Annotated in this window: 51 protein-coding genes and 1 rRNA gene; 40 read left to right on the top strand and 12 right to left on the bottom strand. The window is 63.3% G+C overall.

Annotation, left to right across the window (positions count from 1 at the left end; genetic code table 11):
- A 5S ribosomal RNA gene (gene rrf, locus Clow_RS10765) occupies positions 1–117 on the top strand.
- Between the two features lie 195 nt (positions 118–312).
- Here the strand turns inward: rrf and Clow_RS10770 are convergent.
- Positions 313–1,335 carry a pseudouridine synthase gene (locus Clow_RS10770; protein WP_055179099.1) on the bottom strand — a complete coding sequence of 341 codons (1,023 nt, stop codon included), beginning with the start codon at positions 1,333–1,335 and terminating at the stop codon, positions 313–315.
- A gap of 61 nt (positions 1,336–1,396) precedes the next feature.
- Here Clow_RS10770 and Clow_RS10775 point away from each other — a divergent pair, with 61 nt between their 5' ends.
- The 3 genes from Clow_RS10775 to Clow_RS10785 all read left to right on the top strand — a co-directional run bounded on the left by Clow_RS10775 (position 1,397) and on the right by Clow_RS10785 (position 3,342).
- Complete coding sequence (locus tag Clow_RS10775; RefSeq protein WP_055179102.1) at positions 1,397–2,287, top strand: universal stress protein; 891 nt, start codon at positions 1,397–1,399, stop codon at positions 2,285–2,287.
- 19 nt (positions 2,288–2,306) lie between these two features.
- Positions 2,307–2,561 (top strand): GlsB/YeaQ/YmgE family stress response membrane protein, encoded by a 255-nt coding sequence (locus tag Clow_RS10780; RefSeq protein WP_055179103.1) that lies wholly within the window; start codon positions 2,307–2,309, stop codon positions 2,559–2,561.
- A gap of 103 nt (positions 2,562–2,664) precedes the next feature.
- A complete protein-coding gene (locus tag Clow_RS10785) occupies positions 2,665–3,342 on the top strand; it encodes a TetR/AcrR family transcriptional regulator (RefSeq protein WP_055179218.1) in 678 nt (225 codons plus the stop codon).
- Here the strand turns inward: Clow_RS10785 and yidC are convergent.
- A complete protein-coding gene (yidC, locus tag Clow_RS10790) occupies positions 3,339–4,652 on the bottom strand; it encodes a membrane protein insertase YidC (RefSeq protein ID WP_055179105.1) in 1,314 nt (437 codons plus the stop codon). The two genes, Clow_RS10785 and yidC, sit on opposite strands and share 4 nt — an antisense overlap.
- 73 nt (positions 4,653–4,725) lie before the next feature.
- Between yidC and Clow_RS10795 the strand changes: the two genes are divergently transcribed.
- Positions 4,726–5,937 (top strand): sensor histidine kinase, encoded by a 1,212-nt coding sequence (locus Clow_RS10795; protein ID WP_055179107.1) that lies wholly within the window; start codon positions 4,726–4,728, stop codon positions 5,935–5,937.
- 39 nt (positions 5,938–5,976) lie between these two features.
- Positions 5,977–6,627, top strand: coding sequence for a LuxR C-terminal-related transcriptional regulator (locus Clow_RS10800; RefSeq protein WP_055179109.1), 651 nt, complete (start codon positions 5,977–5,979; stop codon positions 6,625–6,627).
- Positions 6,628–6,679: 52 nt separating this feature from the next.
- Here the strand turns inward: Clow_RS10800 and Clow_RS10805 are convergent, their stop codons facing one another.
- Both Clow_RS10805 and Clow_RS10810 read right to left on the bottom strand, forming a co-directional pair.
- Positions 6,680–7,018, bottom strand: a complete 339-nt coding sequence (locus tag Clow_RS10805) for a histone-like nucleoid-structuring protein Lsr2 (protein ID WP_055179111.1) — start codon at positions 7,016–7,018, stop codon at positions 6,680–6,682.
- A gap of 165 nt (positions 7,019–7,183) precedes the next feature.
- Positions 7,184–7,819 (bottom strand): DUF6474 family protein, encoded by a 636-nt coding sequence (locus tag Clow_RS10810; protein ID WP_055179113.1) that lies wholly within the window; start codon positions 7,817–7,819, stop codon positions 7,184–7,186.
- A gap of 100 nt (positions 7,820–7,919) precedes the next feature.
- Here Clow_RS10810 and Clow_RS10815 point away from each other — a divergent pair, with 100 nt between their 5' ends.
- The gene (locus tag Clow_RS10815; protein WP_055179115.1) at positions 7,920–9,416 is read left to right on the top strand and encodes a TM0106 family RecB-like putative nuclease; all 1,497 of its coding nucleotides are present in this window, start codon (positions 7,920–7,922) and stop codon (positions 9,414–9,416) included.
- A 302-nt stretch (positions 9,417–9,718) separates the two neighbouring features.
- Positions 9,719–10,009, top strand: a complete 291-nt coding sequence (locus Clow_RS12100) for an LURP-one-related family protein (protein WP_245625763.1) — start codon at positions 9,719–9,721, stop codon at positions 10,007–10,009.
- A 48-nt stretch (positions 10,010–10,057) separates the two neighbouring features.
- Here Clow_RS12100 and Clow_RS10825 read toward each other — a convergent pair whose 3' ends face one another.
- Entirely contained in the window at positions 10,058–10,660 is a 603-nt protein-coding gene (locus Clow_RS10825) for a superoxide dismutase (protein ID WP_055179117.1), read from the bottom strand.
- Positions 10,661–10,843: 183 nt separating this feature from the next.
- On the opposite strand from Clow_RS10825, the gene msrA reads away from it, so the two are divergent.
- A complete protein-coding gene (gene msrA / locus Clow_RS10830; protein WP_055179120.1) occupies positions 10,844–11,497 on the top strand; it encodes a peptide-methionine (S)-S-oxide reductase MsrA in 654 nt (217 codons plus the stop codon).
- A 3-nt stretch (positions 11,498–11,500) separates the two neighbouring features.
- On the opposite strand, the gene Clow_RS10835 is transcribed toward msrA, so the two are convergent.
- Positions 11,501–13,387: an alpha/beta-hydrolase family protein gene (locus Clow_RS10835; protein ID WP_082418663.1), complete on the bottom strand. Its 1,887-nt coding sequence runs from the start codon at positions 13,385–13,387 to the stop codon at positions 11,501–11,503.
- Between the two features lie 143 nt (positions 13,388–13,530).
- Between Clow_RS10835 and Clow_RS10840 the strand changes: the two genes are divergently transcribed.
- From Clow_RS10840 to Clow_RS10870, 7 genes are all read left to right on the top strand, one after another.
- Positions 13,531–14,475, top strand: coding sequence for an L-lactate dehydrogenase (locus Clow_RS10840; RefSeq protein ID WP_055179124.1), 945 nt, complete (start codon positions 13,531–13,533; stop codon positions 14,473–14,475).
- A gap of 349 nt (positions 14,476–14,824) precedes the next feature.
- Positions 14,825–15,427 carry a hypothetical protein gene (locus Clow_RS11870; RefSeq protein WP_156334931.1) on the top strand — a complete coding sequence of 201 codons (603 nt, stop codon included), beginning with the start codon at positions 14,825–14,827 and terminating at the stop codon, positions 15,425–15,427.
- Positions 15,428–15,429: 2 nt separating this feature from the next.
- Positions 15,430–15,600, top strand: a complete 171-nt coding sequence (locus Clow_RS10850) for a hypothetical protein (RefSeq protein ID WP_156334934.1) — start codon at positions 15,430–15,432, stop codon at positions 15,598–15,600.
- A 118-nt stretch (positions 15,601–15,718) separates the two neighbouring features.
- Positions 15,719–16,045, top strand: a complete 327-nt coding sequence (locus tag Clow_RS10855) for a type II toxin-antitoxin system HicB family antitoxin (RefSeq protein ID WP_055179131.1) — start codon at positions 15,719–15,721, stop codon at positions 16,043–16,045.
- A 236-nt stretch (positions 16,046–16,281) separates the two neighbouring features.
- Entirely contained in the window at positions 16,282–16,989 is a 708-nt protein-coding gene (locus Clow_RS10860; RefSeq protein WP_055179220.1) for a glycerophosphodiester phosphodiesterase, read from the top strand.
- 4 nt (positions 16,990–16,993) lie between these two features.
- Positions 16,994–17,914 (top strand): DUF5926 family protein, encoded by a 921-nt coding sequence (locus Clow_RS10865; protein ID WP_055179132.1) that lies wholly within the window; start codon positions 16,994–16,996, stop codon positions 17,912–17,914.
- A gap of 95 nt (positions 17,915–18,009) precedes the next feature.
- Positions 18,010–18,291, top strand: coding sequence for a hypothetical protein (locus Clow_RS10870; protein ID WP_156334937.1), 282 nt, complete (start codon positions 18,010–18,012; stop codon positions 18,289–18,291).
- A 3-nt stretch (positions 18,292–18,294) separates the two neighbouring features.
- Here Clow_RS10870 and Clow_RS10875 read toward each other — a convergent pair whose 3' ends face one another.
- From Clow_RS10875 to Clow_RS10885, 3 genes are read right to left on the bottom strand one after another with little or no spacing between them, the layout of a single operon-like run.
- The gene (locus tag Clow_RS10875; protein WP_245625764.1) at positions 18,295–19,614 is read right to left on the bottom strand and encodes an LCP family protein; all 1,320 of its coding nucleotides are present in this window, start codon (positions 19,612–19,614) and stop codon (positions 18,295–18,297) included.
- Between the two features lie 15 nt (positions 19,615–19,629).
- Entirely contained in the window at positions 19,630–20,352 is a 723-nt protein-coding gene (locus Clow_RS10880; RefSeq protein WP_055179136.1) for a CPBP family intramembrane glutamic endopeptidase, read from the bottom strand.
- Positions 20,330–21,628, bottom strand: a complete 1,299-nt coding sequence (locus Clow_RS10885) for an amidase (protein ID WP_082418668.1) — start codon at positions 21,626–21,628, stop codon at positions 20,330–20,332. The genes Clow_RS10880 and Clow_RS10885 overlap by 23 nt, the downstream gene beginning before the upstream one ends.
- A gap of 25 nt (positions 21,629–21,653) precedes the next feature.
- Here Clow_RS10885 and pheA point away from each other — a divergent pair, with 25 nt between their 5' ends.
- The 3 genes from pheA to Clow_RS10900 are packed head-to-tail and all read left to right on the top strand — an operon-like array spanning position 21,654 to position 23,618.
- Entirely contained in the window at positions 21,654–22,586 is a 933-nt protein-coding gene (gene pheA, locus Clow_RS10890) for a prephenate dehydratase (protein ID WP_055179140.1), read from the top strand.
- Positions 22,583–23,245 carry a histidine phosphatase family protein gene (locus Clow_RS10895; RefSeq protein WP_055179142.1) on the top strand — a complete coding sequence of 221 codons (663 nt, stop codon included), beginning with the start codon at positions 22,583–22,585 and terminating at the stop codon, positions 23,243–23,245. Before pheA ends, Clow_RS10895 begins: the two co-directional genes overlap by 4 nt.
- Positions 23,238–23,618 (top strand): GtrA family protein, encoded by a 381-nt coding sequence (locus Clow_RS10900; RefSeq protein WP_055179144.1) that lies wholly within the window; start codon positions 23,238–23,240, stop codon positions 23,616–23,618. The genes Clow_RS10895 and Clow_RS10900 overlap by 8 nt, the downstream gene beginning before the upstream one ends.
- Before the next feature lie 124 nt (positions 23,619–23,742).
- On the opposite strand, the gene Clow_RS10905 is transcribed toward Clow_RS10900, so the two are convergent.
- Entirely contained in the window at positions 23,743–24,090 is a 348-nt protein-coding gene (locus Clow_RS10905) for a metallopeptidase family protein (protein ID WP_055179146.1), read from the bottom strand.
- A complete protein-coding gene (locus tag Clow_RS10910; protein ID WP_055179148.1) occupies positions 24,087–25,115 on the bottom strand; it encodes a septum formation family protein in 1,029 nt (342 codons plus the stop codon). Before Clow_RS10910 ends, Clow_RS10905 begins: the two co-directional genes overlap by 4 nt.
- A 117-nt stretch (positions 25,116–25,232) precedes the next feature.
- Here Clow_RS10910 and serS point away from each other — a divergent pair, with 117 nt between their 5' ends.
- The 7 genes from serS to Clow_RS10945 all read left to right on the top strand — a co-directional run bounded on the left by serS (position 25,233) and on the right by Clow_RS10945 (position 35,092).
- Positions 25,233–26,489: a serine--tRNA ligase gene (serS, locus tag Clow_RS10915; RefSeq protein ID WP_055179150.1), complete on the top strand. Its 1,257-nt coding sequence runs from the start codon at positions 25,233–25,235 to the stop codon at positions 26,487–26,489.
- Positions 26,490–26,772: 283 nt separating this feature from the next.
- Positions 26,773–27,897 carry an alpha/beta hydrolase gene (locus tag Clow_RS10920; RefSeq protein ID WP_055179151.1) on the top strand — a complete coding sequence of 375 codons (1,125 nt, stop codon included), beginning with the start codon at positions 26,773–26,775 and terminating at the stop codon, positions 27,895–27,897.
- A gap of 76 nt (positions 27,898–27,973) precedes the next feature.
- On the top strand, positions 27,974–29,917 hold the full coding sequence (locus Clow_RS10925) for a 1-acyl-sn-glycerol-3-phosphate acyltransferase (RefSeq protein ID WP_055179153.1): 1,944 nt from the start codon (positions 27,974–27,976) through the stop codon (positions 29,915–29,917).
- Positions 29,918–30,068: 151 nt separating this feature from the next.
- Positions 30,069–31,799, top strand: coding sequence for a glycerol-3-phosphate dehydrogenase/oxidase (locus Clow_RS10930; RefSeq protein WP_055179155.1), 1,731 nt, complete (start codon positions 30,069–30,071; stop codon positions 31,797–31,799).
- Positions 31,799–32,536: an MIP/aquaporin family protein gene (locus Clow_RS10935; protein WP_055179158.1), complete on the top strand. Its 738-nt coding sequence runs from the start codon at positions 31,799–31,801 to the stop codon at positions 32,534–32,536. The genes Clow_RS10930 and Clow_RS10935 overlap by 1 nt, the downstream gene beginning before the upstream one ends.
- 117 nt (positions 32,537–32,653) lie before the next feature.
- Positions 32,654–34,186, top strand: coding sequence for a glycerol kinase GlpK (gene glpK / locus Clow_RS10940; RefSeq protein ID WP_055179160.1), 1,533 nt, complete (start codon positions 32,654–32,656; stop codon positions 34,184–34,186).
- Positions 34,187–34,249: 63 nt separating this feature from the next.
- Complete coding sequence (locus Clow_RS10945) at positions 34,250–35,092, top strand: Cof-type HAD-IIB family hydrolase (protein ID WP_055179162.1); 843 nt, start codon at positions 34,250–34,252, stop codon at positions 35,090–35,092.
- A gap of 4 nt (positions 35,093–35,096) precedes the next feature.
- On the opposite strand, the gene Clow_RS12180 is transcribed toward Clow_RS10945, so the two are convergent.
- Entirely contained in the window at positions 35,097–36,851 is a 1,755-nt protein-coding gene (locus Clow_RS12180; protein WP_082418664.1) for a peptidoglycan recognition protein family protein, read from the bottom strand.
- 366 nt (positions 36,852–37,217) lie between these two features.
- Between Clow_RS12180 and Clow_RS10955 the strand changes: the two genes are divergently transcribed.
- The 14 genes from Clow_RS10955 (at position 37,218) to Clow_RS11020 (ending at position 57,654) form a co-directional block, all read left to right on the top strand.
- The gene (locus Clow_RS10955) at positions 37,218–37,658 is read left to right on the top strand and encodes a VOC family protein (protein ID WP_055179164.1); all 441 of its coding nucleotides are present in this window, start codon (positions 37,218–37,220) and stop codon (positions 37,656–37,658) included.
- Between the two features lie 98 nt (positions 37,659–37,756).
- Positions 37,757–38,959 carry a UDP-galactopyranose mutase gene (gene glf / locus Clow_RS10960; RefSeq protein WP_055179166.1) on the top strand — a complete coding sequence of 401 codons (1,203 nt, stop codon included), beginning with the start codon at positions 37,757–37,759 and terminating at the stop codon, positions 38,957–38,959.
- 307 nt (positions 38,960–39,266) lie between these two features.
- Positions 39,267–39,485 (top strand): hypothetical protein, encoded by a 219-nt coding sequence (locus Clow_RS10965; RefSeq protein ID WP_069724633.1) that lies wholly within the window; start codon positions 39,267–39,269, stop codon positions 39,483–39,485.
- 169 nt (positions 39,486–39,654) lie between these two features.
- On the top strand, positions 39,655–41,610 hold the full coding sequence (locus Clow_RS10970; RefSeq protein ID WP_281175682.1) for a glycosyltransferase: 1,956 nt from the start codon (positions 39,655–39,657) through the stop codon (positions 41,608–41,610).
- A complete protein-coding gene (locus Clow_RS10975; RefSeq protein WP_055179177.1) occupies positions 41,603–42,115 on the top strand; it encodes a phosphatase PAP2 family protein in 513 nt (170 codons plus the stop codon). Before Clow_RS10970 ends, Clow_RS10975 begins: the two co-directional genes overlap by 8 nt.
- Positions 42,112–43,095, top strand: coding sequence for a decaprenyl-phosphate phosphoribosyltransferase (locus Clow_RS11985; protein WP_055179179.1), 984 nt, complete (start codon positions 42,112–42,114; stop codon positions 43,093–43,095). Before Clow_RS10975 ends, Clow_RS11985 begins: the two co-directional genes overlap by 4 nt.
- A 118-nt stretch (positions 43,096–43,213) precedes the next feature.
- Complete coding sequence (locus tag Clow_RS10985; protein WP_055179182.1) at positions 43,214–44,236, top strand: alpha/beta hydrolase; 1,023 nt, start codon at positions 43,214–43,216, stop codon at positions 44,234–44,236.
- 290 nt (positions 44,237–44,526) lie between these two features.
- A complete protein-coding gene (locus tag Clow_RS10990; protein WP_055179184.1) occupies positions 44,527–45,567 on the top strand; it encodes an alpha/beta hydrolase in 1,041 nt (346 codons plus the stop codon).
- 233 nt (positions 45,568–45,800) lie between these two features.
- Positions 45,801–47,735, top strand: a complete 1,935-nt coding sequence (locus Clow_RS10995; protein ID WP_055179186.1) for an alpha/beta hydrolase-fold protein — start codon at positions 45,801–45,803, stop codon at positions 47,733–47,735.
- 1 nt (position 47,736) lies between these two features.
- The gene (locus Clow_RS11000; protein WP_055179188.1) at positions 47,737–48,258 is read left to right on the top strand and encodes a DUF732 domain-containing protein; all 522 of its coding nucleotides are present in this window, start codon (positions 47,737–47,739) and stop codon (positions 48,256–48,258) included.
- Positions 48,259–48,276: 18 nt separating this feature from the next.
- On the top strand, positions 48,277–49,224 hold the full coding sequence (locus Clow_RS11005) for a cutinase family protein (protein WP_055179190.1): 948 nt from the start codon (positions 48,277–48,279) through the stop codon (positions 49,222–49,224).
- A gap of 105 nt (positions 49,225–49,329) precedes the next feature.
- Positions 49,330–51,165, top strand: a complete 1,836-nt coding sequence (locus tag Clow_RS11010; RefSeq protein ID WP_055179191.1) for a FadD32-like long-chain-fatty-acid--AMP ligase — start codon at positions 49,330–49,332, stop codon at positions 51,163–51,165.
- A 115-nt stretch (positions 51,166–51,280) separates the two neighbouring features.
- Positions 51,281–56,110 carry a polyketide synthase Pks13 gene (gene pks13, locus Clow_RS11015; protein ID WP_055179193.1) on the top strand — a complete coding sequence of 1,610 codons (4,830 nt, stop codon included), beginning with the start codon at positions 51,281–51,283 and terminating at the stop codon, positions 56,108–56,110.
- Complete coding sequence (locus tag Clow_RS11020; protein ID WP_055179195.1) at positions 56,110–57,654, top strand: acyl-CoA carboxylase subunit beta; 1,545 nt, start codon at positions 56,110–56,112, stop codon at positions 57,652–57,654. Before pks13 ends, Clow_RS11020 begins: the two co-directional genes overlap by 1 nt.
- Positions 57,655–57,671: the final 17 nt, after the last annotated feature.

The raw sequence follows: 57,671 nt of genomic DNA on the forward strand, positions 1-57,671 counted from the left end.
TTGGTGGTTGATGGTGGTGGGGAAACGCCCGGTCCCTTTTCGAACCCGGTAGCTAAGCCCATTTCATGCTGATGGTACTGCATTCGTTGGGGTGTGGGAGAGTAGGTTGCCGCCAACACTAAAACTTAACAAGAGGCAGTGGGGTGTGAGGGTTGTATGTCGCTCTCGCACCCTACTGTTGTATTAAAGATGAGAGGGTGGGTATGGCCGCAGGTGGTCATGCCTACCCTTTTTTTGTGGTTTCTGGGCTTGTGAGCACGACATTCCCCCCAACAAGCAAGGGGTGAGGTTCAGCCGAACCTCACCCTCTTCCTATATCCTAAACTCTCTTTCTTTCCCATTTAATGGGTCAATAAATGAAAGTCCTATGGCCTTAAGCTCTAGGGGAACATTAAAATTTTCCTCCTCCGCCTGCCTTATCACGGGATATAAGGGATCGCCGCAAATAGGCACACCTGCACTGGCCATGTGAACGCGCAGCTGGTGGGTTTTGCCGGTATGGGGACGCAGAATATACGCCCCGAGCCCCGAGCGCGACGAAGATAATGGGGAAGATAACGGGGACGAAGATAACAGCGGCGATGAAGGCGGCAGAGATGAAGAATCCGAATCATCCAATAACCTCACCTCTATAAGGCTGGTATGGGTATTTGGCTCCTTCTCCGGCCACACCCGCGCCCGCAATTCCCCCGGCGTCTTGGTGATGTGGGAGGCCCATTCCACGGCCCCCTCGGAGGCCACGGAGCGGGCTAGGGCGGCGTCGTAAGGCGCTATGGCCCGATATGTTTTGGTAACGCTGCGGGAGGCAAAAAGCTCTTGGTAGGCCCCACGTATCTCGGGGAGTTTGGTAAAGAGCAGGAGCCCGGAGGTGAGACGGTCGAGCCGATGTGCGGGTGCGAGTTCGTTGTTACCGGTGAGGCGGCGCAATCTAACGGTGGCGGTTTCGGTGATGTGTTCCCCGCGCGGCATGGTGGCTAGGAAGGGCGGTTTATTGACGAGGAGGATATGCGCGTCTTCGTAGACCACCTCCACTTCATAGGGCACGGGTTTTTCCGGTGCGGGGGTGCGGTAGAACCACACGTCGGTGCCGGGTCGGAGCAGATCGCTGGCCTCAAGAACGGTGGCGTCGCGCAGCCGTACCTCGCCCTTGTCAAAGCGCTGCGCAATGGCGGCAGCATTGTCTAGGGGGTGGCGGTGCCGTTGAGAGGCGATGAGGTGCGTGAGGAAGTCGAGGGCGGTGATGTGTAATCCTTCCGGCACCCGTGCTCGGGAGGGATTCAGCCCGTCGCGGATGGGCAGCGGAGGGGGTGTGCGGCGACGTCGAGAAGCGGCCATGCGTTCACTGTAGAGGGGTAAGATGAGGGGTGTTGCATCCAGTAGGAGGAAAGGTGACGCGATGAGTACGGAAGCAATCATCGTTGTGGCAGTCGATGGCTCGGAGGCCGCCAAGGTGGCGGTGCGGTGGGCCGCAAATACGGCGCAGAAGCGCGATGTGCCGCTGCGCCTGGTATCGAGCTACACCATGCCCCAGTACCTCTATGCGGAGGGCATGGTGCCCCCGCAGGAGCTTTTCGACGACCTCCAGGGCGAGGCGATGGAGAAGATCGAAGAGGCGCGCGGCATCGCCTATGAAGTGGCCCCGGAGATCAAGATTGGTCACACCATCGCGGAGGGCTCGCCCATTGACATGCTGCTGGAAATGTCTAAGGACGTCACGATGATCGTGATGGGCTCGCGCGGTCTGGGCGGGCTCTCGGGCATGGTGATGGGTTCGGTCTCCGCTGCGGTGGTCTCGCATGCCTCCTGCCCCGTGGTGGTGGTACGCGCGGATAACGCCGTGGATGAGCAGACCAAGTACGGCCCCGTGGTGATCGGCGTGGATGGCTCGGAGGTATCGCAGCGGGCCACGGAATACGCCTTCGTGGAGGCCGAGGCGCGCGGGGCGGAACTCGTTGCCGTGCACACGTGGATGGACATGCAGGTGCAGGCTTCCCTGGCGGGGCTTTCCGCTGCGCAGGAGCAGTGGGAGCAGGTGGAGGCTGAGCAGCGCGAGTTGTTGGATTCCCGTTTGTCTCCCTTTGCCGAACAGTATCCGCAGGTCAAGGTGACCAAGGTGATTACCAGGGATCGCCCGGTACGGGCGTTGGTGGACGCGGCGGAAAACGCTCAATTGCTGGTTGTGGGTTCTCACGGGCGCGGCGGATTTAAGGGAATGCTTCTGGGATCTACTTCACGAGCCTTGTTGCAGTCCGCGCCGTGCCCTATGATGGTTGTGCGTCCAAAATAACAAACATAAGGAGTAAAGCATGAGCTTAGGCTTTTTTGGATGGATTATCATTGGTGGATTGGCCGGCTGGATTGCTTCTAAGATCAAGGGCACTGATGAGCAGCAGGGCCTGTTCTTGAACATCGTGGTGGGCGTGATTGGCGGCCAGATCGGTGGCTGGCTGCTCAAGGCCGTGGGCGTCGATGTTGCCGGTGGCGGGGTGTTCTTCAGCTTCCTCACCTGCCTGCTCGGAGCGGTGATCTTGCTGACGATCGTGAACAAACTGCGTAATTAACCCGCTCTCGTGCGGGGCACATCCCCGGTTCCTGTGTGATATATAGCCGAAAGGCGGCATAGGAGCCGGGGATGTTTAGTCTAAGCGGACAGATTTGTCTATTATGTGGGAAGTGCAGGACAGATCGCGCAGGAAGGACAAAGAATCAGTGGCCACCACCAAGGGGCGGAAGTCGGCGGGAACCTCGCGGAGGCGGAGTCGGCCCAGCCCGCGGGAGCGTCTGCTCGCCTCCGCCACGCATCTCTTCAGCACAGAGGGTGTGCGGGTGATCGGCATTGATCGCATTCTGCGCGAGGCCGATGTGGCCAAAGCCTCCCTCTACTCCCTCTTTGGCTCCAAGGACGCCCTCGTGGTGGCCTACATTGAGCAGCTCGACGTCGCCTGGCGGGCGGCGTGGAGCGAACGCACCAAGGATATGAAGGAGCCGGATGCGAAAATCCTGGCCTTCTTCGATCAATATATTGAGCAAATGCCCGCGGAAAATTATCGCGGCTCGCACTTTATGAATGCGGTGGGGGAATACCCGAAGCCGGAAACGGAAGCCGAGCAAGAAATTATCCGCGCGGTGATGGATCATCGTCGGTGGTGCCAGGAAACCCTCACCCAGTTACTTACTGAGCGCAATGGCTACCCCAGCGCGGCACAGGCGGGGCACCTTTTGATCTTCCTCGATGGCGGGGTGGCCGGCTCGCGGGTGGCGCGCAGCACCAAGCCCCTGGAAGAGGCTCGTGGCCTGGCCCGTCAGATGCTGGCCGAGCCCCCGGCGGATTACTCGATCTAACTGCCCTCGCCGCGATCTCCCTTGCTGCCCCTCGCAGAGCCGGGCCTCTCAGTGCTGAACCCCTCAGCATTGGGTTCCTCCGGGCTGCGGTGGCGGCCTCCGGTACCACGGCGCTCCTCGGGAACGTGCACGCGTATCCTGCCGGGCCACTCCTTTTCCACGGAATGCCTGCCCTGAGCGGGGCGAGCGGGCGGAGCGGCGGGTGGTTGCTGGCCTTTCTTGGCGGCTTTGGCCTCGGCAATGATGCCGCGGCGAGTTTCCTTTTTGGCCTGCGCGATGTCCTTGCGGTGCTTCTTATCCGCCGCCCTTTGCATTCGCCGCAACTCCGCCTTGCGGGTGGCCTGTGTGCGATGTTCCGCGGAGGCCAGGCCCCTCAAACGCAGCCCCCAGATTTCTCGGCGCTGTGCGCGTTTCCGCGCTCGGATACCTTGGTGTTCCTCGCGCTGCCTGCGGAAGTACGCGCGGTGATTATCTTCCAGCGGTAGGCGTTTACGCAGCAGAAGGTGAATGAGGGCGTTTTGGCTGAGCGTCCACAGATTATTGCCAAACCAGTAGAGGATGATGGCCACGGGCAGCGGTCCAAAAAGACCGGCGGTGACCAGCATAATGGGAATCCAGATCGCCAAGAGCAGGGTGATCTTGTAGATATTCAGAGCCAGCTCGGAGGCGTAATTAAGGGATTGGCGGTTCCGGTAGAGGGAAAGCGCCATGTTGAGCACCGTGAATACCACCGCCAGGAGCAAAAAGGGGAGGATCAGCCCGGTGACTTCGGAGCGCGTGGTGCCCAGTTCCGCCAAGCGATCGTCGGCCATAGCGCGGTAGGCAGGCAGTGGCACTCCGAGGAAGGTGGTGTGGAGAAAGGAATCCACGTCCTGCGCGCTGAGGAAGCCGATGGAATGATGAGTGCCCTCCACGCCTTCGGAGGGGCGGGCGATGCGCAGCAGGAGGCGGTAGAGGCCGATGAAGACTATGAGTTGAATGAGGGGAGGAATACAGCCGGCGGCGGGTTTATATTGAAAGCGTTTGCGCAGCCGACTATTGAGGGCCATCTCCTCTAACATTCCCTGCCGGTCGGTGCGTTCGGCGTAGGCATTGCGCACGGCGTCGAGATGCGGGCGCATGAGCACGGAAATGCGTGCGGCGCGGAATTGCATCCAGGCAAAGGGGGCGATGAGGGCGCGCACCGTGATGACCAATCCCACGAGGCTGAGCAACCAAGCGTGATGTTCTTCTACTCCCAGGAGGGAATGGAAGAACAGGTGCCACATCTTCATAATCCCGGAGATGGGGAGGACAAAGAGGCTCAGCACGGTACGCGGCCGCCTTTCCGTTTTACTGCTGGGGCTGTATGGGAAAACTCCTGCTAAGCGTACCGTGTGGAGTATGACCAATGTGGAACGCCCGGAGCGGCCGGGGGAAAGTAGCCTCACTAACGGTATTCATGTGCTCACCGCCGTGCTTCTTATTGTGACCGTGAGTGCTTCGGTGCAGCTGGATCTGCAATTTGCCGTTATCAATGTGGTTATTTGTGCGCTTTTTGCCTTTCTGTATTTCTTTGGCTCGGAGTTGTGGGAGGGCTGGCCGCCGATAGCGCAGTTTTCCTGGTTACTGGGGCTTTCGGGGCTGTGGGTACTCATGCTTCCGCTGGCGGACGTGGGCGTGTACCTTCTGCTTTCTCTGTTCTTCCTCTATATGCGGGTGCTGGACGATTATCGCGGAATAGTAGCCGTGGTGGTGGCCACGGTGGTGGCCATTGCGGCGCAGATTCCCAAGGGGATCACCGTGGGAGCCGTCATGGGGCCCGCCGTATCTGCCCTGGTGGTGGTGGCTATTTACTATGCCTTCCGCACCCTGTGGCAGGTGAGCACGGAGCGCCAAGAGCTCATCGAGCAGCTCATGGCCACCCGCACTCAGCTGGCGGCCTCCGAGCACGCGGCGGGCATGGCGGCGGAGCGCCAGCGCATCGCCCACGAGATTCATGACACCGTGGCGCAGGGGCTTTCGAGCATCCAGATGTTGCTGCACGCCGCCGAGCGAGACCTCGGTGAGACCGGCCTGAGCGAGCACGATGCCGCCCCCGTGCGCACGCGGATTGACCAGGCGCGTCGCACCGCCTCGGAGAACCTGGCGGAGGCCCGGGCCATGATCGCGGCGCTGCAACCGGCGGGGCTTTCTTCCACCTCCTTAGAGGGGGCGCTGCGCCGGGTAGCCACGAGCTTTGGGGCCAGCGTGGAGATGGATATTGAGGTGGACGTGGAGGGGGAGGTTTATGATCTGCCCATGAAAACAGAGGCGGTGCTGCTGCGCATTAGCCAGGGGGCGGTGGGCAACGTGGTCAAGCACTCCCAGGCCAGCCGTGCGCGGATTACCGTGAGCTACGAGGAAGGGGAGGTGCGCCTGGACGTGGTGGATAATGGTCGAGGCTTTGATCCCCAGGCCGTAGCGCAGCGCCCCGCAGGGCTTGGTCACGTGGGCCTGGACGCTATGCGACGCCGCGCCGCGGAGGTTGGCGGCACCCTCACCGTGGAATCAGAGCCGGGGGCGGGGACCGCGATGTCCGTGGCTATTCCGGTGAAAAATGGCGTACTAGAATGATAAAAAGATACGCCCCCGCGCGGAAGGAAATAGAAATACATGGGACGCTCGACGATTAGGGTTCTCCTTGCCGATGACCACCAGATCGTGCGAATGGGTTTGCGTGCCATTCTCGACGGCGCCGAGGATATTGAGGTGATCGGGGAGGTGGCCACGGCGGATGCCGCGATTTCTGCCGCCTATGCCGGGGGTATTGATGTGATTCTCATGGATCTGCGATTTGGGCCTGGGGTGGAGGGAACCAAGGTGACCACCGGAGCCGAGGCCACGCGGGCGATTAAGCAGGCAATGGCCCGTCCGCCGCGCGTGCTGGTGGTGACTAATTACGATACGGACGCTGATATTCTGGGCGCTATTGAGGCCGGGGCCGTGGGGTACTTACTTAAGGACGCCCCGCCAGAGGAATTATTGGCCGCTGTGCGTTCTGCGGCGGAAGGGGATTCTGCGCTTTCCCCGATGGTGGCGGATCGCTTGATGACGCGCGTGCGCACTCCGCGCACCTCGCTCACCCCCCGGGAATTGGAAGTGCTGGGTCTTGTGGCCGATGGTTGTTCGAACCGGGAAATTGGTCAGCAACTCATGCTTTCCGAGGCCACGGTGAAGTCGCACTTGGTGCATATTTACGACAAGTTGGGGGTGCGATCGCGTACCTCGGCGGTGGCCTCGGCACGGGAACAAGGCGTGATTTAACCCAAATAAAAAGGGCGGTGGTTTAAACCACCGCCCTTTTCTTATAAATACATTAGCTGTGTGCCTGGTTGTAGGCCTCGATGACCTCGGAGGGGATCTTGCCGCGCAGGGCGATGTCCTTGCCCTGGTCAAGAGCCCATTGGCGGATCTCGCGGGCCTTGCTATTGCGGGCCGCGCCGCTATTGCGGCGTCCGCTCACCTGGGCGGCGTGCTTACGCGCTACGGCCAGATACGGGCGGAACATCTCGCGGAACTTCTCGGCGTTCTCGGCGGAAAGGTCGATGATGTACTCCGTGCCGTCAAGGGCAAAGCGAACAACGTTCACTTCATTGACATCAAGCGGGGTACCGGACAGATCATCAAAATACTGAGTAATTTCCTTGCGTGCCACGTGGCTAACCCTTCTGTTGCACGGCCGGAATAACGGCGTTCCTCCGGCCCGTATTCTTCATGGTGACTCTACTCTACATCTTAATGCGAGTATCTACTAGTTGAACCCGATATATATGCAAAAGAACTTAGTTATCCACCCAGAACAACCATGTGAACGCGGAGATTAGCGTTGTTTGAGGCGCCCCTGAATCTCGTTGGTTACCTGGTCAATGTCCCGCGAGATACTGCTATGAGCGCGGCGGCGCTGTTCTTCGGTCATGTACTCAGCGTTATCGAGGGAGGCGGAGAGCTCCTTCAAGCGGTCCTCTACGTCGTGCACAAAACCGGAGGGCAACCCGGAATCCTCTAGGGACTGCATGATTCCGTGAATACGGGCTTTCAGAGGTGCGCCGTAACCGGAGAATTGCGCCATCTGATCGGTAGTAACGCCCAGTTTCTGCGCTTTTGCGGAGTTCGCCTGCTCGCGCAAAGCGGTAAGGGCACGATAAGCCAGCGGCAACACAATGGGGGTGAGCAAACGTGCGGCACCCGTCCATCGCTTTACATTATCCGCGTTGAACTTTCCTGCCTGAATCTGTGCCAACTTATTTTCTGCCATCTTGCGCTCGTGCTTGCGCTTGGCCTTGAGACCCTTGTGCTCGGCTTTGAGCAGGCCCTTTTCTTGCTTTGCCAGGAGTTTCGCCTGGCGCTTCCGAGCCTTGGCATTGGCCTTGACCTCAGCCTTGGCGCGGGTCTTGGCGGCCTTGATCTGGGCTTTGGAACGGGCGCGGCGCTTGCTCAGATTCTTGAGAATACCCATGCTGCTGCCATCCTTTGCAGTTGTGGCGTTTATCTTTGTCGCCTCAACCTTACCCGCGCCGATGTCTTATGCTCTTACTATTGTGAAAAAAGCGCGTGGGATGGCCCCCGTGGGGGCGCAGGAACTTTTGGGGTGCCGTTATAAACAGGTACAGCGCCGCCGCTATCCCGAAACCCCGCCCACCGAGGCCTCCCGGCACCGCGCTCGTCGGCGGCACACGGCCTTAGCGGCGGTGCGGGAGTTGCTGCCGGTGGATCGCGCGATTGGTGATCCCCGCGGGCGTCGCTTTAGCCGAGTACAGGTGGACACCACCCAGAAGGACGCGGACCTCGATACCCTCGAAGCCCTGGCACAGGGCGTGACCCTGATCGAGGGCGCGGTATTCGGTGGGATATATGAAGGGGTGCACTGGCATGCCGAGGTGGACCTGCTTGCGCTGCTGCCCAGCGGAACCTACCTGCCGGTGGTGGTGACCAATCACCGCGTGGGCCGCGCTAAACAGGGCGCAAGCACCCCCGTGATTTCCACGGCGCGCCTGGGGCTCAGCGAGCCGCACCCGGAGGAATACGCGTTGAAACATCATTCCTCCGATAGCTTTCGCCTGGCCCTGGCCGCCCGGGCTTTGGAGGAATATGGGGTTGGCGATGGCCGCGGAGCGATCATCGGGCAGGATAGGCGCCGCGCCTTCCTCACCCCCACGCAGAACTTTCAGCGCGCCGTCAATACCGCGCTGCTGAGCCCCGTGCCGCAGGCCCCGCGCCGCTTAAAGGAGTGCGCGGATTGCCGCTTTTGGCAGTACTGCCGCCCGGAACTCGTTGCCGCCGATGACCTCAGCCTTTTTCTTCCCGGTGATCGTGCCCAGCGCTTTCGCCAGCGGGGTATCCACACGGTGACCGGCCTCGCGCAGGCGGGCTTGGGCGAGGCCTCCGCGCTGGCGCGAGCCTGGCAGCAAGGTATCTCCGTGCTGCGCCGGGAGGTAGTGCAGCCCCCTGCGCGCGCCGATATAGAGGTGGATATTGACGTGGAGGCCTACCTGGATCAGGGGACGTATCTCTGGGGCACCTACGATGGGCGGGACTATCGCCCCTTCGTCACCTGGGAGGGGCTGGGTGGAGAGGCCGAGGCCCGCAACTTTGCGGAGTTCTGGCGCTGGCTCATGGACACTCGGGCTCAGGCTCACGCCACGGGGCGCAGCTTCCGGGCCTATTGCTACGCCAGCCACGGGGAGAATCACTGGTTACGGGCCTCGGCACGGCGGCTACCCGGAGGCCCCACGGAGGAAGAGGTGAGCGCCTTTATCCGCAGCGAAGAATGGGTGGATGTTTTCGATTCCGTCAAGGCCTCCCTGGCAGGGCCTATGGGACTGGGCCTCAAAGTGGTGGCCCCGCAGGCGGGTTTTCAGTGGCGCGACGAGGGCTTTGACGGCGAGGAATCGGTGAACGCCTACCGCGTGGCGGTGGAGGTAGACACCGGCGATAGCGAGGAAGCGCGCCGGGTCCTGCTGCGCTATAACGCCGATGATTGCGTGGCGACGGCCGCCGTGCGGAACTGGCTTAGCGACGGCGCGCCGGGAGCACCGGCGCTGGGGGCGTCGTAAAGCAAAAGAAACTTCGGCATGATGGGGACCATGAGCGAGTTCACCGATTCCCTTTTGCGCCACGATCACCTGGTGATGCAGCAGGTGACCAACTGGACGAGCAATGACTTTGACATTCTTGACGAGCAAGAAAGGCCGGTGGGGCGGGTACATACCTCCGGTTCCCTGCTGAGCCGCATGATGATGGGCAACCGGACGTTACAGGTGATGGAGGCGGATGGCACTCCGCTCGTGCAGCTGAGCGACACCGTGAACTTTGTGCGCGACACGATGGAAATGACCTGGGCGGACGGGCGGCCCTGGTGCATCTGCGCAAGCGATTTAGTTTCTTTCGCAATAAAGTGGATATGCACTTGGCCGATGGCCGCAAGGTCGAACTCAATGGCAGCCTATGGGATTATGATTTCCGCTTTGAATTGGAGGGCATGACCCTCGCGGCGGTCACCCGCACCTGGGGCGGGCTGGGCCGCGCGCTCATGGGACATTCCCGCTATCACCTGCAATTTACTCCCGGCCTGGGCGAAGAACTCCATGCCGCCGTGCTGGGCGGGGTGGTGGCCTTGGATTTGATTCGAGAAAAGCGCGAAAATTAAGAGGGTGCGGTGGGAAACCACCGCACCCTCTCGGGGAACCGCTAGGCCTTACTTGGCAGCGGCGGCGAAGCGCTCGGCCACGTCCTCCCAGTTAAAGACGTTCCACACGGCCTTGACGTAATCCGGCTTCACGTTCTTGTACTGAAGGTAGAAGGCGTGCTCCCACATATCCAGCATGAGCAGCGGGGTGAGGTTCGCGGAGGTGTTGCCCTGCTGGTCGGTGAGCTGCTCCACCACGAGGCGGCCTGCGATGTGGTCGTAGCCCAGGATGGCCCAGCCGGAGCCGTGCAGGCCCAGGGCTGCGGAGGAGAAGTGATCCTTGAACTTCTCAAAGGAACCGAAATCGCGGTTGATGGCCTCGGCCAGCTCGCCGGTGGGCTCGCCACCACCGTTGGGGGAGAGGTTCTTCCAGAAGATCGAGTGGTTGGTGTGGCCACCCAGGTTAAAGGCGAGGTTCTTGGACAGGGCGCGGATCTGATCCGGGTTGGTGCCCTCCTCGCGGGCCTTCTCCAGGGCCTCAAGGGCGGCGTTAGCGCCAGCCACGTAGGTGGCGTGGTGCTTGGAGTGGTGCAGCTCCATGATCTCGGCGGAGATGTGGGGCTCCAGGGCGTCGTAAGCGTAATCAAGCTCGGGAAGCTCGTAAACGGCCATGAGATGAGTCCTTTCGTCTAAATGCAGTGCGTTGCGCGGCGTGCGTACCGCGTGAACCCCATGATAGGAACTTTCTTCTCAAATGCAATGTTTTTGTTCGTATAAACAATCGGCTGGGAATAATGCGCTGTGGCCCGTCGTTGTGATGTTGCGGAGACAAGGCCATAGAGAAAAGAGGCACCCGTGGGCTGGATTTTTCAGAGCACCCCCGAATTACTCGATCCCAGCGATACCCTGCCAGGGCGCGAAACCCCGATTCTGCCGCAGCCGCCCCAGCACGCGGTGCTCGGCACCCCGCTCACCGGTCCCTGGCGCGAGGGGCAGCGCAGCGTGCTCATCGGCATCGGCTGCTACTGGGGCGTGGAAAAGATGTACTGGAACATGCCCGGCGTGGAATCGACCTCGGTGGGGTTCGCGGGCGGAGTAACCCTCAATCCCACCTACATGGAGGTGTGTACGGGGCGCACCAACCATGTGGAGGTGGCGCAGGTGGTCTATGACCCCGAGCGCGTCTGCCTGGAAGAGATCATCGTGGCGGCGCTCGAAGCTCACGATCCCACCCAGGGGTACCGCCAGGGCAACGACGTGGGCACCCAGTATCGCTCGGCCTTTTATACCGATACCGAGGAAGAAGCGCAGCAGGTACGCGCCCTGGTGGAACGCTATGGGGCCAAACTTGCCGACGCCGGCTTTGGGGCCATCACCACGGAGGTATCCACCTTGGCGCAGACCCCGGCCGGGGAATACTACCTGGCCGAAGAGGACCACCAGCAATACCTGCACAAGGTGCCCGGCGGCTATTGCCCGCACCACGGCACCGGAATCTCCTGCGGCTAGGGCCTAGACCCGCCGCTTGCCATTGCGCCGCGTCCACTGCGCGCAGCGGTGCAGGAGTTCACGGGAGGCCTCCACCCCCAATATTCCGGCCCAATAGGCCGCGAACTCCGAGTGATAATTGTGGCCGTGATTCCCCGGTGCGCGGGTGCAGGTGAGCATGTCCACCCCCACCTGCCAGCCGGTAATCAGAGGAACCCAGCGCATGCGGCGTACCACGTCGCTGTGATGGGCGGCCGGGGCGCGCACGCCGCGGGAGCCGGGCTCGCGCAGCCAGTCGGGGCGTCGATAGAAAAGCGAGGGCTCCCACCACACGATCGGATCGGAGGCGTGCTGAGCCACCACCACGCGCGGGTGCTGCCAGGATTGCCGGTATGGCTGGCCGGAGTGGTCATAGCTGAGATGGCCGGGGTGAGCGCATACGCGCAGATGGCGGCCGTCGTTAAGCAAAGACAGGCGCTCAGGCGAACCCACCTGGCGTTGCCTGCGCAGCCAGGCCGTGAGCGGGGTGCTGCGCGGCGGGCCGGAAAAGAGGGCGCCATCGACGTGCCTGCGGAGTTCCGCGAGGCTATCAAAGACACCCGCCATGCCGTAGGCCCCCAGTGATTCCCCGCTGAGGAAGATTCTGGGTGGCCTTGGGCTGCGTGCGGCCCGCTTGACGACGGCGCGCACGAGCAGCCTCGCGGAAATAAGTGCGGTGGAGCGATCCTGGTAGTAGCTCACCGCGCTGGGCAGATAGGTGTACTGCATGGCCACGGTGGCGCAATTGCCCCCGGTGAGGAACTCCACGGCGTCCAGAGAGTAATCGGGCAACCACCCGGTGCCGGAGGGGTGAGTGATGACGATGACCTCGCGGGAAAAGGCCCCGGTGCGCTCCAATTCCGCCACGGCGGCCTGGGCCGCCTGCTCCAGGCTGCGGCCCGGCACGAGACCGATGAAAACGCGGATGGGTTCGGTGGCGTGGGTGTTGCCGGTGACCGCTCTAATATCGGCGGCTCGTGGCCCGCTGGATACGTTGATGCGGCCCTGGGCTCCCAGGTACCCCCACGGTTCCAGGGATTGTGAGGAACCGGAGCGCTGTGGCTCGCTCGGGCGGTGGGCAAAAGGAGGGATGGCGCGGTTGAGGATCTCTGCGCGCCGGGAGAGTCCACGAATGAGGCGGTGGAAGAAAAGGCGATCCCACAGCAACATCCACGCGGTGCCCACCGTCAGCAAAGCACCGGCATAGCTCAGGCGCGGAGGCAGCGCAGCCCGCAGTACTGCCTCCGCGCCCTGGGTGCCGCGCTGGGTGAGTTCCCCGGCGAGCAACATGGCGGCATAGCCCGCGGTGCCCACGGCCACCCCGGTGGCGGCCGGGCGCACTCCACGCGCCCGCGTGCCCAGGAGTGCGGCTTGCTCTTGGCCGCGCCGCAGGTAGAGAGCGGCGCTGCTGAGCGTGATGAGCCCGAGCACGCCGTGCACCTTGGCTCGGGACACCTCCGGTGGGTGCAGCCCACTGCGCTGGCTTATCCAGGAGATAGTGGTGCCAATGAGATGCCCCACGCCCTGCGCAAAGGTGAGATTGGCGGCGGTAGCCCACCAGGGGTGCAGCAACAGGGAGGGGCTGAGCGCCCACCACGTAGCGATTTCCGCGCCGAGTATTCCGGCGTTCATCTTCTTGGGCAGGCGACGCCGCTTTCTCATGCGCAGGGCGGGGGTGAGATCGGCCAGGAGGTCGGCTGCGGCGGAGATCGTGGTGAGAGCGATGTGGGTTTTATGTGCTTTGTGTGGGCTATGGGGCTGGCGGGTTTTGCGGCTTTTGTGGGTTTTGTGGGGGCTGCGCGGGTTGGTGCCGGTGCTGTGGCCAGGGTTGTAGCGGCACAGGGGGAGCCGTAGCGGGGTTGGCAGCCTCATGACATTCGATAGTGGCACGAAGGGCTGTTAAGTGCAGCACAGAGGGGTAAACGGGGCGAAAAAACCGGGCACAAAACCAAGCAACCGGGCATAATGGAAGGTGCAGGGGAGCAAACCCCAAGCCCAGGAGAGAGGTCAAGGCAATGAAACACACCATTGGCAACAAGGTCGTTCTCATCGGCGCGGGAGACGTGGGAGTGGCCTACGCCTACGCACTGGTCAACCAGGGGATCGTGGATCACCTGGCCATCATCGACATCGACGAGAAAAAACTCGAAGGCAACGTCATGGACCTCAACCACGGCGTCGTCTGGGCGGGCTCGCGTACCCGCGTGACCAAGGGCACCTACGCCGACTGCGAGGACGCCGCCCTCGTGGTGCTCTGCGCCGGGGCCGCCCAAAAACCGGGCGAAACCCGCCTGCAACTGGTGGACAAGAACGTGGCCATCACCAAGTCCATCGTGGAATCCGTGATGGAATCGGGCTTTGACGGACTCTTTCTGGTGGCCTCCAACCCCGTGGATATTCTCACCTACGCCACCTGGAAGTTCTCCGGCCTGCCCACCCAGCGTGTGATTGGCTCTGGAACAGTGCTCGACTCCGCCCGTTTCCGCTACATGCTGGGCGAACTCTACGAAACCGCTCCCAGCTCCATCCACGCCTACATCATTGGAGAACACGGAGACACCGAACTCCCCGTACTCTCCTCCGCCACCGTGGCCGGGGTATCCATGCGCAAACTGCTGGAAAAGGACCCCACCCTGGAAGGGCGCCTGGAGCGCATCTTTGAAGAGACCCGCGACGCCGCCTACCACATCATTGACGCCAAGGGGTCCACCTCCTACGGCATCGGCATGGGCCTGGCGCGGATTACCCGGGCCATCGTGCAGAATCAGGACGTGGCGCTGCCCGTATCGGCCTATCTTGAAGGGCAGTACGGGCAGGACGACATTTACATCGGCACCCCTGCCATCATTAACCGCGAAGGTATCCGCCGCGTGGTGGAACTGGAACTTTCCGAGCACGAGCAGGAGCGTTTTGAGCACTCCGCCGCCACGCTGCGGGAGATCCAGGGGCAGTTCTTCTAGCGGTGATTTTGCTGGTGGGGTCGGGGGTATGTTGGGGGCGCTGCTAACAGTCAGTCGATTCCGGGTATCTCTTGCCTTGCGGTGATGGGGGAGGCGGTGAATGGGTCCAGCCACTGATCTACTTCTTCTCAGGGGTGGAGATAATCAACCATGATGATGGTTATTCGGCCGGAATTGCAGGTGGCCAGTGCGATATAAGGGAATCGAATGGTGAAGTTGCATACGGGATTTTCTGATTATCGCAAGGGTGGCGCATTGTGATTTCTTGCGCTCTTCTGATGGTGGGGTGGTCATGTCAGTCATGTAGGGGTATACTGGTTTTGGGGTTCTAGCCCTTGAGGTGATGGGGGTGATTTCTCCGTTACTGAGTAGATTTTGGGGTATTTATGATCGGGGGTGTGCTTTCTTGCAGGGTTTTAAAATACCGCGATGGATGTATGCGGTAGTATTTCTTATTCTTGTTCTCTTTTGTGGTTCACTCTTTCTCTTTGAGATAGGGGTTCTGGCTGACCGGATAAAGATGGTGATTAGTATTCTAACTGTCTCTTCTGCATTATTGGCATTTGGTCAAAAAGTGCTATCGGATGATCGGTCAGAATGGTGGAATCGGTTTGAATGGGTGGTGGAGCAAGAAAATGGTAAAGAGCCAGATTGGGTGATGCTTGCACGGACCTACCGTGGTTTGTTGGAAGAGAGGCGTTGGCCCCGGCGGGATGCTCCAATGAAGATTTCGGTGTTGGACCACAGAGCACGTTGTGTCTTGGAGTTCTATGCGCAGAATGGTCGTCTTGAACAAGCCAAGAAAAAATTGAGTGGGCATGGTGGGCAGACGATGAGCCGGCTGAATGAGATCGTTCAGCGTTTTGGGATTGAGGATCAACCTGTGCTAGTAGTCCGTGGGTCCGGGGTGAGTGTAAGATCTGAGATGGCGATGATTAAAGGAGGGTGCTGATCGTGTCATCGGCAAAAGATGTGGAGCGTGATGAGATATTCACGCGAGTTGAATTAGAAGATTTTGACAACATGATGGCTATGTATGATGAGCTTGATCGGCAGAACAGGCCAGGTTTTCTTTTGAGTGATATTTTCGGTTTTAGCTTGAAGAAAAGAGTGCGGCGAGTTTGATTAACTGTGTGTATAGCGGGGAATCCTACACACATGAGTATCCCATTATGGAATATTGTAAACTCTAATGGGATAGTTGTTCTGTACTCTCTGGTATAAAGTTTGGGGTCAGTGGGTGATGGATATTAATAAATATACGTATCAGGTCTCGTGGTCCGAACAAGATGGAGAGTTCGTGGCTGTCGTTGCTGAGTTTCCATCTTTATCCTGGCTCGACTCTGATCGTCAAGAGGCTGAGGCGGGGCTTCTGCGGCTTGTGCGAGAAGTTGTAGATGATATGGAGCAATCGGGAGAAACCATCCCTATTCCGCTTGGTGAGCAAGCATATTCCGGGAAGTTCAATGTGAGGACGTCGAAAAGCCTTCACCGACGCCTAGTTATGGCGGCGAAGATGGAGGGTGTATCTCTCAACTCTCTGGTCAATCAGAAACTGGCAGAGATTTGAGGGTACGGTACGGGGCAAGGTATTCGCGCGAAGTGAGCTGGAAGAGCTCGGTAACATCATGGCTATGTATGGCGTATTAGACCATCAGGATAAGCCGGGTTTCTGTGGAGCGATATTTTCGGTTTTAGCTTGAAGAACGCGAAGAAGCCTCGGCGCTCCTGACCGGTGCGCGACTCCTCCTCCACCTCAAAAAATCTCACCCAGCGCAACCGCCCCCGGCAGCGTAACCTGTGGGCGTGAAAATCATCGCGCACCGCGGTTACTCCTCCCGCTACCCCGAGTCCACAGCGATTGCTTATGAAAAAGCCTTTGAACTGCCCATTCACGGCATAGAATGCGATATTCGCCTCACTAAGGACGGCGAGGTGGTGTGTATTCACGACCCCATCCTGGATCGCGTATCCAATGGTAGTGGCCGGGTATCCGTGCACACCCTGGCTCAACTCAAGCGGCTGGACTTTGGGGATAAGTACCACCCCCAAGAGGTGCTTACCCTCAACGAACTGCTGGACATGGCCCGCCCGCACGAGCACCACCTTTATATCGAGACTAAGCACCCCCTGCGCTACGGGCGCATGTTGGAGGAGCAACTGGTGCGCACGCTTACTTACCACGGAATGTTGCACGACCCGCGCGTGCACGTGATTAGCTTTGCGGGGGCGTCGATAAGCAGAATGCACACCCTGGCACCCCATGTGGACCGCATTTATCTGCGGCGCGCCTGGCACCGCTACCTGCATCCTTGCGATCCCACCGTGGGCGGCCCCACTGGCTTGGGGCTTTCCATTGAGCGGGCGCGCCAGCACCCGGCGTTGCTGCGGGCCCGTTCCCTGCCTTCCTATGTGTGGACGGTGGATGAGCCCGAGGACATCGTGTGGGCGCGCGAGCATGGAGTGGACATGCTGGCTACTAATAAACCGGAACTGGCGCTGACGTATCTTTGAGGGCATGGCCAAGAAGAATAAGAAGAACGACGATCTGCCCGAAGGCATGAGCCGCCGCCAGGCTAAGCTCGCCAAGCGTGCCGCCGAGCGTGCGGCTCTGGAAAAGGACCCCCGCCCCTACGCCGGGTTCGCCTCCGAGGCGGACCTCGTGGCCCTCCAGGAGTTCGTGCCCTCCGCCACCGCTGCCCTCGACGTCAAGGGTGCCAATCGCCCCGTGCGCCTCGTCACGGTGCTGCCCGGCGCCGCCGCAGCCCTGGTGCGCGAGGAAAAGCATGGCGGAGAAGCCCTCGTGGCTCTCCAGGTGCAGGCCCGCTCCCACAACCCCGGCCGCGACCTCGCCTACGCCCTGAACTGGGCCGCGAGCGCAGGCCCCGGCGAGACCCTGATGTCCACCGCCGCCGACGGCACCCAGCCCGCACTGAGCGAGCTTATCGACGCCGCCACCGCCCTCAGCATCGAAGAACACCAGGACTTTGCCTGGTGGATACCCGAGACGATGGAGGCCGACGCCACCACCATCCGCGGCCTGCAAGCGGCGAACGACGCCATCGTGCCCTCGCACCGCATTAACGCCGAGGTCAGCGGTGCCGTGTGGTGGGTCTACCCCGGCGGGGATAAGGCTCATATCCGCTGGGTGCGCACCGAGGAGAACGAGGAGCGCCTGCTGGCGGCCCTGGCGCGCATTGCCGCGCGCGGCGAGTTAAACCTGGGCGAGGGCACGAAGTTCGCCGGAACCTTCCGTACTCACGGCTTGGTGGTGCCGGTATTCGACCTTGACCCCGCCCGCGAGCACACCACCTACGCCGAGGCCCTGGCGGCCCTGGATAAGGTCATTGAAACCGAGGTGGCTAATACCGAGCAGCTTAATGCTGATGAGCGCAAGCAGCTGCAAAACATCAAGTCCCGCCAGGTGACTATTCGGTAGGGTACGGGGGTACCTCAGGGGTGTGCCGATTCGGGCACGCCCCTGTTTTGCTTGCCTGCAACACCCTTGCCGTCCCCCCTGTTAGCCTGGGGGCCATGACTTACGCAACACTACCCCTGAGTGAGGGGAATAATCCTTTGTTGCCGATGGCCTATGACCTGGCGTTTTCTGTGGCCTTTGTCATTTCCTGGGTGGTGAGCCTCATCCTCATCATTGATATTGTCCGCCGCCCCATTTCCGGGTGGGAGCGCTTTGGCTTGTCACTCATGGTGCTCTTCCTCCCCGTCATCGGCTGGATCATCTACACCCTGTGGCGGGGAACTTCGGGACGAGCCCGCCGCCCGCAGAAAGTCACCGGAGCCCCGGACTCCCACTAGCCCCTATCTCATCGAGGCCCACAGTTCCTCGGCGGCGGCATCGTCCCAGAGCACCACGTTGCCCACGTCATAATCGGCAAAGCCCGCGTGGGGTACGGTCTTGGTTTCCACCCCGGAGCGCATGGCCAGGGCCACGCGCGCGAGGTTCCACACGTGATCGGAGGAACCCACGGTGAAGGAGGAGGCGGTATCGGAAATTAGGGGGATCATGCGGAAGGGGTTGAGCAGCGTGCCCGCGCTAGTGGTTTGATTGAGCAGCGCGGAGAAGAACTCGCGCTGGCGTTGAATGCGGTCGAGGTCGCCCCCGGCGGTGGAGCGGGTGCGCACGTACCCCAGGGCGGTGGGGCCATCGACTTTCTGGCAGCCGGCCTGGATGGAAAGTTGGGCGAGGGGGTCGTCGATAGGCTCCTCGGGGCACACCTCTACCCCGCCCACGGAGTCCACCACGTTGGCGAGCCCGCCCATGCCGATCTCTGCGTAGTGATTAATGCGCAGGCCGGTGGCCTGTTCCACGGTCTCGGTGAGGAGTTGAGGGCCGCCGTAGGTGAAGGCGGCGTTGAGTTTATCCATGCCGTAGCCGGGCACGGCCACATAGGAATCGCGGGGCAGGGAGACGAGCGTGGCCTTGCCGCCGGTGGGAATGTGCAGCAGCATGACGGTATCGGTGCGGCCCACGCCGATGTCGCCGCCGGTGCCCAGGCGCTCCACGTCCTCTTCGCTTAAACCTTGGCGGGAATCGGAGCCCACGAGCAGCCAGTTCGTGCCGGAGGTTTTTGATACCTGCTGCTCGGGCAGGGCCTCCACGCGGGTGAGCTTGGTATCCGCCCACAGGGTGAGCACGATGCTCAGCACCAGAACAATAGCCAGCGGCCACCCTATGCAGCCCAGGCAGCCGATATTCGGGCGCTTCCCCCCGCGCTTCTGCTTGGCGGTGCGGGTGGGACGCGCGGCGCGGGGTGCTCGTGGAGCCTCGGCGGCCTGCTCCAGACCCGAGGGTCGGCGCGGCGGGCGCGCGGAATACTGCTGCCGGGGTGCGGAATCATAGTCGCCGTATCCCGATTGAGGGGCAGCAGCCGGGGGCACGTACTGCCGGGTGGGCGGCACAGGAGGGGCCTCGCGCCGGGGCGGCATCTGCTGGCGGGGCCTGCTCTGCCGGGGCGGGGTGGAGGAGGCATCAGGGGTGGCAGAACGACGCCGCACTGGCCGCCCGTAGCGGTCGGTCAGCGGAGTGCCGTCGGCACGCAGCACGTATTCGCCGCGTGGATCGTGGCGCTGGCTGCGCCCGCGATTCCGGCGATGATCGTCATAGCCCCTGGAATCCATGCGTACAACACTAGATCACAAGCCCAGCCAGCCGAGGTTCCCGCCCAGTGCTGCGTAGCCGAGGAAGGCCACGGCGTCGATAAGAAAATGCGCCACCACCAGCGGCCACACGCGCTCGGTGCGGCGGAAGAACCAACAGAAAACCAGGCCCATGATGATATTGCCCAGCCCCGCGCTTATTCCCTGATAGAGGTGATAGGAGCCGCGCAGCACCGAGGAGGCCGCCGCCACGGCCCACCAGGACCACCCCAGTTGGCGCAGGCGGGTGCATAGCCACAGCACCACCACTAATTCTTCTGCAAAGGCATTGGCGGCCGCGGGAATGAGCAGCATGAGAATGGCGAGGAATCCGCCCGAGGTGGCGGGCACCACCTCCTTGCTCAGCCCCAGGTGCAGGGCCGCGATATACAAGGCCAGGCCGGGAATACCGATGAGCGCGGCTAGGGCGGCACCCCAGGTGAGGTCGCTCCGCCGCGCAGAACGCGGTGCCACGCCATCGCGGGCGAGCAGGAAGAGGGCCAGCCCGCCCCAGGAAAAGAGCACGATGGCGGAACACAGCTGTAATCCCAGATTCAGCCATATCTGCGTGGATTGCGGGGCGTTGAGCACCACCGATTGCTCGGCCAGCGGCGTGCTAGAGGTCAAGGAGGCCGCCAAGCGCAGGGCCGCGCGCACCCCGGCGGTGCCGAAGGTCAGCGCCAGCACCAGCGTAATCTCAGTGCGCAGGCGTGACCTCATCGCTCACCTCCCGCGCCAGGGCCAGCAGAATCGAGGGCGGCACGGTGATGGCCCCCAGGTGCACCGAGGCCCCGGCCCCGCCGCAGGGCACGCTCACCGCGGCCTGCCCGTTCATGTTGAACCAGGAGGCCCAGGGAGTCCAGCGGGTTTGCTCCCAGAAGTCCTCCTCCGGAGGCAGGGAAGAGAAGTGCCCGATGGGTGGCGGGTCCCAGGCCAGGGTGGGGTTGAGCACCACGTCTACCTCCGCGAGCGCGGGCATGGTGGCCTGGACCTCGTGCGCGTGGTGCAGGTCCTCCGGGCTCACGTGGGAGCCCACAGAACGAAGGTGGGTCACCATCGGACTGGGCTTATCGACGCCCCGTTCGTCGTCCCGTACCGCAGGCACCGCCGCCGCCCCGGCGGTGAAGATGGTGCGAAAGGCCGCAAAGACCTCCCCGGCTATAGGCGGCGGAGAGACCGGCACCACCCGGTGCCCCGCCCGGGAAAGCAACCGGGCGGCGTGCTCGGCGGCCTCGCGCCACCGAGGTGCCACATCTACCGAGGCAAAGAGCGGTTCCGTGAGCAACCCCACTCGCAACCGGGGAAGATCGGTGGGCAGTTCCACCCCGTGCAGGTAGGCGCTCAATTCCACGCTGCGGGTGATGAACCCCTGGGTGGAGAGCACCCCGCCGTGTGATTCGTGCGGGGGCTTGTACCCCACCACTGCGCAGGCGGCTGAGGGAATCCTGATGGAACCGCCGCCATCGGAGGCGTGGGCGGCGTTCACTAGCCCGCGCGCCACGGCCACCGCCGCCCCGCCCGAGGAACCCCCGGGGGTACAGCCCGGTAAGCGGGGATTCTCCACGGCGGGCAGCCCCACGGGTTCCAGGTAGGCCGTCATACCCAGCTCCGAGGTGGCGGTTTTACCCGGCACCACCGCGCCGCGTTCCAGCAGGGAGCGCACGAAGGGCTCCGTGCGGGTGGCGGTTCTGGTACGCGCCCGGGATCCGAAGGTGGTGGGCATTCCCGCGACGTCGTAGAGGTCCTTCACCGGAATCACCATGCCGTGCAGGGGCCGCGAACGCAGGCAGGAACGGCGCTCAATGGCCTGCGCGCGGGCCAGGGCGCGGGCCAGGGCGCGGGGTATATCCAGGTGGCTAAAGCCGTGTTCGGCGGGGCTCAGCTCGGAAATGCTGCGGGCAAAGCGCTCCACGGCCTCCACGGGGGAGGCAGAAGCGGCGGAACCGAGGCCCTGGGGGCGTCGATAAGCGGAACCTCCGCAAGCGGCATAAGGCATAGCCACCAGGATAGGCTGGGTGACCATGACGATCACCGTGGCATACCTGGGGCCTGCCGGAACCTTCACCGAGGCCGCTCTGTGGCAACTGGTAGAAGAAGGCGGGTTCGGCACCCCCGCCCCGGACATCACGCCCCTGCCGGTGGGCAGCCCCGCCGAGGCCGTGGACGCCATCAACGAGGGGAAAGCCCAGTACGCCTGCCTGGCCATAGAAAACTCCGTGGACGGCCCCGTCACCCAGGCATTCGACGCCCTGCGCCGCGCCAGCGTGCAGATCTACCGGGAAACGGACCTCCACATCGCCTTCTGCCTCATGGCCCGCCCCGGTACCGCTCTTACCCAGGTGCGCACCCTGGCCACGCACCCCGTGGCACACCAGCAGATACGCGGCTGGCTGGCCGAGCACCTGCCAGCCGCAGAGTTCGTGCCCGCCTCCTCCAACGCGGCGGCCGCCCGCGAGGTCGCGGAGGGGCGTGCTGACGCCGCCGCGGCCCCCGCGCGCGCCGCCGAAATCTGGGGCCTGGAGCCGCTTGCCACCGGCATTGCCGACGTCGCCGGAGCAAGCACCCGCTTCGTGCTCGTCGGCCCGCGCGGCGTGCCTACCCCGCGCACCGGCAACGATCGCACCTCCGTGGCATTCACCCTGCCCAACCAACCCGGCACCCTGGCCGCCGCCCTGGGTGAGTTCGCGCGCCGGGGCGTGGACATGAGCCGCATCGAATCGCGCCCCACCCGCGACCGGCTGGGCACCTACCACTTCTATGTGGATCTGGTGGGGCATATCGACGACACCCCGGTGGCCGAGGCCCTGCGTGACCTCTGGCTGCGCGCCGAAACCCTGCGCTTCCTGGGCTCCTGGCCAGCGGGTTCCCGCGCCGATTCCGCGCCCGATGAGACCGCACAGAACGCTACCCTCGACTGGGTGGAAGCCGCCCGCACCGGAAAGGAACTGCCATGACCTCCCACCTCATCCTGCTGCGCCACGGGCGCACCTACAGCAATGCCTCCCGCTTGCTCGATACCCGCCCACCAGGGGCGGAACTCACCGAGATTGGCCGCAGCCAGGCCACCCAGGCCGGGCGTGACCTCGCGCAGCGGCCGGGGAAGGTACGGGAAATCATCACCTCGGTGGCCCTGCGCGCCCAGCAGACCGCAATGGGGGTGGCCGCCGCCTATGAGGAGGCCCGCGGTCTGCCTGCCGGATCGCTCCCCGTAACGGTGCGCGCCGGGCTGCACGAGGTCTCCGTGGGAGACCTGGAGATGCGCGGCGACGAGGAGGCCCACCGGGCCTACCAAGAGGCTTTTCATGGCTGGCTGCACGGGGACACCACCGCCGCTACTCCCGGCGGCGAGGGTTACCTCGACGTATTGGGCCGGTTCCGCCCGGTGCTCGACGAGGTGGCCGAATCCCTGGCCCAGCGCCCGGAGGAGGGGGACGTGGTGATAGTCAGCCACGGCGGGGCTATCCGCACCGTGGCTACCCACGCGGCCTCGTTGCACCCGGAAGAGGCCTTTGAGGCCTACCTCGCCAACTGCTGCTACGTGGAACTTAACCCCGCAGGCCGCGAGTTCGGCCACTGGGACCTGGTGCGGTGGGATACGCTGCGCAATGTTTAGCCCCGCCCTGTGGCGATTCCTCGCGGTGGGCGTGCTGAGCGCCTGCTGCGATTACGGCTCCCGCATGGCGCTGCTGTGGTTGGGGATGGCTCCTGTTCCCTCGCGAGCGGCCAGTTTCATCTTTGGCAGCACTGTGGCCTACCTGCTCAATAGCGCGGTGACCTTCCAGGGCAAGCGCAACGCAGGGGAGGCGGGGCGCGCCGGGGTGGCCTATGCGATGAGTTTTGGCACGGCTGTGACGGCGGATGCTGTGTGCCGGGGGTACTTGTACGGCGGGCCTTATGCCGTTACCGTGGCCTGGGTGTTCTCCCAGGGTTGCGCCACCGCGTTGAACTATCTGCTGCAATCGCGGTGGGTGTTTCGGGAGGGTTAGGGGTGGACTTTGGGCAGGGTATGCGGTATATTCGCTCCTAGCGAAAATCTATGTGTCCTGTTGGGCACCCACGGGGTTTCGCACTTCGCAACCTCCGACCTCGTGGCCGGAGGTTTTGTGTTTCCTACCCCCACCCCAGCTCGTGTAACTGCTCCTCGCTCATGCCAAAGTAGTGGCCCACCTCGTGCATCACGGTCACGTAGATTTCCTTTTCCAGGTGCGCCTCGGAAACGCAGTAGTCCATCAACGCCCCGCGATAAAGCGTGATGGTATCGGGGAGGTACCCGGTGTGGGTGAATTGGCGGCGGGGGAGTGACACGCCCTCGTAGAGCCCCAGGGTGCGGGGGTTGCCGTCGCGGTAATCGCGCACCAGGATCACCACGTTCTTCATATGATCGGCAAACTCATCGGGGATGCGCGCCAGGGCGGAATCTACGAGTTCGTCAAAGCGCTCGTCGCTGACGTCGATCAATGCGCGTGCCCTTCTTCTCCCGCTGCGGGAGCCGCTTCTGCGGGGGCGTTGTCCGCGGGCGGGGTGCCGTTGATGGTGAACTCTCCGGTGGCGCTGCCGCGCAGCGAGTTGAAGCCGCTTTCTCCGTGGGCGCTAATCAGGGAGCAGTTCACGCTGCGGGAGCCGCCGATCCACGATTCGGAGGGGATACTGCCCCAATAGATTTGCAGGGTGCTTTTCTCCAGGTTCTCCGGCCCACCCAGGTAATCCTCGGCGGCCTTGGTGCACACCTCTTGGAGGTGTTTATCCTGGTCCTCCACGCTGGGAACCCCCTCGGGGAAGGTCTCTTGAAGGTTGATAACGGCGGTGGTTTCCAGCTGGTGATCCTCGCCGCAGTCCACCACACCCAAGGAGTTCGAGGCGTTGACGGACACGCATTGTCCCGGTTGCGTGATCCGCGCTTGATCTTGGCTGCCCACCGTGCCGTGGGTGATCTCCGGGGTGCTAGAGGCGTTGGTGGATTGGAGGCCGCAGAGCATAGTACGGTCGCCCGCCGCCCAGGCCTCGGCGGGCGGGAGAATGGAGGCGATCGAATAGCGCCCGGAGGGGTCAAAGCGGCCGTCGAGATAGCGCAGCGTGGGGTTATAGCAGAGTTCGGAGCGCAATTGGGCTTGGCGGGTGACGTCGGGAAGCGGGGCGTTATCACCGAACTCGGAGGAGGGATAGGTGCCGAGGTTCTGGCGGGCGGCCACCTCAAAGCGGTGATCGCCCTCGCAGGGGGCCTGCTGGAAGTTGCTCACGGCGCCGTCGGGAGCCACATCCCAGGTAAGGCAGGCGCCGGCGTCGGCAGCGGTGAAGGGCGCGGCTTCCTTCTTTTGCTCCGGTTGCTCGCTGCTGCTGGCTGCGGTGCTGGGGGCGGCCTGCGTGGTGCTATCGGTGCGCTCGGAGGCGTAGCTGAACGAGGCCAGGCACACGGCGGAGGCAAGCGCTCCCACGAGGCCGGTGCGCACGGCGAGGGAGGTACGCCAATTTTCGGAGAGACTCATAACAGGTACCTACTGTAATCATCTTGGGGCGCAATACGTGGTTGTGTTCTCTATTTTCCTTATGCGAGGCCCGGATGTGCTGCCCGCGCTGGGTAAGCGCCCGGTAGGCTAGAGCGCGTGATTGATCTGAAGTTTCTCCGCGAAAACCCCGACGTTGTGCGTGCCTCCCAGGTCACCCGCGGGGCTGACCCCGCCCTGGTGGACGTGCTTTTGGAGGCCGATGAGGCCCGCCGCGAGGCCATTAAAAAAGCCGATGAGCTGCGCAGCGAGCAGAAGGCCTTTGGTAAGAAGATCGGCCAGGCCAGCCCCGAGGAGCGCCCCGCGCTATTGGAGGGCTCCAATGAGCTCAAGGAGCGCGTGAAGGCGGCGGAAGAGGAGCAGAAGGCCGCCGAGGAGCGCGTGACGGCCGCGCAGATGCGCCTGGGCAATGTGGTGGAGGGGGCACCCGCCGGGGGCGAGGATGACTACGTGGTGTTGGAACACGTGGGCCAGCCCCGTGAGTTTGATTTTGAGCCCAAGGATCACCTGGATTTGGGGGAATCCCTGGGTCTTATTGATATGAAGCGGGGTACCAAGGTGTCCGGTTCTCGCTTTTATTACCTCACGGGTGACGGCGCGCTGTTGCAATTGGGAATGCTCACCCTGGCGGCTCAAAAAGCGCGCGACGCCGGCTTCCAGGTGATGATTCCCCCGGTGCTGGTGCGCCCGGAAATTATGAACGGAACTGGCTTTCTGGGGGAACATTCCGAGGAGATTTATTATCTAGAGCGCGATGATCTTTATTTGGTGGGCACCTCTGAGGTGGCGCTGGCGGGTTATCACGCCGATGAGATCATTGATCTTTCTCAGGGGCCGGTGAAGTACGCTGGGTGGTCCTCCTGTTTCCGCCGCGAGGCCGGTTCCTATGGCAAGGACACCCGCGGTATTTTGCGCGTGCACCAGTTCGACAAACTGGAAATGTTTGTGTACTGCAAGCCAGAAGAAGCCACAGCTCAGCACCAGGCTTTGCTGAACATGGAGCGGGACATGCTCTCTGCGGTGGAGGTGCCGTATCGCATTATCGACGTCGCGGGCGGTGACCTCGGCTCTTCTGCCGCCAGGAAGTTCGATACGGAGGCCTGGGTGCCCACGCAGGAAACCTATCGTGAGCTCACCTCTACCTCGAACTGCACCACCTTCCAGGCGCGCCGCCTCTCCACCCGCTACCGTGATGAGAATGGCAAGCCCCAGGTGGCGGCCACGCTCAATGGCACGCTGGCCACGACCCGCTGGTTGGTGGCGATCTTGGAGAATAACCAGCAGGCCGATGGCTCCGTGGTGGTGCCCGAGGCACTGCGTCCCTTTGTGGGTAAAGAGGTGCTGGAACCGCGCTAGAAACCTCGCTGGGAGGTGAGAAAAAGCGCAGGAATACCCCAGTATTCTTTCAGATAAAGTCCCCGCTATGCAGCGGGGACTTTATGTTTTTAAAGAAACATATGTACTTCCTAATACACCCGGATAGGGGTGGGCGAAAAGGGGTAACCAGGTATTTTAAAAGGTTTCGCTAACTGGACTATTTCTGTGTGCGGGAGGTGTGTCTATGCTGTCGTTAAAAGCCGGGAGATTATTTGCGTCACAGATTCCCGGCAGGAATTGGATAGAGAGAAAGAGGAGAACCATGACCTCCCAGCGCAAGAATGTTCTTCGCGTCGTCGCTGCCGGCTCGGCCCTGAGCCTGGCCCTTGCGGGCATTGTCCCTGCTTCCGCTACCGTTGCCCCGCAGGCTCCGGCGGCTAACCCCGCCGTGGCGGCTCCGCAGGCCGCTGTGGAGGAGGGCTTCTTCACGAGCACGGATGGCAAGGGTACCCAGGTGTACTGGAAGTCCCAGACGGTGCCGAACGCCAAGGGCAACGTGGTGGTGGTGCACGGTGCCGCCGAGCACTCTGGCCGCTATGACTACGTGGCGGATCGCCTGCTGGCCGATGGCTACAACGTTTACCGCCTGGATCACCGCGGCCACGGCAAGACCGCCGACGCCGGTAACTCCGTGGTGCGCGGCCACATTGACGATTTCCAGTTCCTCGTGGATGACGTACACACGCTGACGCAGAAGGCCAAGGCCGAGCACCCCGACGTCAAGACCTTCATGCTGGGTCACTCGATGGGCGCCCTGGCCGCACAGTTCTACGGCATCAAGTACCCCGGCGAGGTCGCCGGCATCGTGACCAACGGCGGCGGTGCTCCGCTGAACCTCTCTGGGCGCAATGAACAGGGCCAGGTGGTGACCCCGCAGGAGATCACCGATATGCAGCGCGAGCTGGACCCCACACTCTCCGAGCGCCTGCCGCTGACCGAGCTCACCACCTTCAACACCATGCTGGCGCAGCAGGTGATCCCTGGCCGCACGGAGGTTCACGTGCCCTCCCTGCCGTTCTCGGATCAGATTCAGGTGCCCAATGCCTTCACTGATGGCGTGGCCTCCGATCCCGAGGTGACCGCGCAGTACACCACCGATCCGCTGGTGAACCAGAAGCTGAGCCTGGGCATGGTGCAGCAGATGGTCTTTGCGGGGCTCTACGACGCCGTGAATGCCGATCTCTTCACCACCCCCACCCTCATCATGCACGGCACCAAGGACGGCCTGGTGCCCGCCTACTTCGCCCAGGACTGGTACAACGGCATCTCCTCGCAGGATAAGGAGATCGTGTACTGGGAGGGCCAGATGCACGAGGTGTTCAACGAGCCCGCCAAGGGCGAGGCGATGGATAAGGTCATCGGCTGGCTGAACGCTCACAACGTGTAATACGAGCTGAATAAAGGCCGCACACGCGGCTGGAATGGCGGGCCTCACGCGGGTGCTCTGAACTATACTTCACGGCATGTTGCTGTGGGATATGGTTTATCGGGGCATCGTCCGCGTGGGGCGCGTTGTTATTGCGGCCCAGGGATTGCAGATGCACGTGGAGGGCGAAGATCGAATCCCCCGCAAGGGTGGCGCGATCCTGGTGATGAACCATTCCGGCTATATGGATTTTGTGTTGGGGGGATACGCCCCCCATCTGCGCGGCCGTCTGGTGCGGTACATGACCAAGGCCAGCGTCTTTGATAAACCGGGCGTGGGCACGCTCATGCGCATCATGGGGCATATCCCCGTGGATCGCATCGACGGCGCGGCTTCCTTTGAAGAGGCGGTGCGCAAGGCCTCGGAAGGGCAGATCGTGGGTATCTTCCCCGAGGCCACCATCTCCCGCAGCTTTGAGATAAAAAATCTGCGCACGGGTGCGGTGCGCATTGCACAAAAGGCCGAGGTGCCGATTATCCCGCTGGTTTCCTTTGGTTCTCAGCGCCTGTGGACCAAGGGGGGCAAGCGCAATCTGGGCCGCAGCCGCACGCCCATTTACCTTTCTGTACTAGAGCCGTGGAATCCGAGCGGCAGCCCGGAAGAAGATACGGAGGCGCTGCGGGAGCAAATGCAAAGCGGCCTGGAACATCTCTGGGACCAATACCAGCGCGATTATGGGGAGTTCCCGGCTAATGAGTTCTGGGTTCCGGCGCGTTTTGGTGGCGGCGCTCCCTCCCCGGAGGTAGCCCAGCGCGAGGATAACGAGGTAGAAAAAGAGCGTTATCGAATCCGCAAACTCAGCGAGGACCTCACGGTGCTCAGCGAGAAAATTAAAGAGGTAAGCCGCAACCTCGTGGCCGGGGCTTATGAGGCCTATGATTCCGCCCAGGAGAAGTTCGCTCATTCCCAGGAGCCGGAGCCTGCGCCGGAACCCACTAAGGAGCCCGCCACGGAGCAGGCCCAGGGGGCAGAGGAAAAAGAGGACCGCACCGCGATGGTGGTGTGGTTGAAGAACAGCATGGATGAACTGGCTGCGGAGGTCTCCCAGGGCGCGCGCGAGGGGCGTGATCGCATTGCGGCCTCGATGGAGCAGGCGAAGAATAACGCGGCCATGCTGTACTCGCAGCTCTCGAGCGAAGGCTGGGAGCGCTACGAGGGCTCGCGTTTGGATGAGGCGTTGACGCGCTTGGCGGCGCAGTCTAAGCAGATCGTGAGCAAGCTGCCGCACCGGGTAACGGCGCAGTTCAGTGGTATCCCCGGCGCCATTGTGTGCAATGTGGAGGGCTCTTTGCTGGGCACCGATGGTCGGGTGCATGAGCGCGATGTCCAGGCATTGCGCCGCGCCGTGGACGATGGGGCCAGTATCGTGCTCACCACGGAGTTTGGCCCGGATGAGTGGCGGCGCACGGCGGCGGAGCTGGGCCTTGACACCGTGGGGGTGTGCTACGACGGCGCGGTGGTGCTCGATGCTCAGGGGGAGGTGCTGGCGCAGAACTTTTTTGCGGAGGCCGACGCCGCCGCAGTGGAGCGGGCGGTGGCCTCCGTGGCCCCCGAGGTGTCGGTTGAGTGGCGCACGGGGCTTGAAGGTGGGGAATATCACAGGTTGGCCGGGGTGCTGCGCATGCCTGAGGGAAATCTCAAAAAAACGGCTTCCCACCTGCGCAAAGAGTTGAAGAATGTGGCTGCGGTTGTGCCCACCTCGCGCAAGGGGCTGCATATCCTTCCGGCGGAGACAAACAAAGGTCTAGGCGTTTTTCGGGCGTTGGATTTTCTGCACATTACCCCCGCTCAGACGGTGGCCTTCGGAGCCGCCCCCTCCGATATTCCTGTGCTAGAGGCGGTAGGCAAGGGTGTGGCGATGGCGGACGCCCCCTCTGAGGTGCTGAAAAAGGCGAGCAGCGCGACGTCGATAAGCGATGAAGCGGGCGTGGCGGAGGTGCTGAATCCGCTCTTGGATGCCGCGAGTGAGGAACGCCAGTAGGGGGCATAGGCACCCCCAGAAAACTCGGATAGTCCGCAGCTCAAAAGCATAATGTGGACATTTTTACAGGCTGCCCTCACCCTCCTTTTTGATACTGTGAAGCCGTATCACGAGCGCACTGCAAAAAGAGAGGTTTAGGTAGCTACCACCAATGGCTTCCACAAGCAAGCAGACATTTAATCCCGAGTCCTACAAGAACGCCTGGCAGCGTTTTGGCGAGGAAGAATTTGACGTCGTGGTCATCGGTGGCGGCTCCGTAGGTGCCGGCGCGGCCCTCGACGCCGCCACCCGCGGCCTGAAGGTAGCCGTGGTGGAAACCCGCGACTTCGCCGCTGGTACCTCCTCGCGTTCTTCCAAGATGTTCCACGGTGGCCTTCGCTACCTGGCGATGTTCGATTTCCGCCTGGTGGCGGAGTCGCTGCGCGAGCGCGAGCTGAACATGGCCACCCTGGCTCCCCACCTGGTCAAGCCGCTGCGCTTCATCTTCCCGCTCACCCACCGCCTGTGGGAGCGCGTGATGATGTTCGGTGGCTTCACCCTGTATGACCTCATGGGCGGTGCCAAGACCGTGCCCATGCAAAAGCACCTCACCCGTTCCAGCGTGCTCAAGCGCAACCCCGGCCTGCGCGAGGACGCCGTGGTGGGCGGCGTGCGCTACTACGACACCCAGGTGGACGATGCCCGCCACACCATGATGGTGCTGCGCACCGCCGGCGAGTACGGCGCCGTGGTGCGCACCTCCACGCAGGTCGTGGGCCTGGATAAGGTCAATGGCCGCGTGGTGTCCGCGCGTCTGCGCGATACCGATACCGGCGAGGAAACCACCATCCGCGGTTCCGTGTTCATCAACGCCACCGGCGTGTGGAATGACGCGATTGAGAAGATGGCGGGCACCAAGGGCAAGTTCTCCGTGCATGCCTCCAAGGGCGTGCACATCGTGGTGCCCAAGGATGTGCTGGAAGCCGATTCCGCCCTGACCTTCGTCACGGAGAAGTCCGTGCTCTTCGTGATGCCCTGGGGTGATTACTGGATCATCGGCACCACCGATACCGATTGGGCCAAAACGCTGAGCAAGCCCGATCCCGCTCCCACCCGCGAGGACATCGAATACATCCTTACCGAGGTGAACAAGCGCGTGCGCCGCGAGATCACCAAGAAGGACATCGTGGGCGTGTACTCCGGCCTGCGCCCCCTGCTGGAGGGCAGCTCGGATTCCACCACGAACCTCTCGCGCAACCACGCCGTAGCCCGCAGCGTGCCGGGTTTGGTCTCCGTGGCCGGTGGCAAGTACACCACCTACCGCGTGATCGGCAAGGACGCCGTGGATCTGGCCTTGCAGGATGTGCCCAAGAAGGTATCGGAATCCATCACGGATCAGACCCCGATCCTGGGTGCCGATGGCTACCACGCCCTGAGCAACCAGGTGCCCGCCCTGGCCGCCCGCCACGGGCTGAGCCAAAAGCAGATCGAACACCTGCTGGGCCGTTACGGCTCCCTCTATGAGGAGGTGCTGGCCGCGGCGGCCGACGACGCCGACCTGCTTACCCCCGTACCGAACGCTGAGGGTTACCTTAAGGCTGAGGTGCTTTATGCTGTAACTCACGAAGGTGCTCTGCACTTGGAGGACGTGCTCAACCGCCGCCTGCGCGTGGGGATGGAGTACGCCCACCGCGGCCTCGATTCTGCGGAGGCCGTGGCTGACCTCATCGCCTCCGTCTTGGGTTGGGACGAGGCCACCAAGAAGCAGGAGATCGCTACCTTCCGCGAGCGCGTGGAAGCCGAGCTCGCCGCAGAGAAGGCACTTACGGACGAGGACGCTAACACGATCATCACCGAGGTTGCCGATTCCCGACAAGCCATTAACACCTCGGTGGAGGACTGATGCTTACTGCAAGTGATGCTTTTCTTTGGGAGTTCCTAGGAACCACCCTGCTGTTGCTCCTGGGCAACGGCGTCAACGCCGCGAACTCGCTGCGCACCTCGGCGGCCAAGGGAACCGGCTGGGTTCTCATCGCCTTCGGCTGGGGCATGGCCGTGTACGTGGGCGCCAGCGTGGCCGACGTTTCCGGTGGCCACCTCAACCCAGCCGTGACCATCATGCTCGCGCTCAAGGGCGCTACCGAGTGGTCGCTCGTGCCCTTCTACATCGCCGGGCAGCTCCTGGGCGCCATCTTCGGTGCCGTGCTGGCCTGGGCCGCGTTCAAGCAGCTTTTCGACGCCAACAACGTGGACGAGCAGGGCAAGGTCACCGGAGCCAATAGCGAGACCGGCGGAATCTTCTACACCGGCCCCGCGCAGCCCCATAACGGTTGGAACGCGGTGACCGAGTTCATCGCCACCGCCGTGCTGCTGATCTTCATTGCCTTCGGCCCCGCCGGTGGCGAGCTGGGTCCGCTGACCTACTTCGGCGTGGCCTTCGTGATCGTGGCCATCGGCATGTCCCTGGGTACCCCCACGGGTTATGCGATTAACCCGGTGCGTGACTTTGGCCCCCGCTTCGCCTACGCCTTCCTTCTGCCGATTCCCGGCAAGGGCAGCGCCAACTGGGGTTACGCCTGGGTGCCCATCGTGGCTCCCATGCTCGCCGCCGTGGCGGTGGGTCTGGTAGCAGCCCTTTAGGCTGTGCGGACCAGTACTCTACGCAAGTAGAGTACTAAAGGAGAGCACACTAGTACGGCCCCCGCATGGGGGCCGCCCGTACGTACAGAGCACGGACAATAACGGAGCAAAGAATTAATGAGCAGTAATAAATACGTTGCGGCCATTGACCAGGGCACGACCTCGACCCGGTGCATCATCTTCGACCACGACGGCAACCAGGTGGCCTCGGGGCAGTTCGAGCACGAGCAGATCTTCCCCCAAAAGGGCTGGGTGGAGCACGACCCCATCGAGATCTGGGATAACACCCGCCGCGCCGTGGGCAGCGCCCTGGCCGATAGCGACGTCGCCAGCCACGACATCACCGCCGTGGGCATTACCAACCAGCGCGAAACCACGATCGTGTGGGACAAGAACACCGGCGAGCCGGTGTACAACGCTATCGTGTGGCAGGACACCCGCACCAGCGAACTCTGCGCCGAACTCTCCGGCGACGAGGGTCCGGACCGCTGGCGCAAGACCACCGGCCTGCGCATCAACTCCTACCCCTCTGGCCCCAAGATCAAGTGGATTTTGGACAACGTGGAGGGCGCCCGCGAGCGCGCCGAGGCCGGCGATCTCATCTTCGGCACCATTGATACCTGGCTGCTGTGGAACCTCACCGGCGGCGCCGAGGGCGACGAGGGCCACCCGGCCGTGCACGCCACCGACGTCACCAACGCCTCGCGCACCCTGCTCATGGACCTGGAAACCCTGCAATGGGACCCCGAGCTGTGCAAGGCGATGGACATTCCCATGTCCATGCTCCCGGAGATTCGCCCTTCCCTGGGCGACTTCCACAAGGTGCGCGCCCGCGGCTCGCTCTCGGGCGTGCCGATCCGCGCCGTGCTGGGCGACCAGCAGGCCGCCATGTTCGGCCAGGGGTGCTTCCGCCCCGGCGATGCCAAGAACACCTACGGCACCGGCCTGTTCCTGCTGCTCAACACGGGTACCACGCCCAAGTGGAGTGATAACGGCCTGATTACCACCGTGTGCTTCCAGATCGAGGGCGAGCGCCCCGTGTACGCCCTGGAAGGTTCCGTCTCTATGGGCGGTTCCCTGGTGCAGTGGCTGCGCGATAACCTCCAGATCATCCCTAACTCCGGGCAGATCGAAAACCTCGCCCGCGAGGTACCGGATAACGGCGGCGTGTACATCGTCCCCGCCTTCTCCGGGCTCTTTGCCCCGCACTGGCGCCCCGACGCCCGCGGCGTCATCGTGGGCCTGACCCGCTTTGCCAACCGCAAGCACCTGGCCCGCGCCGTGCTGGAGGCCACCGCCTACCAGACCCGCGAGGTGGCCGACGCGATGGTGGCCGACTCCGGCGTGGAGATCACCGACCTGCGTGTGGACGGCGGCATGACCATGAACGAGCTGCTCATGCAGTTCCAGGCGGACATTCTGGGCACCAACGTGGTGCGCCCCAAGAACATCGAGACCACCGCCACGGGTGCCGCCCTGGCCGCCGGTATCTCGGTGGGCTACTGGGATAGCCTCGACGTGCTGCGCCAGGATGAAAACGCCACTACGGTGTGGAAGCCGAAGATGGAGCAGGAGAAGGTAGATACCCTCTACGCCGAATGGCAGCGCGCCGTGAAGCGCTCCCTGAACTGGGAGTATGACGCGGACTAAGCGGCTGCGCTGGAAAAACTGACGAGGGCGGTGGAGCGGCCACAAACCGATAGAATCGGCAGAGTGACCACCCCACCGCCCCTGCTCATCGTCAGCGATATTGACGGCACCTTCCTCAACTCCGCCGAGCGCGTACCCGCACGGCTACGGGAGGTGGTGGGCCGGGCCGTCGATAAGCAATGTGCCTTTGCTCTGGCCACGGGCAGGCCGCATCGCTGGATTTTCCCGGTGCTCGAACAACTCCCCGTGCGCCCCGTGTGTGCCACGGCCAACGGAGCGGTGCTCTATGATCCTGCTACCGATACCGTGCTGGACGCACAGGAACTCAGCCCCGAGGTGATGAGCGCGGTGGTGACGCAGGCGCGGGCGGCTTTACATAAAGCGGGGGTGGCGTATCCGGAAGTCACCGTGGCGGTGGAACGCTGTGGGACCTCGGCCTTTGATGAGGAACAAGACCTCTTTGTGGTAACCCCCGAGTACGTACACACCTGGGAGGCGCAGGGCTTTGGGGTATCGGGGGAAGAGGTGGTGCTGGGGGTGCCTGCCGTGAAACTGTTGCTGCGCAATGAGCACATGACGTCGGCGCAGATGTATGAGGCGATTGCCCCGGCGATTGATCCCGCCGTGGCGCACCTGACTTACTCCATGCCGGAGGGAATGTTAGAGGTGGCCGCGCCGGGGGTGACCAAGCAGCGGGCGGTGGCCGAACTCGCGCGGCGTTACGGTGTGCCCCGGCAGCGCGTGGTGTGCTTTGGGGACATGCCCAACGACATTGAGATGCTGCGCTGGGCGGGCCTGGGGGTGGCGATGGGCAACGCCGTCCCGGAGGTACAGGCCGCCGCCGACGTCGTGACCAGCACCAACGATGAATGTGGCGTGGCCGAGGTGCTGGAACGCTGGTTCTAGGCGGCTAGTAGGCCTGCTGCGGGGCGGTGGCCGCGTTGGGGTTGGTAGCGGGCTCGGAGGGGACGGCGGCTGCCGCACTCTGGTTGCCCTGCTGGCCGCTCTGCCACGCGGCTCCGGCACCAGTGCCAGCCTGCGGCTGCGTCCCCGCGGCCGGGGCCTCAGCCGCGGCGGGCTCCGAGGGGGCAGTAGGGGCGGCGGGCGCGGTCGGCTCGGCGGTAGTGACGTCGTAGGTGGTGGCGTCGCTGCTGCTCAACGCTTCGGAGCTGGACTCGATAGCGCTGGACTCGGTGGCGCTGGCCTCCGTGGAGGTACCCAGCGCACCTTCGAGGGAATCGTAGGTTTCTTTGGCGATCTCGCGGATCGCGTCCATCTGGGCGTAACCGGCGTCGCCGGGGCAGGTGGTCAGGCCCACATCGCGGTGCGCGAAGATATTGGGCAGCTCCACCTCGGTGCCGTAGGCGTACTTGGTGTACGAGGTGCCCTCGGAGTAGTGGGTGTCGGTGCCCGTGGGGTCGAAGCCCGCGAGCGCGGCGCGCCAGCCGGCCAGGCGGCCCACGGCGTCGATAGTGGCCTGCGGCGGGGTGACGGACTCGTAGTTGCCCATCATGGAAATGCCCCAGATGTTCTGATTGAAACCGCCCGCGTGGGCGCCCTGCACCGCCTCGTTGAGTCCGCCGTAGCGGCCCTCGTAGATGGTGCCGTACTTATCCACCAGGGCGTTGTATCCGATGTCGCACCAGCCCAGGGTTTGGGCGTGGTACTGATAAATGCCGCGCATCACGGCCGGGGCCTGTTCCTGGGAGTAATTATTGGAGCCCGCGGTGTGGTGAATGGTCAGCGCGGATACGTGGTCATCAATGGTGGGGTCCTGGCAGCGAATGGACTCGTCGGCGCCCCAGCCCGCGCGGGAAACCACCTCGGGCATGCCGTAACTATCGGACTCTGCAGCCAGCTGAATCCCGCCCGCCTGCGCATTGCCGTCGATGAACACGGCCTCGATCTCCGAAGCATCGGCCACCTCGGCCACGGGCTTGATGTCCCCAAAATTGACCGGCAGCGGCACGCCCGCATTGTTTTCGGCATTGCTATCGACGCCCCTGTGGTCCCTCTCGGCGGTACCTGTCTCGGGGGCGGGGGTGGCCTCCTGGGTTTGCGGCGCGGGGGTTGCTGGGGTGTTTTCTGTGGGCGCTGCGGGCTGGGCCTGCTCTGGTTGCTCTTGCTGCTGGGCTTGCTCCTGTGGTTGGGTTTGCTCCTGCGCCGGAGCCTCGGCCGTTGCCTCGCCATTGCCCAGAACGTCCACGCCGGATACGGATACCTGCACCCGGTTGGTGGGTTCCACATAAATCAGCTCGGTGCCGGTGGTGCCGTTAGCGGAGGTCTCGTCCAGCGGTTCGGCGTTGTACCAGGGACCCCAGGAACCATCGGCGGCCTGGGCGCGCACGAAGGCGGCGATGTCGCGGCTGCCGTTCCACGTCAGGGCGAACATGGAGAACTGCTCGTCGCGGCTGAACTCCTTGACGGTGCGTGCCGCCTCTCCCTCGCCCTGGGTGGCGATGGCAGGATCGTTCACCACCACGTTTTCACCTTCCGCGAAGGAGGCCGTGGCCTGAGAGGCGGAGATCGGGGCCGCCCCGGCGACGTCGGTGGGGATAATGCCGGAGCCGATTCCCAGCGCGGCCGTGGCGATGAGCGAGGTGCTCAGGACGACCGCGAGGGTGGAGGTGCGCCGGGGCGCAATCAAGCTACGTTGCTGCTGCACGGTGGTTTGCTCCTCAGTAATTCTCTGGGTTGAGTGCGTCTGGGTTATTCAGACGGGCCGTGTGAGAAAGATATGAACAATAGTAAACAAGTGTGGTTAAAGATTCCAGTATTTATTCAAGTGCTGGATGATTCTGAATAGAGCGTATGTGTTTCTTGTGAAACTTGAGGTCGCAGGAGGTAGCGTTCAAAGGTCGTGAGAGGTAGCGTATCTCTGCCGCAGGCGGTAGCGTTCATTGCTCGCGGGAGGTAGTTTAGTGCTGGTCAGAGCATATTTTTCCGATTCGGGAAATAGGGTGCCGGTTGCTTCGGTGGTTATCCCCTCTGTATCGCTCCGTTTTTCGTATAATCCCGTAGCCTGGACCGCATGACTGAGAAGATTCTTTCCTACGTTTCCCTGCCCGATGGTCGCACCGAAGAGGCCTTCACGCTGTGGCAGTCCATCTTTGGCGGCGATCTCAACATGGTGAAGTACGGAGAGCAGAACTTGGAGGGTATGCCCTTCACCCCGCCCGCCGAGGCCGTCGCTCACGCCACCCTCACCACGGATGCCTGGGGGATCGCCGGAGCGGACCAGATCAATTTTGACGATAAAGAGTACCCGATTCGCGGCACCGCCTACTCCCTGTTGGTGGAGGTGGAGAGTCCGGAGCGAGGTCGGGAGGTCATAGAGAAGTTCGTGGCCGCTGGTGGCGAGGTCAATATGCCCTTTGCCAAGGCTCCGTGGGGTGACTGGTATGGGCAGGTCTTTGATCCCTTCGGTGTGATGTGGTCGGTGAGCGCCGCAGCGGCGGCTGCCGAGCAGTAGGGGTTTGCACACCGGAACCAAGGCGCCGTCGATAAGCAAAGCCACCTCACGGCGCGTATGCCGGGCCTGGCTGTGGTGCGTCCATTACCCTGGTGCCCATGATGCAGAAGCAATATGACCTCATTGTGGTGGGTTCCGGCCTTTTTGGTCTGACCGTGGCGGAGCGGGCGGCCAGTCAGCAGGGTAAGAAGGTGCTCATCGTGGAGCGCCGCAGCCACATCGGGGGCAATGCCTATTCCGAGGCCGAGCCGGAGACGGGCATTGAGATTCATAAGTACGGCGCGCACCTCTTCCATACCTCTAATAAGCGGGTGTGGGAGTACGTCAATCAGTTCACCGAGTTCACGGGCTACCAGCACCGCGTGTTCGCCATGCACGATGGCACGGCCTATCAGTTCCCGATGGGTCTGGGGCTGATTAACCAGTTCTTTGGCAAGTACTACAGCCCGGAGGAGGCCCGCGCGCTCATCGCGGAGCAGACCGACGGACTCGACCCCGCCGAGGCCACCAACCTGGAAGAGAAAGCGATTTCGCTCATCGGCCGCCCCCTCTACGAGGCCTTCATCCGCGATTACACCGCTAAGCAGTGGCAGACGGACCCCAAGGAGCTGCCCGCGGGCAATATCACTCGCCTGCCGGTGCGCTACACCTTTGATAACCGCTACTTCACCGATACCTACGAGGGGCTGCCGGTGGAGGGCTATACCGCCTGGTTGGAGCGCATGGCCGCGCACGAGAACATCGAGGTGCGCCTGGATACCGATTGGTTTGAGGTGCGCGAGGAACTGCGTGCCGCCTCCCCCGAGGCCCCCGTGGTGTACACCGGCCCGCTGGATCGTTACTTCGATTACGCCGAGGGGCACCTGGGCTGGCGCACCCTGGACTTCGAGGCCTCCGTGGAGCCGGTGGGTGACTTCCAGGGCACCCCGGTGATGAACTACAACGACGCCGACGTTCCCTTCACCCGTATCCACGAGTTCCGCCACTTCCACCCCGAGCGCGCCGACCGTTACCCCAAGGACAAGACGGTCATTATGAAGGAGTACTCCCGCTTCGCGGAGGAGGGCGACGAGCCCTACTACCCCATCAACACCCCGGAGGATCGTGCCAAACTGGAGGCTTATCGACGCCGCGCCGCCGAGGAATCCAAGAACGCCAAGGTTCTCTTCGGTGGCCGCCTGGGTACGTATCAGTACCTGGACATGCACATGGCCATCGGTGCGGCGCTCTCCATGTTCGATAACCACCTGGTGCCCTTCTGGGAGGAGGGAGCTTCCTTGGAGCAGAGTAGGGGGCACTAGTTACCCTTAAGTTAACTTTCCGTTAACTTTCCCGCCCTCCCGGTAGCGATGCGAGCTGCTGGGAGGGCAGTTTTTCGTCTTGCGTCTGAGTGTTCCGGCTGGCTTTGGTGTGACGTGAGGGGCTTGGCATGTGCTCTGAACTGGTATTTTATTGCGCCTTCCGCCCTTTCTTCTGGGCGGAAAAAACCGTTTGAAGATCCCATCATTTGAAGCGCCTTGCGTTCTGTCGAAGATGACACTAAGGTTAACAACCAGTTAACAAAGGAAGTCTCCGAGATGAACCTCAAGGAAAGGATTGGTGATTCTCATGTCTAAGATTGATCGCCTCTGGAGCGTTCGGATGGATCTTCACGCCCGATTTGGCGCAGAACTTCCCATCGGCCTCATCGACGCCGTTCTCGATGGTGTTGCCCGTCGCTGGGAGTCCAGCCCGGCCTTCTTCCGTACCGTGCTCATTGAGCGCGAGGCGGTGGAAGAGCTAGAGCACCGACTCAGCGGCAGCATGACGAGCGCGCTCGCTGCCTAAGAAACAGCAAGACCGTGAAGGCCCCAGCCAACTTCGGCTGGGGTCTTCAATATGTCTGGTGAACGAGTGTTTTCCGGCAGGGATTGCGTGTGCCTTAACTCCCGCCACGGGAACCTACTAATCTAGAGGGGCGATATTGATACCCCTCGGGAAGGCGAAGAGCACCATCGTGAGTGAACCCCACAAGAACACAGCGGCCGTGGAGCAACTTCAGCGCTTGCTCATGCCTCAGCGCGGAGAGCCAGCGGACGTGCGCAGCCTGTATTACATGGAAACGCAGCAGGTTCAGGAGCGCCTCGTTTGCCCGGATCGGTTGAGCGTGGAGATTCCGGCAGGAGCCGAGCTGAGCTTTGAGACGTACTTTAACGCCTTCCCGGCTAGTTACTGGCGCCGCTGGTCCCAGCTCGATTCCGTGGTGCTGCGCGTGGAGGTTTCCGGCAGCGCCCGCATTGATGTGTACCGTTCCCGCTTCGATGGTGGCCGGGTTGCGGAGCAGGCCGCCCAGGTCACCGATGAGGCCGTGGAGTTCAATCTTTCCCTGGCTCCCTTCGAGGACGGCGGCTGGTACTGGTTTGATGTCACGGCGGAAACGTCCGTGACCGTTTCCGGTGGTTGGTACGCCCCCCAGGCCCCTGGCCCGCAGACCATGCCGGACGGTACCCAGGTGGGTCCCTTCGATAAGGCCGTGACGGTGGGTATTCCCACCTTCAACCGCCCCAAGGACGCCGTGGCGGCGCTGGAAGCCTTGGCCTCTGATCCCGAGGTGGATTCCATCATTGAGGCCGTGCTCATGCCCGATCAGGGCAATCAGCACCCCGCCGATGAACCGGGCTACGCCGCGGTGACCGAGCACTTTGGGGAGCGCTTCTTTGAGTTCCGCCAGGGCAACCTGGGCGGCTCGGGCGGCTATTCCCGCATTATGTACGAGACCCTGGGGGAGAATACGCCTTCCACTCCCTACATCCTCTACATGGATGATGACATCGCCATTGAGCCCGATGCGATTCTGCGCGCCGTGCAGGTGGCCCGCTACGCGGAACGCCCGATTTTCGTGGGCGGCCAAATGCTCAACCTTTTGCAGCGCTCCGAGCTGCGCACGATGGGCGAGGTGGTCAATCACGTGGACTTCATGTGGTCCCCGGCCCCGAATGTGCACTACGATCACGACTTCGCCCAGCACCCCATGAATGATCTGGGCAAGCACGGTGACCCGCTGGGTACCGTCACCTCCCGCGATATTCACCGCCGCATTGACGTGGACTATAACGGCTGGTGGATGTGCCTTTTCCCCACGGTGGTGGCGGAAAAGATCGGTCAGCCCTTGCCTCTGTTTATCAAGTGGGACGATACGGAGTATTCCCTGCGCGCCAAGGAGGCGGGTTTCCCCACGGCCACCTGGCCGGGCGTGGCGATCTGGCACATGTCCTGGGCGGATAAGGACGATGCTATTGATTGGCAGGCGTACTTCCACCTGCGCAACCGCTTGATCGTGGCGGCCATGTATCACCGGGGTGACGTGAAGGGCATTATTAAGTCCCTGCGCAAGTCCACCTTCAAGCACGCCATGTGCCTGGAATACTCCACGATGGCCATTCAGATCGAGGCCCTTAAGGACTTCCTGGCCGGGCCCGATCATCTCTTTGAAATCTTGGAGAGCTCTCTGCCCAGGATTAACGCCCTGCGCAAGCAGTATCCAGATGCTCAGGTGGTGCCCTCGGCGGCGTCGCTACCCAGCCCTTCGGGCCTGCCGGGCGGGGTACCCATTCACGACATCGGCGGCCGCCTGGCTCCGGTGAAGAAGTTGCGCTGGCTGGCTAAGAGCCTGGCCCATTCGGCGCGCCCGGCGCAGCCGGAGCATCACGAGGTGCCGCAGGCGAATCTGAGTAAGTACGAGGCTCGCTGGTTCTCCCTGTCGCGCCTCGACAGCGCTACGGTGACCACCGCCGATGGCAAGGGCGTGACCTTCCGCAAGCGCGACCGCGAGCAGGCCAAGGAGCTGCTGCGCGAGACCCTGCGCCTGCACAAGGAGCTGGCTGCTCGCTTCGAGGACCTGCGCAAGGATTACCGTGCGGCCATGCCCACGCTGGTCAGCCGCGAGGCCTGGGGGGAGATCTTCGGTGCTTAATGAGGCAAGCGTGCTGGTGGGGCTGCAAAAAGCCACCTCCCACATTCCCGGAGTGCTGCCCGCAGCGCGGGGCCTGAGTGCTTTGGGCGAGCACGCCCTGGGTTGGATGGGAGTGGCCGCGGTGGGAGCGGCGGTGGACGCCCCGCGCCGCAAGCAGTGGCTCAACGTGGGCATTGCGGCCTTCGTGAGCCACGCGGCGTCGATAGCCATTAAGCGCGTGGTGCGGCGCAAGCGCCCGCACGATCCGCGCATTGCGATTGGGGTTTCCACCCCCTCCAAGCTGAGCTTTCCCTCCTCGCACGCCACATCCACGGCGGCCACGGCGGTAGCGGTGGCGGAGGTAACGGGCAAGCGCGCGCCGCTGCTCGTTGTGCCGGTGATGATGGCCTCGCGTATGGTGCTGGGGGTTCATTACCCCACGGATGTGGTGGCGGGCACTGCTCTTGGTGCCGTTGTGGGCAAGGCTGTGATGAAGGTTGCACGGAAGGGAAGGCACGGCGCGTGACGGAGCAGACCACGGGCATTTTTGGCTCGGAACCGCACACGGAAGGCATTGATAACACGCGAAAGCGCAAGCCGCCGAAGAATCTGCTTGACGGCATGATTAAGGCGCTGCGCCCTAAGCAGTGGGTCAAGAACGTCCTGGTGGTGGCTGCCCCGGCGGCGGCCGGTGCTGAGGCGCTGCTCAATCAGCGCACGCTTATCGACGTCGCCCTCGCCTTCCTCGTGTTCTGCCTTGCGGCCTCCTCTATTTACCTCATTAACGACGCCCGCGATGTGGAGGCCGATCGCCAGCACCCCACCAAGCGCTTCCGCCCCATTGCCGCTGGCGTGCTGCCGGTATCCGTGGCCTATGCGATGGCGGTGATTCTCATTGCGGCGGCGGTGGGTATTTCCTTCTTCGCCTCCTCCGGCTATGGCCTGGCCGTGGTGGTGGGCGTGTATATCGCCCTGCAATTGGGTTATTGCTTTGGGTGGAAGCATCAGCCGGTGATTGATATTGCCCTGGTTTCCTCCGGCTTCATGCTGCGCGCGATGGCCGGTGGTGTGGCCGCGGGCATCGCCCTTTCCCAGTGGTTCCTGCTGGTGGCGGCCTTTGGTTCGCTGTTCATGGCGGCGGGCAAGCGTTATTCGGAATTGCTGCTCGCGGAGCGCACGGGGGCGAAGATTCGCAAGTCCCTGCGCGGCTATACCCCCACCTACCTGCGTTTTGTGTGGACGCTTGCGGCCACCGCCGTGGTGATGAGTTACGCGCTCTGGGGCTTTGAAATGGCCACCGCCGTGGATTCCTCCTCTGGTGTGTGGTACCAGATCTCGATGGTGCCCTTTGCCATCGCCATCTTGCGGTACGCCGCCGATGTGGACCGCGGCGATGGCGGTGCGCCGGATGAGCTGGCGCTTTCGGATAGGGTTCTCCAAGCGTTGGCTGGCCTGTGGATTCTGTGTATCGTCTTGGCCGTATATGTGATGCCTGCTCTGCAATGAGCGTAGATGCAAAAGGCGCTGTCACCTCGATAGTTTTCCCTTGTGTAACGGTGCCGTGATCTTCAGCGATGAAAAGAAAAGAATGCCCGCCAAGGGAAGATGGAAAAGAGGTAATGCGATGAAGTCTGGCTTGCGTTTCTCGCCGCGCGCCCTGATGGCCACGGTGACGGCCGCGATCACCGCTATGACCGGCGTTGTGGTCGGTGCCGGCACCGCCAGTGCCGCGAACCGCGATGAATTGCGTCCCGACGCCACCGGCACCTGCGAGTGGGACCCCCACGGATACGGGGTGCAGCGCTGCGATGTGTGGTCGCCCTCGATGGGCCGCAACATCGCTGTGCAGATTCAGCCCTCCGAGCGCGGGGGAGACGCGGGCCTGTACTTCCTGGACGGCCTGCGCGCCACCGAGCTCACCAATGGCTGGATGGATGTGCCCAATGCCCCCGCCGTGTTCGAGCACGATAACATCACGCTGGTCATGCCGGTGGGTGGGCCGGGTTCCTTCTACGCGGATTGGAACGCCCCCGCTAAGTACGACGTCAGTGATCCGGTGAACTACCAGTGGGAGACCTTCCTCTCTCAGGAGTTGCCCCCGTATCTGGAGGCTAACTTTGGGGTTTCTCCCGTGAAGAACTCCGTGCTGGGCATCTCTATGGGTGCCACCGGTGCGATGAACCTGGCGGCCAAGCACCCGGAGCAGTTCAAGCAGGTATTCTCCCTGTCCGGTTATCTCACCAATACGGTGCCGGGTGCTCAGACGCTCATGCGCGTGGCCCTGCTCGATGCGGGCGGTTTTAACCTCAACGCCATGTACGGCTCGGTGGTGAGCCCCAAGCGCTTTGCCAATGATCCTCTGTTCAACATGGGCGGCCTCCGCGGCACGGACGTGTACGTCACGGCGGCCACGGGTATCCCCGGCCCGGCGGACCTGCAATTGCCCATCCAGGACATCATCGCGGGTTCCCCCTTGGAGACCATTTCGCGGGCCTCCACGCAGGCGTGGGCCACCACGGCCAAGATGACGGGTATCAGCGTGACGGAGAACTACCCGATCGTGGGCCTGCATAACTGGGGTCTGTGGGTGGACCAGCTCAATAACCACATACGCCCCCGAGTATTGGACGTGATGGGGGCGGCCTAGAGAGCCAGGCCATGCCTCTTGCTTCCTTTTATGGCAGCCAGGGGTGCTACGCCGGGCGCGTTGCGATGTGTTGCGCGCCCGGCGTTGTGCGTTAGATGCGGTGGTGTCGCACGCGGTGCGTCAGCCACAGCGCGCCGGGCACGGTGCGTTCGGCACAGAGTATTCGACGTACAAAACGAGGAAAAATTGTCACTCCTGTGACTAGTGTGATTATTGGTGATATAAAATTACCGATGGCGGCTAGCCGCAGGCGGGATGACTGCGGATGAACGACGTGAGGAAATAAAAGAATGCGCAGTGCAAAAACTTGGGCCCGGGCTCAGATGGATCGGACGGTAGCGGCCGTGATGGCGGTGGTCATAGCGGCGGTGAGCCTTATGGTCGTGGGGCCGGTGGGGGAGGCCCACGCGGGTAACCGCGATTGGTTGCGTCCCGATTCCACCGGCACCTGTGAGTGGGACCCGAACCTGTACTGGATTCAGCGCTGCGATGTGTGGTCGCCTTCTATGAATAAGCACGTGCCGGTGCAGATCCGCCCGTCCTCCGAGGGCGGTAACGGCAGCCTGTACCTCCTCGACGGGCTGCTCACGGAGGGGAGCAATAGCTGGTCCTTTAACTCAAACGTCCGCGACGTGTTCAACCACACCAACATCACCCTCGTGATGCCCACGGGTGGGCGCGGTTCTTTCTATGCGGACTGGGAGGCTCCCGCGAGCCTGTTGCCGATCCCTGCGGCCGATATGGTGAACCCCGATTATCGGTACGAGACCTTCCTTACCCAGGAGTTGCCCCCGTACCTGGAGGCCAATTTTGGAGTTTCGCGCAGCAATAACTCCGTGATGGGTATTTCTATGGGCGCTACCGGTGCGATGAACCTGGCGGCCAAGCACCCGGACCAGTTCAAGCAGGTATTCTCCCTGTCCGGTTATCTCACCCTGACGGTGCCGGGGTCGTACGCGATCATGGGCCTGGTTCTACTCAGCGCCGGTGGCTTCAACATCAATAATCTCTACGGCTCGGTCATCAGCCCCAAGCGCGCGGAGAATGATCCGTACATGAACATGGAGGGGCTGCGCAATACTGACGTCGTGGTGGTGGCCGGTAGCGGCATAGCTCGCGGCGACGATCCCAAGGACCCGCAGAGCCTCATCGTGGGTGGAGCCTTGGAGCAGGCCTCGCGCATTTCCACGCAGATGTGGGGCGCGAAGGCTCGCGGGGCGGGCCTGGTGGATACGGAGATTTACCCCGAGTTCGGTATCCATAACTGGCCCATCTGGAATGACATGGTGAACCAGAACCGCGACCGTATTCTCCGGGCGCTGGGCGCGTAGTAGCCGGGGAGTTGTACCGGGGCAATCTCGGGGGGGGGCAAGGGCCGTGTGCGTGGCGCACGGCCCTCTTTCGCGTTCAAAAATATGTGATTTTTCCCGCTATCGCACGGAGTGTCTGCACACTAACTCTCAAGTTAAACTTAAACTTAACTGGACTGTGTGTAGGCGGGGCAGTGGGAGAGGGGAACTCCCACTGCCCGGCGGAACCGAACAAATGTAAAGGATTAGGACACATGCGCGACACCGCATCCCGTGCGCCGCAGCGGCGCTCCTTCCGGATTGCCGCCACGGCGATCCCCACCGCCGTGGCCCTCGCCCTGGGAACCATCACCCCGGCGAACGCCCTCCCCGAACTCCCCATTAGCCTCTCGGATTACATCAAGCCGGGGGATTCGCAGCAGCCCGCTCCCACGCGCACCGATACTCCGCAGATTCAGGGGCTACCCGATGGGGTGAGCGTGGATCGAGTGGAGTGGTTGAGCAGCCGCCGCGTGGCGGTGTACATCAATTCCCCCTCCATGCCGCAGAGCCCTGTGCAGGTGCAGATCCTGCTGGCCCGCGATTGGCATTCGCAGCCCGATCGCACCTTCCCGGAGGTGTGGGCGCTCGATGGTATGCGCGCCCGCGACGATGAAAACGGCTGGACCAGCGCCACCAACATCGAGCAGTTCTACTCCGATAAGAACGTGAACGTGATCCTGCCCGTGGGCGGGGAATCTTCCTTCTACTCCGATTGGCTGGAGGAGGATAACGGCCGCCACTACAAGTGGGAGAGCTTCCTCATCAACGAGCTCGTTCCGGTGCTGGATAAGGGCTTCCGCTCCAATGGTGAGCGCGCCGTCACGGGTATCTCGATGGGCGCTACGGCGGCGGTGAACCTCGCCGCACACAATCCGGGCCTCTTTAACTTTGTGGGTTCCTTCTCTGGATACCTGGACACCACCACGCCGGGCATGCCCGCGGCGATCAACGCGGCGATGTCGGACGCCGGTGGATACAGCGCCACGAAGATGTGGGGCTCCTATGGTTCCGAGGAGTGGAAGAAGCATGATCCCAAGCTCGGGTTGGATGCGCTGAAGGGCACCCCGGTCTACGTTTCTGCGGGCTCCGGGCGCGAGGAGAACGGTCAGGTCACGGTGCCTAATCCCACCGACCGCATGACGGGCATGGGGCTAGAGGCCGTCTCCCGCATGACCACCCAGACCTTCGTGAATCGCGCCAAGAGCGCCGGAGTGGACGTCACCGCCCGCTTCCGCGATGCCGGTATTCACTCCTGGCCGTATTGGCAGTTCGAGATGACCCAGGCATGGCCCATGATTGCTGATTCTCTGGGTGTGCAGGCTGGGGATCGCGGTGCGGAGTGCGCCCCGATTGGTGCGATCGCGGACGCCACCGCCGCCGGTGCCATCGGCACCTGCGTGAATAACGAGTACGACGTCGCTGGTGGGGCGGGTAAGGCCCAGGACTTCCTGGGTGGAACGGCCTATTGGTCCGAGGCTACGGGAGCCCAGGTGCTCTTTGGCCGCATTAACGCCCGCTATGCCGAGTTGGGCGGCCCCGCCTCCTGGCTGGGTTTCCCGCGCACCACCGAGCTGAGCTCCCCGGACGGCAAGGGCAAGTACGTGCTCTTTGAGCACGGCGCGATGTACTGGTCGGAGGAAACGGGAGCTATCCCCGTGAGCCCGGCCATGATGGACGCCTGGGGCGGAGCCAACTACGAGACTGGCGAGATGGGCTACCCGGTGGCCGATGCTGTGAGCTCCGGGGATTCCCAGGTGCAGCAGTTCCAGAATGGCGTGATCGTGAGCACCGGCGCGGGCGAGGACGCCAAGGCTTTCCACTTGAGTGGTGCCATTGGCCAGAAGTACGCGGAACTGGGCGCGGCTACCTCCTGGCTGGGCATGCCCACCTCGAACGTGATTCGTATTCCCGGTGGCACGCTCCAGCAATTTGAGCAGGGCAATATCTACCACTCCGAGGCCTCCGGTGCTCATGCCATCCGCTACGGCGACATCTTCGACGCCTGGGGCGAGGACAAGTGGGAGCAGGGCGAGTTCGGCTGGCCCACCGCGGACCAGGCGGATATTCCGGCAGGCGGGCAATACGTGCAGTTCCAGCACGGAAAGATTAGCCAAGTAAACGGAAAGATTGAGAAGGAGCGTTCTTAACATGCCGCGCCGTGGCCTGATTCTGAGTGCCCTGGTTCTGTGCACCGGCCTGGGGGTTGCCGCCTGCGGTGGTACCACCGTGGAGGGCGGCGGGAGCGATAACACCGTGGCCCCGCTCACCCGCAGCCAGGGCACCACGAGTGCCAGCCCGACGTCGAGTAGCAGCGCAACGAGCTCGGCAGAGGCGACGTCGCAAAGCCCCGCGCAGGGAGCGGGGCCGACGCAGGAGCACGATCTGGGTGCGCGGGAGATTGAATCGCTCCCGGAGCCGCAGGGCGCCACCACCAAGGAGGAACAGGATTACCTGGATGCGGTAGCCGAGGGCGGGGTGGATACCGAGAAGGTGTCCGATCAGCTCATTGCTGCGGCGCAGTCGGTGTGCACGGCGGCGGAAGAGGGCGGCGAAGGCGATGCCACCGCGCAGGCCATCGGCGGGCAGCTCGCGGAGCAGGGCTATACCGAGCTCGACGCCGCCAAGGCCGCGGAGCTGATCGAATCGGCGGCGCGCAAGTCCTACTGCTAAAGGCGTAGTCTTGGGCAAATGCGCAAGGTTATAACGATCCTCGCCGCGGTGGCCGTGATGGTGGTCATTGGAATGGGCGTGGCGAAGTGGGCTCTCGACGGCGATTCTTCCGGAACGCCGCAGGAACCTGCCGCCCAGGGGCCGGAGCAGGCCCAGGAAGAGACCCCGGAGCAGCCGGAATGGTGCCCCGAGGTGGAGGTGATCGCCGCGCCGGGAACCTGGGAATCGGGTGCGGAAGACGATCCGATTCACCCGCACGTGAACCCGCTTTCCTTCCTGCTTACGGTGACGAACCCGCTTCAGGAGCGCTACCCGGAGGATCGGGTGAAGGTGTGGACGCTGCCCTATACCGCGCAATTCCGCAACGTCAGCGCGCCGATGGAGATGAGCTACGACGATTCCCGCACCCAGGGCACCGATCGCGTGCGCGCGGAGATGATGGAAACCCACCAGCAGTGCCCCGGCACAGACTTCGTGCTCACCGGCTTTTCCCAGGGCGCGGTGATTATGGGTGACCTTGCCGAGGAGCTAGGTGGGGAGCAGCCCTTCATACCCGCCGAGCGGGTGCGCGGTTTTGCCTTGGTGGCCGATGGCCGCCGCGTGGCGGATCAGGGCGTGGCCGTGGGCAATCCCGTCTCCGGGGTGGGCGCCGAGGTGGCGCTGCAACCTCTTAATGCGGCGGTGCAGCCCATCGTGCCCGGTGCCACCATGAGGGGGCCGCGCAGCGGCTTCGGAGTGCTCAATGATCGGGTATCCCAGATCTGTGCCCCGGATGACCACATTTGCGATGCCCCCAGGGATGTGGGCAATGCTTTGGGGCGCGCGCGGGACATGATCTCGGCGGGCGGGGTGCACGCGCAATATGGCACAAATCCCAATGTGTTCCCAGGAACCACCACTAACCAGTGGTTGGTGGAGTGGGCTAGCGGTCTGATTGACGCTCCGCCCGCAACACCACACCCTTAGTATTTCTCGCAAAAGTATATTGTGCGGTAGATTCCTCAGTGGAACTAACACTGACCCCTATCCCGCGACCGTCGCACTTGGCGGTGGGAAGCAGAAGGAGACTTCATGGATCTCAATGCGGCCTTAGCCACGTTCTTTAACGAGAAGGGGGAGATCACCATTGATCCCCGCCTCACTCTCGCCGGACTCTCCGAGCTTCTGTACCAGCAGGATTTAGCGGCCGGAGGCGGGGAGCGCCTGGGGTTGCGCTACTGGGACTACCAAGGCACGGGTGAGGCAGTGGAATACACCCGCTCGCAGATCAACACCCGCATCAAGGCTGTGGCGGTGCGCCTGCAACAAGTGGCGGAGTCGGGGCAGCGGGTGGCCCTGCTCATGGGCAATACCCCGGAATACCTCTTCGGCTTCCTCGGCGCCCTCTATGCGGGTGTGACCCCCGTGCCGCTCTACGACCCCCGCGAGCCGGGCCACGATGCTCACCTGCGGGCCGTGTTCCACGATTCCAACCCGCGCATCGTGCTCACCAACAAGGCTTCCGCCCCCGCCGTGCGTTCCTACTTTGCCGATCTTCCCGGCACCGAGCGCCCGCGCATTATTGCTATCGACGCCCTGCCCGATGCCGTGGCGGTTTCCTGGACGAATCCCCTGGAAAAGCCCGAAGCACAGGCCTACCTCCAATCCAAGGGAGTGGCCCCCTTGGATCTTCCGGCCTTCCTTCAATACACCTCTGGTTCCACGCGCACCCCGGCGGGCGTGCTGCTCACGCACCGTTCGGTGCTCACGAACACCCTGCAAATTTTCGCCTCCGGTAAATTGCGTCTGCCCATGCGCCTGGTGCTGTGGAGCCCGCTTCATCACGATATGGGCCTTATCCTGGCCGTCTTTGGTCTCATCTTGGGCTTTGAGACGGAACTGATGAGCCCTCGCGATTTCATCCAGCAGCCTTCCCGCTGGATCAAGCAGTTGAGCAAGCGCGGCCCAGAAGATGAGATGGCCGTATATACCGCCGCGCCGAACTTCGCCCTGGATCTTGCGGTGCGCTACGGCAACCCCGATGAGAACACGGACCTCTCGCAGCTCGATGGCATCGTGCTGGGGTCGGAGCCCATCACCGAGCGCTCGCTCAGGGCCTTCCACGAGGCCTTTGCTCCCTATGGCTTGGCGCGCACTGCCGCGCGCCCTTCTTATGGCTTGGCGGAGGCCTCCCTGCTGGTCACCACGCCTCAGACCGAGCAGCGTCCCATCACGGCCTACTTTGACCGCGAGGCCCTCACCCAGGGGCGCGCGAAAAAGGTGGAGCCGGATCACCCCGCAGCGGTGGCACTGATCTCTAACGGGCAGGTCGTGGTGCCGCAGCGCCTGGCGGTGGTGGACCCGGAGACGCGCCAGGAACTCCCCGATGGTCATATTGGCGAGCTGTGGAATCACGGCGCGAATCTGGCCGCCGGGTACTTCAACCGCCCGGAGGAAACCCGCGAGACCTTTGCCAATACCCTCGCCGGCCGTTTGGAGGAGGGCTCTCGGGCCGCCGGTGCCCCGGATGAGGGCTGGTTGGCCACCGGGGATTTGGGCGCGATCATCGAGGACGAGGTGTATATCACCGGCCGCCTCAAGGACCTCATCGTGATTGCCGGGCGTAATCACTACCCGCAGGATATTGAGTTCACCGTGGGGCAGGCCACGCAGCAGGTAGATCCGGTGGCGCTGGCGGCCTTCTCCGTTCCCGGAGAGGAGGCTGAGTACCTGGTGATCCTGGCCGAGCGTGCCGAGGGGGCCACGCAAGAGGATGACGCCGCCGCTATCGAGGCCATCCGCACCGCGGTGAGCGCTGCTCACGGGGTCACTCCCAAGGATGTGCAGATTCTTCCTCCGGGTAGCATCGCGCGGACGTCGAGCGCCAAGATTGCTCGCCGCGTGGCTCGCAAGAACTACCTTGGTTGACCGGCAGGAACCTTCGTCTATCGCAGTCGCATTGTAGGGGCTCGGAGGGTACCCTACGTGGACGGCGATAGTAGCCTTTATTTTTCGCAACTACCCTCCCGAGGAGAATCCCCGCATGGCAGACAGCCCCCGTTCCTCCACCCCCATGACCGCCTCCCAACTGCGGCAATGGCTGCGCGAATGGGTGGCTGGGGTCACGGAGGTTCCGGTGGAGGAGGTCACCGATGACCGCCCGTTGGAAAACCTGGGCCTTTCTTCCCGCGACGCCGTGCTGCTCTCCGGGGAATTAGAAAATCTGCTGGGCCGCAAGCTCGACGCCACGGTGGTCTACGAGCACCCCACCATCGGAGCCCTGGCCACGCACCTGCTCAGTGGGGGCGCGGGCTCGGGCAAGTTCGGCGTGGTGGGCACCGCCCCGATTGCCCAGACCAGCGCTGCCCCCGAGGACCACGATATTGCCGTGGTGGGTATGGCCACCCGCTTCCCTGGAGCCGAGGGCCTAGAGCAGATGTGGAGCCTCCTGGTGGAGGGCCGTGATGGCACCACCGCCAACCCCCCGGAAGGCCGCTGGTCCGAGTACGAGGGCGATCCGGTGGCACGGGCCAAGATGGCCGAGCAGAACCTCGCGGGCGGATACCTGGAGGATATTTCCTCCTTTGATGCCGAGTTCTTTGGTCTTTCCCCCTTGGAGGCCACCAACATGGACCCGCAGCAGCGGATCATGCTGGAACTCTCCTGGGAGGCGTTGGAGCACGCCCATCTGCCCGCCAATGAGCTGCGCGGCACCCCCGTGGGCGTGTTCTATGGCTCCTCGAATAACGACTACGGCATGTTGATCGCCTCGGACCCGCAGGCAGCGCACCCCTACGCGCTCACCGGGACGTCGAGCGCCGTGATCCCCAACCGCGTTTCTTACGCCTTTGATTTCCGCGGCCCCTCGGTGGCGGTGGATACGGCCTGTTCCTCCTCTCTGGTGGCGGTGCACCAGGCCATTCGCGCCCTGCGCGCGGGCGACGCCACCGTGGCCCTGGCCGGTGGCGTGAACATCATGGCCTCCCCGTTCATCTCCACCTCCTTTGGGGAGCTGGGCGTGATTAGCCCCAGCGGGCACATTCACGCCTTCTCCGATGATGCGGACGGCTTCGTGCGTTCCGATGGCGCGGGCGTGTTCGTGCTCAAGCGCGTGTCCGACGCCGTGGCCCACGGCGATACCATTCTGGCGGTGCTGCGCGGCTCGGCCATTAACTCCGATGGTCACTCCAATGGGCTCACGGCCCCCAACCCGGAGGCCCAGGTGGACGTGCTACGCCGCGCCTATGCGGACGCCGGGGTGGACCCCGCCCAGGTGGATTACGTGGAGGCCCACGGCACGGGCACGGTGCTGGGCGATCCCATCGAGGCCACGGCCCTGGGAGAGGTGCTGGGCGCGGGGCGCGAGGCGAGCAACCCCACGTTGCTGGGTTCGGCTAAGTCGAACTTCGGCCATTCGGAATCGGCGGCGGGCTCGGCGGGCCTGGCCAAGGTGATTCTGAGCATGAAGAACGAGGTGCTGCCGCCCTCCATCCACTTTGTAGGCCCCAACCGCTACATCGACTTTGACGCCGAGCGTCTAGAGGTGGTGGAGGACCCCCGCGAGTGGCCGCAGTATTCCGGCCGCAAGATCGCCGGTGTCTCCGGCTTTGGCTTTGGCGGCACCAATGCGCACGTGGTGGTCAGCGACTTCGAGCCCGCCGATTACCCCGGCTTGACCCCGCAGGTGGAGGGGCATCTGAATGACCCCGAGGACGCCACGGCGCTGCTGCCGGTATCCGGTCACCTGCCCTCGCGGCGCAAGGCTCAGGCGGCGGCGCTGGCCGCCTACCTGGAAGAGCACCAGGACACCTCGCTGCTGGATCTGGAACGCACCCTGGCGGGCCGCAACCACGGGCGCTCCCGCGCCGTGGTGCAGGCGGACTCGGTGGAGGAGGCCATCAAGCGCCTGAGCCGCGTGGCCGAGGGTAAGAAGTCCCTGGGTATCACCGTGGCGGATTCCCCAGCTGCCACCGGGCCGGTGTTCGTGTACTCCGGCTTTGGTTCCCAGCACCGCAAGATGGCCAAGGATCTCGTGGCGCTCTCCGCCTTCTTCCGGGATCGCCTGGAAGAGCTGGATTCGCTGGTGCAGTATGAGTCTGGATGGTCCATGATGGGGCTGATCCTGGACGATGAACAGACCTATAACACCGAGACCGCCCAGGTGACCATCACCGCCATTCAGATCGCACTCACCGACCTGCTGGCTGATCTGGGTGTGCGCCCGGCGGGCGTGATGGGAATGTCGATGGGCGAGATTGCGGCGGCCTATGCCTCCGGCGGTCTGACGGCCCGCGAGGCCATGCGCATCGCCTGCCACCGCTCCCGCCTCATGGGCGAGGGGGAGAACTCCCTGGCCGAGGACGAACTGGGTGCGATGGCCGTGGTGGAACTCTCCACCGAGGCCTTGACGGCCCTGGGCGAGGAAGAGGAACGCTTTGCCCGCATCGAGCCCGCCGTGTACACCGCGCCGGGCATGACCACCGTGGGCGGTCCGCGCCCGGCCGTGGCGGCCCTGGTGGAGCGCCTGGAAGGGGAGGGCAAGTTTGCCCGCCTGCTAGCCGTGAAGGGCGCGGGGCACACCAGCTCCCTCGATCCCATCCTGGGTGAACTCGCCGCCGAGATCGAGGGCCTGAATCCCCGCCCGCTGCATACCCCGCTCTTTAGCTCCGTGGACCGCGGCCGCGTGTACCAGCCGGGGGAGACGGTGCACGATGTCGATTACTTCCTGCGCTGTACCCGCCACTCCGTGTGGTTCCAGGATTCCACCGAGGCGGCCTTTGCCGCAGGGCACACCACTTTGGTGGAGATCGCCCCGAACCCCGTGGCGATGATGGGCATGATGAGCACGGCCTTTGCCGCCGGAAAACCGGAGGCTCAGCTGCTCTTCGCCCTGAAGCGCAAGGTCCCCGCTGCTACCTCGCTGCGCGATCTTCTTTCCACCTTGTACGTCAACGGCGCCCCCGTGGACTTCCGCAAGGTGCGTGGCCTGGGCGCCACGCTTTCCGACGCCCCCGGCATCCAGTGGAAGAAACAGCCCTACTGGACTGCCGCGCGCCCGTCGAGCGGCAACAGCGCCCTGCCCGGTACCAAGGTGACGCTTCCCGACGCCCGCCTGGCCTTCGGCACCGAGGCCACCCAGGTTCCCTCGGCCCTGGCGCTCATGGAGGCCGCCGTGGCCGCCGTGGACCCCAAGGCAAAGTTGGTGGCGAACCAGGAGCACGCCCCCCTACCTGCCACGGGTGAGGTGACCACCATCGTTTCGCGCCACCTGGGCGGCCTTTCGCTCGCGGTGTACGCGGGTTCGGGCACCGCCCTGGCGGAAGGCTTTGCGGCCTCGGCTGGGCTGCCGGGTATCGAAGAAACTCCGGCCGCACCGGCCCCCGCTGCTCCGCGCACGGGTATCCCGGACGCGCGAGGCGAGATCGAGGTGGAAACCCGCCACTGGGACCCGAACTCCGGGGAGACGGTGGAACAGCGCCTGCGCTCTATCGTCTCGGAGTCGATGGGCTATGAAGCCGAGGATTTGCCCTTGGAGCTGCCGCTCATTGATCTGGGCTTGGATTCCCTCATGGGCATGAGGATTAAGAACCGCATTGAAAATGACTTCCAGATTCCCCCGCTTCAAGTGCAGGCGCTGCGCGATGGTTCCGTGGCCGATGTGATTACGCTCGTGGAGCAGGCCGTGGCGGGTAAGGCGGAGGCTGCTGCCGAGCCTCAAGCTGCTGAGCAGCAGGAGAGCGCTGAGGACACCACCGGGGCGTCGCCAAGCGAGAACAAGGCGCAGGGCGTGGGCGTGGCCCCGCGCGATGCCTCCGAGCGCCTGGTCTTTGCCACCTGGGCGGGCCTGGCCGGTGCCGCTGCGGCTGGTGTGAACAGCGAGCTTCCCGAGGTTTCCGCCGAGGTGGCCGAGGCCATTGCCGCTCGGTTGAGTGAGCGCTCCGGGGTGGAGATCACCGCCGAGCAGGTGGCGCAGGCACAGACTTTGGAGCCGCTGGCCGACCTCGTGCGCGAGGGCCTAGAAACCGAGGTAGAGGGCAATATCCGCGTGCTGCGCGAGCGCCCCGAGGGCTCGCAGGCCCCGGCGGTATTTATGTTCCACCCGGCGGGTGGTTCCTCGGTGGTCTATCAACCGCTGATGAGGAGGCTCCCGGAGGAGGTTCCGGTGTACGGCGTGGAGCGCCGCGAGGGTGCTTTGGAGGAGCGCGCGGCGGCCTACCTCGATGAGATCCGCGAGTACGCGAAGGGTCACCCGGTGATTCTGGGTGGGTGGAGCTTTGGCGGCGCGCTGGCCTACGAGGTGGCGCACCAGTTGCGTGATAGCGAGGTGGAGGTGCGCACCATCGCCCTGCTCGATACCGTGCAGCCCGCCGAGGCGATCCCGGATACCTTGGAGGAGACCAAGGCCCGCTGGGAGCGATACTCCGCCTTTGCCAAAAAGACCTACGGCCTGGACTTCCCCGTGCCCTATGAACTGCTGGAAACCGCGGGCGAGGAGGCCATGCTGGGCATGCTCACGGAGTTCCTGAGCACTACCGACGTCTCCGAGCACGGCCTGGCCGCCGGGGTGCTGGAGCACCAGCGCGCGAGCTTTGTGGATAACCGAATCCTGGACAGCCTGGACATGCAGCGCTGGGCGGACGTGAACGTTCCGGTGCTGCTCTTCCGCGCCGAGCGCATGCACGAGGGTGCCATTGAACTAGAGCCGGCCTACGCGAATATCACCCCCGATGGTGGCTGGGCGGCCATCGTGGAGGACCTGGAAATCGTGCAGTTGCACGGCGACCACCTGGCCGTGGTGGACGAACCCGAGATCGCTACGGTGGGAGCACATCTGACCCGCCGCATTGAGAACCTTGAAAGGGGCAGCAAATAGTGGCCACCACTGCGGAAAAACTCGCAGACCTTCAGGAGCGCCTGGATAAAGCCCAGGACCCCGGCAGCGAGCGCGCCCGCGCCAAGCGCGACGAGGCCGGGCGCTCCACCCCGCGCCAGCGCATCGCCGCGCTGCTAGATGAGGGCTCCTTTGTGGAGATCGGTGCGCTGGGCAAGACCCCGGGCGATCCCGAGGCCATCTACTCCGACGGTGTGGTCACCGGCTATGGGCGTATCGACGGCCGCCCGGTGGTGGTCTATGCGCATGACAAGACCGTGTACGGCGGCTCCGTGGGCGTGGCCTTTGGCCGCAAGGTGGCGGAGGTCATGGATATGGCGATCAAGATTGGTTGCCCGGTGATCGGTATTCAAGATTCCGGTGGCGCCCGTATTCAGGATGCCGTGACCTCCCTGGCGATGTACTCCGAGATTGCGCGGCGCCAGATGCCGCTCTCCGGGCGCAGCCCGCAAATCTCCATCATGCTCGGAAAATGCGCCGGTGGCGCCGTGTATGCCCCCGTGACCACTGATTTTGTGATCGCCGTGGATGGGGAGACGGAGATGTACGTCACCGGTCCCGCCGTGATTCGGGAGGTTACGGGCGAGGACATCAGTTCCGCGGAACTCGGCGGCGCGCGTCAGCAGGAACTCAACGGCAATATCTCCGCCGTGGTGAACAGCGAGGACGAGGCCTTTGACCTGGTGCGCGACCTCCTCGAACACCTGCCCTCCAGTTGCTTTGACCCCGCCCCCGTGGTGGAGGCCCCCACCGATGAGGAGGTGGCCGAAACCCGCGCGCTGGATACCTTCATGCCGGATGACACCAATGCCGGATACGACATGATGGACCTGCTCACTCAGCTGGGCGATGACGAGGACCTCATCGAGATTCAGGAAAACTTTGCCCCCAACCTCATCTGCGCCTTTGGCCGCATCGACGGCCGCACGGTGGGCTTCGTGGCTAACCAACCCATGCACTACGCGGGCTGCATCGACGCCGACGCCGCCGATAAGGGCGCGCGCTTCATCCGCACCTGCGATGCCTACAACATCCCCGTGATCTTCGTGGTGGATACCCCCGGCTACCTGCCCGGCGTGGCTCAGGAGAAGGAGGGCTTGATTCACCGTGGAGCCAAGCTGGCCTTTGCCGTGGTGGAGGCCACCGTGCCCAAGGTGGCGCTCATCGTGCGCAAGGCCTATGGCGGAGCCTACGCGGTGATGGGGTCGAAGAACCTCAGCGGTGACATCAACCTCGCCTGGCCCACCGCGCAGATCGCCGTGATGGGCGCGGCGGCGGCCGTAGTGATGATTCAAGGAAAGCAGATCGCGGCGGCACCCCCGGCGCAGCGCGAACAGATGAAGAAGCTCTTTATGGACTTCTACGATCAGAACATGACGTCCCCCTATGTGGCGGCAGAGCGAGGATTCCTCGATGCGATGATTCAACCGCGCGATACGCGGCTGGAATTGCGCCGTGCGCTGCGTCAACTGGCGGATAAGCGCGACGCCGATTTGCCCAAGAAACACTCCATTGCGCCAATGTAGCGTAGCGGTCTCTTATT

Source organism: Corynebacterium lowii (genome assembly GCF_001412085.1).
Lineage (GTDB): Bacteria > Actinomycetota > Actinomycetes > Mycobacteriales > Mycobacteriaceae > Corynebacterium > Corynebacterium lowii.

What these genes read in the sequence shown, in the direction of transcription:
- Clow_RS10770 (WP_055179099.1), bottom strand. Translation starts at nt 1,335, where the DNA reads ATGGCCGCTTCTCGACGTCGCCGCACACCCCCTCCGCTGCCCATCCGC.
- Clow_RS10775 (WP_055179102.1), top strand. Translation starts at nt 1,397, where the DNA reads ATGAGTACGGAAGCAATCATCGTTGTGGCAGTCGATGGCTCGGAGGCC.
- Clow_RS10780 (WP_055179103.1), top strand. Translation starts at nt 2,307, where the DNA reads ATGAGCTTAGGCTTTTTTGGATGGATTATCATTGGTGGATTGGCCGGC.
- Clow_RS10785 (WP_055179218.1), top strand. Translation starts at nt 2,665, where the DNA reads ATGTGGGAAGTGCAGGACAGATCGCGCAGGAAGGACAAAGAATCAGTG.
- Clow_RS10795 (WP_055179107.1), top strand. Translation starts at nt 4,726, where the DNA reads ATGACCAATGTGGAACGCCCGGAGCGGCCGGGGGAAAGTAGCCTCACT.
- Clow_RS10800 (WP_055179109.1), top strand. Translation starts at nt 5,977, where the DNA reads ATGGGACGCTCGACGATTAGGGTTCTCCTTGCCGATGACCACCAGATC.
- Clow_RS10810 (WP_055179113.1), bottom strand. Translation starts at nt 7,819, where the DNA reads ATGGGTATTCTCAAGAATCTGAGCAAGCGCCGCGCCCGTTCCAAAGCC.
- Clow_RS10815 (WP_055179115.1), top strand. Translation starts at nt 7,920, where the DNA reads ATGGCCCCCGTGGGGGCGCAGGAACTTTTGGGGTGCCGTTATAAACAG.
- Clow_RS10825 (WP_055179117.1), bottom strand. Translation starts at nt 10,660, where the DNA reads ATGGCCGTTTACGAGCTTCCCGAGCTTGATTACGCTTACGACGCCCTG.
- Clow_RS10835 (WP_082418663.1), bottom strand. Translation starts at nt 13,387, where the DNA reads ATGAGGCTGCCAACCCCGCTACGGCTCCCCCTGTGCCGCTACAACCCT.
- Clow_RS10840 (WP_055179124.1), top strand. Translation starts at nt 13,531, where the DNA reads ATGAAACACACCATTGGCAACAAGGTCGTTCTCATCGGCGCGGGAGAC.
- Clow_RS10855 (WP_055179131.1), top strand. Translation starts at nt 15,719, where the DNA reads ATGGATATTAATAAATATACGTATCAGGTCTCGTGGTCCGAACAAGAT.
- Clow_RS10865 (WP_055179132.1), top strand. Translation starts at nt 16,994, where the DNA reads ATGGCCAAGAAGAATAAGAAGAACGACGATCTGCCCGAAGGCATGAGC.
- Clow_RS10870 (WP_156334937.1), top strand. Translation starts at nt 18,010, where the DNA reads ATGACTTACGCAACACTACCCCTGAGTGAGGGGAATAATCCTTTGTTG.
- Clow_RS10875 (WP_245625764.1), bottom strand. Translation starts at nt 19,614, where the DNA reads ATGGATTCCAGGGGCTATGACGATCATCGCCGGAATCGCGGGCGCAGC.
- Clow_RS10880 (WP_055179136.1), bottom strand. Translation starts at nt 20,352, where the DNA reads ATGAGGTCACGCCTGCGCACTGAGATTACGCTGGTGCTGGCGCTGACC.
- Clow_RS10885 (WP_082418668.1), bottom strand. Translation starts at nt 21,628, where the DNA reads ATGCCTTATGCCGCTTGCGGAGGTTCCGCTTATCGACGCCCCCAGGGC.
- pheA (WP_055179140.1), top strand. Translation starts at nt 21,654, where the DNA reads ATGACGATCACCGTGGCATACCTGGGGCCTGCCGGAACCTTCACCGAG.
- Clow_RS10895 (WP_055179142.1), top strand. Translation starts at nt 22,583, where the DNA reads ATGACCTCCCACCTCATCCTGCTGCGCCACGGGCGCACCTACAGCAAT.
- Clow_RS10900 (WP_055179144.1), top strand. Translation starts at nt 23,238, where the DNA reads ATGTTTAGCCCCGCCCTGTGGCGATTCCTCGCGGTGGGCGTGCTGAGC.
- Clow_RS10910 (WP_055179148.1), bottom strand. Translation starts at nt 25,115, where the DNA reads ATGAGTCTCTCCGAAAATTGGCGTACCTCCCTCGCCGTGCGCACCGGC.
- Clow_RS10920 (WP_055179151.1), top strand. Translation starts at nt 26,773, where the DNA reads ATGACCTCCCAGCGCAAGAATGTTCTTCGCGTCGTCGCTGCCGGCTCG.
- Clow_RS10925 (WP_055179153.1), top strand. Translation starts at nt 27,974, where the DNA reads ATGTTGCTGTGGGATATGGTTTATCGGGGCATCGTCCGCGTGGGGCGC.
- Clow_RS10930 (WP_055179155.1), top strand. Translation starts at nt 30,069, where the DNA reads ATGGCTTCCACAAGCAAGCAGACATTTAATCCCGAGTCCTACAAGAAC.
- Clow_RS10935 (WP_055179158.1), top strand. Translation starts at nt 31,799, where the DNA reads ATGCTTACTGCAAGTGATGCTTTTCTTTGGGAGTTCCTAGGAACCACC.
- glpK (WP_055179160.1), top strand. Translation starts at nt 32,654, where the DNA reads ATGAGCAGTAATAAATACGTTGCGGCCATTGACCAGGGCACGACCTCG.
- Clow_RS10955 (WP_055179164.1), top strand. Translation starts at nt 37,218, where the DNA reads ATGACTGAGAAGATTCTTTCCTACGTTTCCCTGCCCGATGGTCGCACC.
- glf (WP_055179166.1), top strand. Translation starts at nt 37,757, where the DNA reads ATGATGCAGAAGCAATATGACCTCATTGTGGTGGGTTCCGGCCTTTTT.
- Clow_RS10965 (WP_069724633.1), top strand. Translation starts at nt 39,267, where the DNA reads ATGTCTAAGATTGATCGCCTCTGGAGCGTTCGGATGGATCTTCACGCC.
- Clow_RS10985 (WP_055179182.1), top strand. Translation starts at nt 43,214, where the DNA reads ATGAAGTCTGGCTTGCGTTTCTCGCCGCGCGCCCTGATGGCCACGGTG.
- Clow_RS10990 (WP_055179184.1), top strand. Translation starts at nt 44,527, where the DNA reads ATGCGCAGTGCAAAAACTTGGGCCCGGGCTCAGATGGATCGGACGGTA.
- Clow_RS10995 (WP_055179186.1), top strand. Translation starts at nt 45,801, where the DNA reads ATGCGCGACACCGCATCCCGTGCGCCGCAGCGGCGCTCCTTCCGGATT.
- Clow_RS11000 (WP_055179188.1), top strand. Translation starts at nt 47,737, where the DNA reads ATGCCGCGCCGTGGCCTGATTCTGAGTGCCCTGGTTCTGTGCACCGGC.
- Clow_RS11005 (WP_055179190.1), top strand. Translation starts at nt 48,277, where the DNA reads ATGCGCAAGGTTATAACGATCCTCGCCGCGGTGGCCGTGATGGTGGTC.
- Clow_RS11010 (WP_055179191.1), top strand. Translation starts at nt 49,330, where the DNA reads ATGGATCTCAATGCGGCCTTAGCCACGTTCTTTAACGAGAAGGGGGAG.
- pks13 (WP_055179193.1), top strand. Translation starts at nt 51,281, where the DNA reads ATGGCAGACAGCCCCCGTTCCTCCACCCCCATGACCGCCTCCCAACTG.